We start from the raw sequence: 57,065 nt of genomic DNA on the forward strand, positions 1-57,065 counted from the left end.
CGCAAGCAAGGGAGGGAGCACGGTGTCGCGAGCTCTTGGCTCCTCCCCTTGCTTGCGACGCGAAGCTAGTCCCGTGGGACAGGGGAGGCTGGGGAGGGGTAAGCCCTTGCGACACGCTGTCCCGTTCGCGCAACACGCGCGCCCCTACGCACAACGTAACTACATATCAAATTCGCGCCACTCCAAATTTTCGAGAGTAGAATCCGCCGCCATCACCATCCACCTCGCGCACCGGAGTGCGCATATGAAGACTCTCGACGTTCGTCGCTGGCTTCCTTCCCCGCGCTGTTTACCGCAGCGGACTCTCGCGCTGTCGCATCGGGCTATGCCCATCTAGTCCACGCCCTTCGGCGCAACGTCCATCGAATCAGCAAGTGCTTCGGCCTGGCCCGAAGGTGTGCTTGCGCATCCATTCCTCATGATCCCACCGGAGTCCTGTCATGCAGATGCTGTTACTGCGAGCGGCGCGCAGCCCGTGGCTGCTGGTTGCGTGCATCGCTCTCTACGTCGGCTTTATCGGCCCGCCACTGATCTCCGCTACGAGCACGTTCGCCGTGGTCGTGGGATTGATGCTGTTCGGCCTGCTTGCGGCATGGACCTATCGCTTCCTTCGCCGCGTTCTTCGTCACAAGGAATGATCGAATTATGAAACGCCCATTGATGATGTGCCTCGCGCTTTCGACTTTGATGCTCGCTGCTTGCGACAAAGTGCCGGCGGGTAATGTCGGCGTGAAGTTCCAGATGTACGGCGACGGCAAGGGCTCGCTGCAGGAACTGCCGCCGGGGCGCTATTGGGTGGGTTGGGGCTATGAGATGTATACGTTCCCAACCTTCACCCAGACTTACACGTTCAGTCGGTCGGCGAACGAAGGGCGCCCGGTGGATGAGTCGCTGAGCTTCCAGACCGCGCAGGGATTGATCGTGAATGCCGATGTCGGCATCACGTATCGCATCGATCCGGCCAAGGTGACGCTGATCTTCCAGAAGTATCGCAAGGGTATCGACGAGATCACCGATGTCTATCTACGCAACATGGTTCGCGACGCCTTGGTGAAGGAAGCCTCCAGCCTCGACATCGAATCCGTCTACGGCAAAGGCAAGGCGCGCCTGATCGAAGCCGTGCAGAAAGACGTCGCCGATGAAGTGGCGCCGGTCGGCATCGTGGTGGAGAAAATCTACTGGGTAGGCGAGCTGCGTCTGCCGGACAACGTGGTGCAGTCGATCAACGCCAAGATCCAGGCGACCCAGATGGCGGAACAACGCCAGAACGAGGTGGCCCAGGCACAGGCCGAAGCGCAGAAGGTGGAGGCGGAAGCCGAAGGCAAGGCGCAGGCTCAGCTGACCATCGCTCAAGCGGAGGCGAAAGCGATTTCGCTCAAGGGTGAAGCGTTGCGCCAGAACCCGAACGTGGTGCAGATGTCGGCGGTTGAGAAATGGGATGGCCACCTGCCGACGTACAACGGTGGCGGGGCACTACCGTTTGTGAATGTGACTGGCGCTACGGCGACCAAGTAAGCGGAAACGCGAAGTGGAGGGTTGAGGACGCGAACCGGCCTCAACCCTCTGCGACGTCAGAACGACATATCGAACGCGACCTCGCCTTCGACGCCCACCTGATACGCGGACACGCGGCGTTCGAAGAAGTTGGTTACTTCCTGCACGTCCTGCAGGTCCATGAAGTCGAACGGGTTCTTGGCGCCGTATTTCTTCGGCAGGTCGAGCTGGGTCAAACGCTGATCGGCGCAGTATTCGAGGTACTGACGCATTTCCTTGGCCGAGAGACCGGCGACGCCACCCGAGAGCACGTCCTCGGCGAACTGCGTTTCGCAGGCGATGGCGTCTTCCAGCATCTGTTCCACTTGTTCGCGCATGCTCTCGTCGAACAGATCGGGTTCTTCCGCACGCACGGTGCGCACCACTTCGAAAGCGAAGCCCATGTGGCCGGATTCATCGCGGAACACCCAGTTGGTGCCCGACGCCAGGCCATGCAGCAGGCCACGCGAACGCAGGAAGTACACGTAGGCAAACGCGGCGAAGAAGAACAAGCCTTCGATGCACGCCGCGAAGCAGATCAGGTTGAGCAGGAACTGGCGGCGCTGTTCGCGCGTTTCCAGCCGCTGCAGGTTCTGGATGGAGTCGATCCACTTGAAGCAGAACTCGCCCTTCTGGCGGATCGAGGGGATGTTCTGGATCGCGTCGAACGCCTTGTGGCGCTCGGTGGGATCGGGAATGTAGGTGTCCAGCAGCGTCAAATAGAACTGCACGTGCAGCGCTTCTTCGTACAGCTGGCGCGACAGATACATGCGCGCTTCCGGCGCGTTGATGTGCTGGTACAGATTCAGCACCAGGTTATTGGCCACGATGGTGTCGCCCGTGGCAAAGAACGCCACGAGGCGATGGATCAGGTGACGGTCCGCATCCGACATCTTCGACTTGAGATCGGTAACGTCCAGCGAGAAGTCCACTTCCTCCACCGTCCAGGTGTTCTTGATGGCGTTGCGGTACATCTCGTAGAACTCGGGGTAGCGCATGGGGCGCAGGGTGAGTTCGAAACCCGGGTCGAGGATGTGTTGGGTGGACATGGTGTTCCTTGATAGAGGAGCAGAGCGCTTTTCTCCCTCCCTTGCGCGCAGCAGGGGAGGGCCGGGATGGGGTGAACCCCGCGAGCCTTGCAACGTCGCCGCAAGGGCTTACCCCCTCCCAACCTCCCCCTGCTTGCAGGGGGAGGAGCTACGGCGTGACTTACTGGCAGGCTTCGCAGTACTCGGGGTTTTCGAGTGAGCAGAACACCGCCGCGTTGGCTTGGTCCTGATCGACTAGCGGCGCTTCGATCTTCGCCGTCGGAGCGGACACCGTGGTCTTGGTGATCTTGGTCGCCGGACGCGAGCGCAGGTAGTAGGTGGTCTTCACCCCCGACTTCCACGCGTACATGTACATGGAACTGAGCTGGCCGATGTTCGGGTTCTCCATGAACAGGTTCAGCGACTGGCTCTGGTCGATATACGCGCCGCGTGCGGCGGCCAGGTCGATCAAGGCCTTCTGCGGCAGCTCCCACACGGTGCGGTAGATCTGGCGCAGGCGTTCCGGGATCGCGGGGATGCCCTGGATGGAGCCTTCGGCCAGTTTGATCTGGTCGCGGACTTCCGAGGTCCACAGGCCGAGCGTCTTCAGCTCGTCGACCAGGTGGCGGTTGACCACCAGGAAGTCGCCCGACAACGTCTCGCGCTTGAACAGGTTGCTCACCTGCGGCTCGATGCACTCGTAACAGCCCGCGATCGACGCAATGGTGGCGGTTGGTGCAATCGCGATCAGCAGCGAGTTGCGCAGACCGTGCTGCTTGATGCGCGCACGCAGGGCTTCCCAACGGGCGATGTCGTGCGGCGTGGCTTGCTGCCAGTAGTCGAACTGCAGTTCGCCATTCGCCGCGCGGCTCTCGTCGAAGCCCGGATGTGCACCGGCCTGCTCGGCCAGTTCGTTCGACATCGATAGCGCGTTGAAATAGATCTCTTCGGCGATGCGCGTGGACAGTGCCAGCGCCTCGGTGGAGTCGAACGGCAGGCGCAGCTTGAAGAACACGTCCTGCAGGCCCATCACGCCCAGGCCGACCGGACGCCATTTGCGGTTGGCGGTAGCGGCGGTATCGATCGGGTAGAAGTTGAGATCGATCACGCGGTCGAGCTGGCGCACCGCGGTGCGCGCGGTGGCGGCGAGCTTCTCGAAATCGAACACGCCGTCCACGACATGGCGCGCGAGATTGATCGAGCCCAGGTTGCACACCGCCGTTTCGCTGGCGTTGGTCACCTCGAGGATCTCGGTGCACAGGTTGGACAAGTGGATGACGTTCTCGGGTTTGGCCGTCTGATTGCTGGTCGCGTTGCTGCGATCCTTGAAGGTCATCCAGCCGTTGCCGGTCTGCGCCAGGGTACGCAGCATGCGGGCATACAGCTCACGCGCCTTGACCTTCTTCGTGGCGAGACCACTGGCTTCGGCTTCGCGATAGGCACGCTCGAAAGTCTCGCCCCAGCTGTCGACGAAGTGCGGCACGATCTTGGGATCGAACAGCGACCAGTCGCCGTCGCTTTCGACGCGGCGCATGAACTCGTCGGGAATCCAGTTGGCTAGGTTGAGGTTGTGCGTGCGGCGCGCTTCGTCGCCTGTGTTGTCGCGCAGTTCGAGGAATTCCTCGATGTCCGCGTGCCATGGCTCCAGGTACACGCAGGCAGCGCCCTTGCGCTTGCCGCCCTGGTTCACCGCGGCGACCGAGGCGTCCAGCGTCTTCAGCCACGGCACCAGGCCGTTGGAATGGCCGTTGGTGCCCTTGATCAGCGAGCCGCGCGAACGCACGCGCGAGTAAGCCAGGCCGATGCCGCCGGCGAACTTGGACAGCTTGGCCACGTCGCCGTACTTCTCGTAGATCGACTCCAGCGAGTCGGTCGGCGAGTCGAGCAGGAAGCAGGAGCTGAGCTGTTCGTGCGAGGTGCCGGCATTGAACAGCGTGGGCGAGCTGGCGATGTATTCCAGCGACGACAGCAGGCGGTACAGCTCCAGCGTTTCGCCGATTTCGTTGCCGCCCAGCGCGCAGGCGATGCGCATGAAGAAGTACTGCGGCGTCTCGATCACCTTGCGCTGCTGTGGGTGACGCAGCAGGTAGCGGTCATACACGGTGCGCAGGCCGAAGTACTCGAAGCGGCGCGTGGCATGCACGTCGATCGCGTCGTTGAGCTTGCGTGCGTTGGCCGACACGAAGTCGCGCAGGCGACTGTTGAGGATGCCAAGCTCGCCACCGCGCGCGATGGACTGCGAGAAGCTCTGGATTTCCTGGCCGCTCACTTCCTTGTCGATATAGGCGCCGAGCAGGCGCGCGGCGAGCTGGCCGTACTCGGGTTCCTCGGCGGTGAGCGCGGCGGCGGTGCGGATGGAGAGCTCGTCCAGCTCGCGCGTGGTGGCGCCGTCGTACAGGCCGCCGATGGTCTTCAGCGCCACGCGTAGCGGGTCAACCGCGTGCAGGCCTTCGCCTGCGCGGGTCACGGCGCGCACGATCTTGTTGACGTCCACCACTTCCTGGCCGCCATTGCGCTTGGTTACGCGCATCTGGCCGGGGTTGTGCGGCGGGGTGAGAGCAAACGGGGTTTCCGCGATCGCTTCCATCGTCGCGGGCGGGTGGGTGGCAGGGGCCGCCTCGGTGGCGGGGAAAGCGGATGCGTCTGCGCGATCGTCAGTGCGTTCGCGCGAGTCGGTGTCTATCGTTTGCATGGGGGCATCGCTCCAGGCCTGAGATTTGTTCGTCAACTACCTGCTCCTGCGCGCAGGGGCTGAGACGATGGTGGTTTTCGCGGACGGTCGTTCGGCAGGGCAGCGAGCCCTGCGCCACGACGCGCCTCCCCGCGGAAGCCGCCATCACTCACCACGGCGCTCAGGCCGAGGTGTGTCGGCAGGTCTTCGGACTCGCGGACATGGGCTTGGAGCCCGGCCTACTCGCTCCCGCTTCCCAGCCACGGAGGGCCAGTGCGATGGGGGCTTTCGTTTCCGCTTACCGCTGCGGGGCAGTTCCGGATTTGCACCGGATTCCCTATTAAGCCAATCCGACCGTAGGTCTGAGAGAGGCACCGACGGGGCACAACATATCGGGGAGTTTGGGTTCGGTCAACCCAAGAGGTTGTGCATAAGCCCGTGGATAAGTCGTGTAGGAGCCGGCCGGACGGGGCTTTGCGAGGGCCGAGAAATTTTTCTCGCCGGGTTGCCGGGGCGTCAGGGCGTAATGCTGAAATCCACTTCGATCGGATAGGGCGCCGGGGTCGCAGGCGGCGCCGGCAGCTTCCACGCAGCGAACTTGCTGAGCAGGCAGGTGGCCACGTCGGTGGTCGGGCGCACTTCGACCCGGCCGAGCGTGCCGTCCGTGTGCACATCGGCCACCAGGGTGAAGGGGGCCTTGTTGGCCTTCGGCAGGGTGGCGATGCAGCCCTTGAGCGCGTCGGTGGTGGGGTTGCCGATCTGGTCCCACAACTGCTTCTGGTAGGCCGGGCCGGTGGCGCTGGCTTCGGTCAACTTGGCCTGGGTGACCCGTGTTGTGAAGTCGTCGACAGGCGTATCGACGGGGGCGGACAGCAGGGCCAGGATCAGCAGGCTGGACATGGCGGGTTCCGGGTCACTAGGAAGGGGCTCACGTTACCAGCATGGCTGGATGACGTGGCGGTGCGATGGCGTTTCAATCGGCGCGGTGTTCCGACGCGAGGTACTCCTCGCTCTGCATCTCGATCAACCGCGATTCGGTGCGGCCGAATTCCGCGCGCAAACGCTCGCCGTCGTACAGATCGGTGATCGGCGCGGCGGCGGAGAGAATCAGCTTCACGTGGCGGTCGTAGAACTCGTCCACCAGCAGCACGAAGCGCCGGGCCGCATCCTCGCTGTACACGCTGAACTGCGGCACGTTGGACACGATCACCGCCGGTCCGGCCTTGGCGATGGCGATGTAGTCCGCCACCGCGCGCGGGCCTTCGCACAGCGCGTCGAAGTCGAACCAAAGGATGTTGTCCGCACGCTTGCGCACGGGAATGGGGCGGTCATTGACGACAATGTCGCCGCTCTCCAGCACCTGGCCCTGGGCCTGGGTGGTGAAGATGCGCGCCAATGCGCGCTCGGCTTCGCTGCTCGGTGGCGTGAAGTACACGGGCGCTTGGGACAGCGCGCGCAGGCGCCAGTCGTGGGAGGAGATCATCTCCAGCACGTGGCAGTTCTTCTCGATCAGCGCGATGGCGGGCAGGAAGCGCGCACGTTGCAGGCCGTCTTTGTAGAGGTTCGCCGGCTGCGTGTTGGAGGTGGTGACCAGGCTCACGCCACGCGCGAACAGCGCTTCCAGCAGCGTCGCCAGGATCATCGCATCGCCGATGTCGTTGATCAGAAACTCGTCCAGGCACAGCACGCGGCAGCGCGCGGCGAGCCCGTCGGCAACGTCGAGCAGCGGATCCCGCCGCTCGCCGAGTTCGCGCAGGCGTTCATGCACTTCGCCCATGAAGCGGTGGTAGTGCCGGCGCAAGGCCACGCCGTGCGGCAGGCTGGCGACGAACAAGTCCATCAGGAAGGTTTTGCCGCGACCCACGCTGCCCCACAGGTACAGGCCGGGCACGGCTTCGCGTTCCTCATTGCCGAGCAGCGATTTCAGACGTCCAAACAGGCCGCCGTTCGAAGCGGGCATTGCCGTAAGGGCCGCATGCATGCGGTCGAACTCGGGCAGCGCGGCCAGCTGCGCCGGATCGGATTCCCAGCGATGCGCGGCAACGCCTTCGTGATAGCGCGCGCTGGGCGCGATCGGCAGGTCTTCACTCATAAGTAGAACAGTCGGAAAGGTGATGACTTAGCTGCGCTCAGTCGCGCGGCGGCGGCAGCCACTCACGCACGGCGTGCTTGATCGCGCCGCGCAAGTCCATCAGGCGGCGGTGGAAGAAATGGCCGGTCTCGGGCATGCGGACCAGCTCGGGCGGCTTTTCCAGACTGTCGATCCAGTCGAACACCGTCTGCGGTTCCACCACTTCGTCTTCTTCGCCCATCACCACCAGCCATGGGCATTGCGGCAGCGCGATCGTTTCGAACGACCAGCGGCCGGCCGGAGGCGCGATGCTGATCAGCGCATCGGCCTCGAGCGCGACCGCGCTGCGCAGCGTGACGTAGCTGCCGAACGAGAAACCTGCGAGCCATAGCGCCTCGCCTGGCCGTACCTTGCGCACCCAGGCCACCACGGCGGCGAGATCGTCGCTTTCGCCGATGCCGTTGTCGTAGCTGCCTTCGGATGCGCCGGTGCCGCGGAAGTTGAAGCGCACGGTGTCGAGCCCGGATTCGCGCAGGCTGCGCTCCACCATGGTCACCACTTTGTTATGCATGGTGCCGCCCTGTGCGGGGTTCGGGTGGCAGATCACCGCCACGCCCCGGCGTGCATCGGGGCGCTCGGCCACGTCGCTGATGGCTTCGAGCTTGCCGGCGGGGCCGGTCAGCGCGAAGCTGGCCGCTTCTTCGGGAAATCGGCTCGGGTCGTTGGGGAAGTCAGTGGGATTCATGCAAGCGATGATAACCGCCACACCGGTTTGCCGCCTGTTGCCGAGGCTGGCGACGCCATGAACCATCTGGCGCACGCCTTGCTGGCGGGCGATGACGAGGGCCTGCGCCTGGGCGGGCTGATGGGCGATTTCGTGCATGGGCGGCCCGATCCGGAGCGGTTTCCAGCCCGGGTGATCGACGGTATCCGCCTGCATCGCGCCATCGACGTGTTCACCGATGCCCACCCGGAAGTGGTGGCCGCCAGGGCGTTGCTGCCAGCGCCCTATCGCCGCTACGGCGGCATCCTGCTCGACATGTGGTTCGACCACGACCTGGCTCGTGATTTCAGCCGCTGGAGCGCGCAGCCGCTGGATGTCTATTCCGACGAATTGCGCGATCTGTTGCACCGGCACGATGCGCTGCTGCCGGAGGGCCTGAGGGGTTTTCGCGGCTATATGGACGCCCACGACCTGCCGGCGGGCTATGCCGATCGGGTGGAGATGGAGCGGGCGTTTCGCGGCTTGTCGGGGCGATTGAGGCGCGAGAATCCGGTGGCGTCGGCGATGCCCGTGCTGATCGAGAGGGATGAGCCTCTGCAGGTGCATTTCGAGGCGTTCTTTCCGCAGTTGCAGGAGTTTGCTCGCGCGTGGATTGCGGGGCGGGAAGGGGCTTGATGCGCCTGCTCCCTCGCCCCTCCGGGGAGAGGTTGGGGTGAGGGGGGCGCTCTTGAGACATGGCGGGTTCGAGGCGGGCTTTGATGGGCGCTTTCGCGAGCACCCGCCCCTCATCCCAACCTTCTCCTCGCTCCTCAAAGCCGGGGCCATCCATGGCCTCTCCCCGCGTGCCCCGGAGGGGGAAGGGGCGAACGAAAAACGCCGCCCAGGGGGCGGCGTTTTGCTTCGACTTTAATTGGAGCGGGGCTTATTTCGCCTGATCCACAATCCAATGTACGGCGTTCTTCACCTGCTCGTCGGTCAGCGACGGGTTGCCGCCCTTGGCCGGCATGAAGTTGCCGTCCGGGCCCTTGTAGCCGTCGGTGGCGTGCTTGACCAGGGTATCCAGGCCTTCGGCGATACGCGCCGACCAGGCACCCTTGTCGCCCAGCTTCGGCGCACCGGCCACGCCAGCGGTGTGGCAGCTGTGGCACAGGTTGTCGTAAATGGTCTTGCCATCGGTGCTGCCGCCGTAGGCGACCTGTGAGGCAGCGGCCTTGGCGGCGGCATCGGCGGCGGCCTGCATGGCAGCGCGGCCGGTGTCGCCCGCGTACACGGCGCTGGCTGGCGCAATGCGTTCGGCGATCTTCTTCGGCGTTTCCGGGTTCACGTCCTTCGGTTCGGCTTCGTAGATGATCCAGGCGCCAACGATCAGCAGCAGGGTCAGCGCACCGAGGCCAGCGATCAGCAACGAGAAGCTGCGCATGAAGCTCTGGTCGGATTTGGTCATGGAACCGCTCACGCAAGTACTCCAGTTCAGTGGGCGAACCGCCGCCCAGTGGGGGCCAGGTTCAGGCAACAAGTCGCCGATTATAGACGAAGGATGAGGCAAGTTTCAGACCCGGCATTTCGTTGGATTTTCAGGTCAGGCCGGCCGGGAACCCGCTCTGGGGCGGGTGGTCTCCAACCGCGGCGGGACGCGGATCGCCGGCAAGTGGCGCTGTTGTGGGATCGCTCCCTGCCATCGGTCATGGCCTACCCCTGTCAACTGGCATTGTCCAATTTCGTTGATCTGCCCCTATTCTTTCATCCGACGTACAAGTCAGGCGCGCATGCTGCGCACGGTGGGGTCGGGTGGCCCGCCATCAATCCAGGAGTTTTTCATGTCGCGTTTTTGGAAGATCGCGCTGATCGTTATCGCCGCGCTCGTGGTGGGAACGGTCGGGTTCCGTCTGATGCACAAGCCAGGCGAGGGTTCCGGTGCGGCTGCCCAGTCGGGCGGCAAGGGCAAGGGCGATGACAAAGAAACCCCGCCGGTGCCAGTCACGGTGGAGCCTGTGGTCAGGAAGGATGTGCCGGTTTACCTGACGGCGCTGGGCACCGTACAGGCGCTCAATACGGTCACGGTGAACCCGCAGGTGTCCGGCCAGCTGCTCAGCCTGAACTTCAAGGAAGGCCAGGAAGTGAAGAAGGGCGAGGTGCTGGCGCAGATCGACCCGCGCACGTTCCAGGGTACCTATCAGCAGGCCGTGGCCAAACGGCAGCAGGACGAGGCCTTGCTCGCTACCGCGCGCAGCAACCTGGCCCGCAGCCAGAACCTCGGCACCCAGGGCTACATCTCCAAGCAGGACATGGACACGCTGCGCAACACCGTGTCGCAGTACCAGGCCACGGTAGCGGCGGACGCCGCCAGCATCGACAACGCCCAGGTGCAGCTCGGCTACACCAAGGTGCTGTCGCCGATCGACGGCATTGCCGGTATCCGCGGCGTGGATCCGGGCAACGTGGTGCTCACCACCAGCAACATCGTCACGCTGACTCAGCTGCACCCGATCAATGTGATGTTCACGTTGCCGGAGCAGAATCTGGAATTGGTGCGTGGCGCTGCGCGCGGCGGTGATCCGCTGGAAGTCACCGCGCTCGACCGCGTCGACGCGCACGCCATTGCTGACGGCGGCGTGCTCAAGGTGATCGACAACCAGATCGATACCACCACCGGCACGTTCCGTCTGAAGTCGGAATTCAGCAACGACAAGGGCGACCTGTGGCCCGGCCAGTTCGTCAACGTGCGACTGAAGGTGCATACGGTCAGCGGCGGTCTGGTGATTCCGTCGCAGGCGGTGCAGCGCGGTCCGGACGGCGACTATGTCTACCAGGTGCAGGCCGACAACACGGTCAAGATGCAGCCTGTGAAGGTGGCCGGCGAAGTCGGCGACAGTCACGTAATGATTGGCGCGGGCCTGAAGGAAAGCGACCAGGTGGTCACCGAAGGTCAGTTCCGCCTGAAGCCGGGCAGCAAGGTCAAGACGCTCAAGCCCGGTGAAGTGCCGGCCGCGCCGACGGCCGAAGAATTGCAGAAGGCCAAGAAAGACGGCCAGGGCGGCGGTCGCCGCGGCGGCGGTCGGTAACGATCGGAAGAGGTGAGGGATGAATAGCGAGAGCGCGACAACCAAGGGTTGTCGCAAGATTTGGAGCTCGCGGCGACGTTTCGAGGCTCGCACCCTCGCCACTCGCTCTTCGTCCCTCTACAGCACGAATGCACATCGGCAGCGCTTGAGCGCGCCATAACGGATGGCCTGACCCATGGGATTTTCCACCCTTTTCATTCGCCGACCGATCGCCACCTCGCTGTTGATGGTGGCGGTGTTGCTGCTCGGCATCCTGGGTTACCGCCAGCTGCCGGTGTCGGCGCTGCCGGAAATCGATGCGCCTAGCCTGGTGGTCACCACCCAGTATCCAGGTGCCAGCGCCTCGACCATGGCGGCCCTGGTCACCACGCCGCTGGAGCGCAACTTCGGCCAGATCTCCGGCCTCAGCATGATGACCTCGGACTCGTCCGCGGGCCTGTCGACCATCGTGCTGCAGTTCGCCATGGATCGCGACATCGACATCGCCGCGCAGGACGTGCAGGCCGCCATCAGCCAGGCCAAGGGCACGCTGCCGAACAACCTGCCGTACCCGCCGGTGTACAACCGCGTGAATCCGGCCGACGCACCGATCCTCACGCTCAAGCTCACCTCCGACAGCTTGCCGCTGCGCGACATCAACAACATCGCGGACTCGATCCTGGCGCAGAAGCTGTCGCAGGTGCAGGGCGTGGGTCTGGTGTCGATCGCCGGCAACGTGCGCCCGGCTGTGCGCATCCAGGTGAACCCGGCGCAGCTGTCCAACCTTGGCCTGACCATGGAGGACGTGCGCAGCGCGCTCACCCAGGCCAACGTCAACGCGCCCAAGGGCACGCTCAACGGCAAGACGCAGAGCTACAGCATCGGCACCAACGACCAGCTGGTGGATGCGGCCGAGTACAAGACCACCATCATCAGCTACAAGAACGGCGCGCCGGTGCGTCTCTCCGATGTCGCCCGCGTGATCGATGGCGTGGAGAACGATCAGCTCGCCGCGTGGGCCAATGGCAAACCGGCCGTGCTGCTCGACGTGCGCCGCCAGCCGGGCGCCAACATCGTGCAGACGGTGGAGCACATCCGCGGCATCCTGCCGGAGCTGCGCAGCGTGCTGCCGGCCGATGTGCATCTGGATGTGTTTGCCGATCGCACCATCACCATCCGCGCCTCGGTGGAGGACGTGCAGTTCACGCTGATCCTCACCATCTGCCTGGTGGTGGCGGTGATCTTCGTGTTCCTGCGCCGCCTGTGGGCCACCATCATTCCGTCGGTGGCGGTGCCGCTGTCGCTGATGGGTACCTTCGGCGTGATGGCCTTCACCGGCATGTCGCTGGACAACCTCTCGCTGATGGCGCTCACCGTGGCCACCGGTTTCGTGGTGGACGATGCGATCGTGATGATCGAGAACATCGTGCGCTACATCGAGCAGGGCAAGAGCGGCAAGGAGGCGGCCGAGTACGGCGCCAAGGAAATCGGCTTCACGGTGCTGTCGCTGACCGTGTCGCTGATCGCGGTGTTCCTGCCGCTGCTGCTGATGCCCGGCGTCACCGGTCGCTTGTTCCATGAGTTCGCATGGGTGCTGACCATCGCGGTGGCGATCTCCATGCTGGTGTCGTTGACCCTGACGCCGATGATGTGCGCCTACCTGCTCAAGCCCGATGCGCTGCCGGAAGGCGATGACGCGCACGAGCGCCACGCCGCTGCGGGCAAGCGTACGGTGTGGTCGCGCACGGTCGATCTGTACGACCACACGCTGGGCTGGGTGCTGAATCATCAGCGCCTGACCATCCTGGTTGCGGCAATCACCGTGGTGGTCACCATCTTCCTCTACATCGTGATTCCGAAAGGCCTGTTGCCGGAGCAGGACACCGGTCTGATCACTGGCGTGGTACAGGCGGATCAGAACGTGGCCTTCCCGCAGATGGAGCAGCGCACCCAGGCTGTGGCCGAGGCGCTGCGCAAGGATCCCGCGGTGACCGGCGTGGCGGCGTTTATCGGCGCCGGCTCGATCAACCCCACGCTCAACCAGGGCCAGCTCAGCATCGTGCTGAAGGACCGCGGCGCACGCGGCGGCCTGGATGAGATCCTGCCGCGCCTGCAGCACGCCGTTGCTGATATTCCCGGTGTGGCGCTGTACCTCAAGCCGGTGCAGGACGTGACGCTGGACAGCCGCGTCGCCGCCACCGAATACCAGTACTCGCTGTCCACGGTGAGTACCACCGAGCTGGCCGGCTACGCCACCCAGATGACCCAGGCGATGCGCCAGCGGCCCGAGCTGTCCGATGTGGACAACAATCTGGCCGACAGCGGCAATGCGCTGAAGCTCACCATCGACCGCGAAAAAGCGAGCCGCATGGGCGTGCCGGTGCAGACCATCGACGACACCTTGTACGACGCCTTCGGCCAGCGCCAGATCTCCACCATCTTCACCCAGCTCAACCAGTACCGCGTGGTGCTGGAAGTAGCGCCGGAGTTCCGCACCAGCCAGGACCTGCTCAACAAGCTCACCGTGCGCGGCAACGGCAACGGCGCGCTCACCGGCAGCAACGCCACCAGCTTCGGCCAGCTCGCCTCGAGCAACTCGGCGACGCCTTCCGGCATCGGCAATACCGGCAATGTCGGCTTCCAGCTCGGCGGCGGCGGCACCATTCCGATCGCTTCGCTGGCCAGCGCGGTGGTTACCAACGCGCCGCTGGTGGTCAGTCACCAACAGCAGCTGCCGGCGGTGACGCTGTCGTTCAACGTGGCGCCGGGCTACTCGCTGTCGGATGCGGTCAAGGCCATTCACGAGATCGAAACGCAGCTCAATTTCCCGGCCCAGGTGCGCGGCCAGTTCATCGGCAAGGCGGCGGAGTTCTCCTCTTCGCTGGGCGACGAAGTGCTGCTGCTGCTCGCTGCCATCGTGGTGATCTACATCGTGCTGGGCGTGCTGTACGAGAGCTACATCCACCCGCTGACCATCATCTCCACCCTGCCGCCGGCCGGCGTGGGCGCGCTGCTGGCGCTGATCCTGTGCGGCATGAGCCTGTCGGTGGATGGCATCGTCGGCATCGTGCTGCTGATCGGTATCGTGAAGAAGAACGCGATCATGATGATCGACTTCGCCATCGAGGCGCAGCGCACCGGCATGAATGCGACCGACGCGATCCGCCGCGCCTGCCTGCTGCGCTTCCGTCCGATCATGATGACCACCGCGGCCGCCATGCTCGGTGCCTTGCCGCTGGCGCTAGGCAACGGTATCGGCGCCGAGCTGCGCCGTCCGCTGGGTGTTTCCATCGTGGGCGGTCTGCTGCTGTCGCAGCTGGTCACCCTGTACACCACGCCGGTGATCTACCTGTACATGGAGCGCTTCTCCGAATGGTTGCAGGTGCGTCGCGAACGGCGCGCGCTGGAGCGCGCTGCCACCGGTGACGGCGCCGCGGCGTGAGGCGACGGCATACCGGCAACGTCGTATCCGGCGTGTCATACGAAGGGGGCGAGACTGAAGGGTCTCGCCCCCTTCGGCGTCAATGGAGTCCGGCCTCCTTGGGCCTGAATCAACCCCACCGTCGCTGGTGCGTTGAAGCAAATACACCTCGCTTTACCTCGCCCGCGCAGCGCGCAGGCCGTCTACGGATTACGCTTACCGCATGAACATTTCCGGCCCGTTTGTCCGCCGCCCGATCGGCACGTCGTTGCTCGCCATGGGCGTATTCGCGCTGGGTCTGATCTGCTATTCGCTGCTGGGCGTGGCCGCGTTGCCCAACATGCAGTTCCCGGTGATCTTCGTGCAGGCCAGTCAGGCCGGCGCGGATGCCAGCACCATGGCTTCCACGGTGGCCGCACCGTTGGAGCGCCACCTGGGCCAGGTGGCCGGTATCGACAGCATGCGTTCGCGCAGCTCGGAAGGCAGTACCTCGGTCTTCATGATTTTCCAGAGCGGCCGCAATCTGGACTCCGCCGCGCGCGACGTGCAGGCGGCGATCAATGCCGCCGCGCCGGACTTGCCCGCGGGCCTCAACGGCTCGCCGAGCTATCAGAAGGCCAATCCCAACGACGACCCGATCATCGCCTTCGCGCTCACCTCGGAAACGCAATCCGCCGCCGAGCTGTACAACGTGGCCGACTCGCTGCTGGCGCAGCGCCTGCGTCAGCTCAACGGCGTTTCTTCGGTGGATATCGCCGGCGCGGCGACGCCAGCCATCCGCGTGGACGTCAACCTGCGCGCGCTCAATGCGATGGACCTCTCGCCCGACCAGCTGCGCAACGCACTTACGGCCGCCAACGTCACCTCGCCGCAGGGCTTTTTGTCCAACGGCAAGACCACCATGGCGATTACGGCGAACGACCAGCTGCACACCGCCGACGATTTCGGCAACCTGGTGATCGCCACGCGCAAAGGCACGCCGGTGCGTCTGTCCGACGTGGCCAAGGTCTACGCCGGGCAGCAGGATGCGTACCAGGCGGCCTGGTTCCAGGGCAAACCAGCTGTGCTGATGTACGTCTACAAGAAGGCCGATGCCAACGTCATCGCCACGGTGGACGCTGTGCGCGATCTGGTACCGCTGCTGCGCGGTTACCTTTCGCCGGGCACCACGCTCACGCCTTACTTCGACGGTACGCCGACCATCCGCGCCTCGCTGCACGAAGTACAGGCCACGCTGCTGATCAGCCTGGCCATGGTGGTGATGACCATGGCGCTGTTCCTGCGCCGGCTGGCACCCACGCTGATCGCCGGCATAGCGGTGCCGCTGTCGCTGGCGGGCGCTTTCATCTGCATGTACCTGTTCGGCTACACGCTCAACAACCTCACCTTGTTGGCGCTGGTGATCGCGATCGGTTTCGTGGTGGACGACGCCATCGTGGTGATCGAGAACATCATCCGCCACATCGACCAAGGCATGAGCCGTTTGCAGGCCACGCTGCTGGGCGCGAAGGAGATCGGTTTCACCATCGTCTCCATTACGGCTTCGCTGGTGGCGGTGTTCATCCCGCTGTTGTTCGCCAGCGGCGTCACCGGCCTGTTCATGCACGAATTCACCATGACCCTGGTGTCGGCCATCCTGATGTCGGCCATCGTGTCGCTGACGCTTACGCCATCCTTGTGCGGTTATTTCCTCAAGGGGCACCAGGCACAGAAGCAGCCTTCGAAGCTGGAGCAGGTGCTGGAAGGCTTCCACGAGCGGATGCTGCGCGTCTACGTGCGCGCGTTGAACTTCTCGCTGCGCCACGCGCTGCTGTTCGCGCTGACGCCGCTGGCGCTGATCGTCGCCACGGTGTTTCTGTTCGGCGTGGTCAAGGCCGGTTTCTTCCCTCCGCAGGACACCGGTTTGATCTGGGGGCGTTCCAGCTCCAGCGCCACAGTGTCGTTCGGTGAAACCATCCAGCGTCAGGAGCGCATCACCAGCATGCTGCTGGCCGACCCGGCGGTGCATTCCGTCAGCTCGCGCCTGGGTACCAGCCGCCAGGGCACCAGCGGCTCCTTCAGTATCGAGCTGAAAACCCGCGCCGACGGCCGCAAGGAAAGCACCTTCGACGTACTCGCACGCCTCAGCGCCAAGGCGGCGGCCTACCCGGATCTCAACCTGCGTCTGCGTCCGCTGCAGGACCTGCCCAGCGGTGGCGGCGGTGGCGGGCAGGGCGCGCAGTACCAGATCTCGCTGCAGGGCAACGATATCGCCGAGCTGCAGGCGTGGCTGCCCAAACTGGTCAACGAGCTGAAGAAGAACCCCAAGCTCAAGGATGTCGGCTCCGACATCGACGAGGCCGGCCTACGTCAGAACATCGTGATCGACCGCGATAAAGCCGCGCGCCTGGGCGTAAGCATGGGCACCATCGACGGCGCGCTGTATAACGCCTTCGGTCAGCGCCAGGTCTCCACCATTTATTCCGACATCAACCAGTACAAGGTCGTGCTGAACGCGCTGCCTTCGGAAACGGCGACGCCGGAAGCGATCAACGGCATCTATGTCAGCTCCAACAAGGGCGGGATGGTGCCGCTGACCGCGCTCGCGCGACAGGAGCCCGGCCTGGCGCCGTCCACGATCTCGCACGAAAACCAGTACACCACGATGGATCTCAGCTTCAACCTGGCTCCCGATGTGAGCATGGGCGATGCGATGCAGATCGTGCAGGCCACCATCGGCAATATGCGCATGCCTGGCGACATCCGCCTCAACGTCGGCGGCGATTTCCGCCGCTTCCAGCAGTCGCAGAGCGGCATGCTGTGGCTGCTGGCCGCCGCGGTGATCACCGTCTACATCGTGCTCGGCATGCTCTACGAGAGCCTGATCCATCCAGTCACCATCCTCTCCACCCTGCCGGCGGCGGGCGTCGGTGCGCTGATGGCTTTGTGGGTCACCAACACGGATCTGTCGATGATCGCGCAGATCGCGCTGGTACTCTTGATAGGCATCGTCAAGAAAAACGCGATCATGATGATCGACTTCGCCCTGGTGGCGCAGCGCGAACATGGCAAGCCACCGCTGGAGGCCGCACGCGAGGCCTGCATCGTGCGCTTCCGCCCGATCATGATGACCACCATGGTCGCCATCCTCGCCGCGATGCCGATCGCCATCGGCCTGGGCGAAGGCTCGGAACTGCGCCGCCCGCTCGGTATCGCGTTGATCGGTGGCCTGATCATCTCGCAGAGCCTGACCCTGCTCAGCACCCCGGCGCTGTACGTGATCTTCAGCTGCCTCGCCGACCGCTGGAAGAGCTGGCGCGTTCGTCGCCGCGAGCGGCGACAGGCCCATCGCGCGCTAGCTCCTTCCAAGCCGCCCATCACAAGCCATTAATTAGTTGGCCACTCCAAGATCGCCAAGCAGTTGGCAACTACAAGGTTGAGGTGCTGCTCTTCAACCCCCGGCATGGTGGCGCTGGCTGCGTTTGCGCAACCGACACAGGAAAGGCGTCCGGTACGGTGATGTTCTCGCCCGCAGTACTTGCGTAGAACACGATCAGCGTCACGGGCTCGTCGCCCGTATAGCCACGATGTACCTGATCCACCAGTTCCGGCAACACATCACCGGTGGCGACTGAGCATGTAGTCAACCCGTTGGATGCGCCATTCCCTTGATCCCGCTTCTCGACCGTGAGTCTGCCTTTCAGCACATAGGCAGCGTTGATCACCGGGTGATGATGCCAGCCGAGCGTGCTGTGGGGTGGGATCTCGATGTGCAACACCGTGATCTCCGGCTGGCCCGGTTTGTAGGCCGGGTAGAGGGTGCCGTCCCAGGATTGCGTCGTCTTGAGTAGCGTCTTGGCTTCGGCGGCTCCTGCATGAGCGGGTTGTGCTATGCCCAGTGACGACACAACTAACGAAGCAAATACGGTTGCAAGAATATTGAATGGCATGGAACTTGGATGCATTTTGTAGCTAAATCGCTTATGCAATGAGACGGAGCGGTCAACGTAAGTTTGCTGCATAAAGATTGCGACATCCTTCCGGCTTCTGGGGGCCGGCAATATCGATAGGAGTTTGCGAGTCCATCCACTGTAGGACCCTTCATATACTACCCAGCCTGCGCCATGGTTCATTGAGGTCTAACGCCTAAGTTAAGTGGTGCGAGGTACGCGCGTCGGCTTGGACGAATGGTTAGGGCCCAAGCCTAGCGCAAAGGCAGCCACTTCTCGGGCGCACGGTTCGACGACCGCTTGAAGCAACAAATGGGGCCTCGCGACCTTGGTCGTACGGTTAAGAGGCAAGCCTGCGGTGAGCAACCGCTGAGTCGAAGGTGCGGACCAGAAAGTCACCACGACCAGTCTCGGCGCCAAAGACACCATCCACGCCGCCGTCAGAACTACCGGCAGTGGTACCGCGACCCTCGCGACCAAGTGGACTTTCCAGGATGGCTAGGCGGTGAAGGAAGACAGCAAATCCTTCGCACCGATCGGCCCGACCACCACAGGGTTCGAGATCAGCAAGCCGGATGGCTGGCCGGCAGGCAACTACAAGGTCGAGATCTCGTTGAGCGGACAGCCGGCGGGGAGTAAGGACTTCTCGGAGAAGTAACGCCGCACAAGCAGTGTGTACGACAAAGGCGCGGCCACGAGTCGCGCCTTTGTCTTCGGGGTCATATTGCTACTGCCTCACCCTGGAGACGGGCAAGCCGGATTCGCGCCTGTACGCTGACATGCCTGTCGGGATCCGAAACGGCATCAGACCAGACCTGGTGTGCCTCGCTCTCTCTGAGGCGAGCGAGTGCCGCGTAGGCTGCAACTCGTCCACGCGGATTGGGGTGCGATGCGCGAATGTAGTCGAGTACGTCGATGCACTCCTCGTCACCAATCTCAGCGGCGGCCTGACAAAGAAGCGGCAGGGATGTGCGATTGCCCAGGCTGGTAATTACGCCCGATGGCAGATCGAGCATGTATTGATTGGTACCCGTGATCTGGTCGGGAAAATTCGTCATCACATTGATGGATATCGAGAAACTCTCGGGCGGAAGTTGATTGTGTATGTCAACGCTCGCGCGATAAAGCATGGTCCGTCCCCGCGCAAGGGCTTCACGGCCCATGTAACGAAGTTTGATGGCTTCCCCGATATAACCAACGACGTCGTCGTATTCGTATTCGTAGAAGTCACTCAAGTACCCCGGACCATAGTAGCCAACCGTGAGGAAATCAAAATTGTGGTCATGAGGCACGTCATAAAAGAAAGGCCTGGCGCCACTTGCCTGAAATATCGAATCATGTGCGGCGGGCCAAAAATTAGCGCGCATGAAGAAATTAATTCCTTCCCCCAGCGTGAACACCTGTGCCGAATACTGATTAGTCTTCTGCAGGGAGCCCACATCCTTGAGCTCATCGGTAATCAATTTTGTGAGAAACGTTCTGTTATTTGCAAGCGCTCTTAATGTTGGTGCTCCGCCAAGCAGCGCATCGCGATCGGAAATATCAATGGAAGAAAAATAATCCAAGGTTTCCTCTAGAGAAATGACCTTGTTACATACTTCATCTTGGAAGATCGGCATGATCGCTTCCTTACGCCTCTGTAGGCAATTGAGCCAGAACCTGGTTAGCCACTTCTCTCAGATCCGGATTTGGATCATTGCACGCCGCGCTCCGGGCACGTTGGATGCCGGCACTAGCGTCCATCCGCAACAGATGACGCATGGAATTCCAGCGCACATGGTGATCTTGGTGGTGTGTGAGCCTTTCAACAACCTCAACACCAGGCTTGTAGTCGAAGTCGGCAAGCACGCGAGTCAGGATTTCCAAGCGCGATGCGGTGGGATCGCCACTGATCCAGCCACAAAAACTCTTATTGTGCAGATCGAAACGAGGTAAAAGACTGATTCGAGGGTTGCCCGTTATCTCCATGTAAACCATATTGCCCTGCAGGCTTGAGAAGGTCAGGTCCGTCCCGGCTGCCAGATACATCGAATCGCCGGCAGTCAAGATCCGCTTCGAGTGGTATTCGAGCCTGTAGTCTTCGCTCTCGTCGCGAGGGGGTACAGCGGTGTACTTCTCGACCGTAAGTTCGGATGCGCTGAGAATCCCTAGAAACATATCGAACGGATAGGGATCCATCTTGGGTTCGTTTGGAGTGGATGAGCTGTCCTGATTGAGTGGCCGCCCATTCTCCACGCCGGCCCAGGTTGAACGGCGAATTCCTATGCTTACCCTGAAGTGTTCGGTCGAAACGAGGGTCCAGCCGAGGATGGTCCCCTCCATGACGAATCGACCCAGTTGGTAATCCGGATTGGCCGCAATTTTATTCAGGGATAATTTCAGCGCCAGCATCGCGAAATCGGATTGGAAGATCGCCTCGAATAAGGGCAAGTGTTCGGCAAATACAAAATCTTGCGCAGCGGCCAGTTCTTCTTCAATACGCTTGATGATCGGGTGAGCGCGTAGCTCAACGTCACACTGCAGTAGCTCACTATGGTCCACATTCACTCCTGATCTGCCATGTGCATCCGATGGTTCGGACGTCGACTTCAGAGATCCGAAGTCGACGTTGGTCATCATCGATGACTTATGCTGGGCCGCCGCCACCACCCGGGGGGGGCGGGCTCTTGTGAACGGCGATACCGACGCCAAGGCCGACGGCAACACCGACGCCAACAGCGACGCCGATTGCTACTGCCAAGGTCGGCGTTTCGAGGTTCGCGATATTGGAGCCTGCCATCGCCACCGGTCGACGGAGCTGTGGAACAGACACTTCTGTAAATACCATAACGACATCCCTATTGAAGAAGAATGTGCCGCGATAAGACATTTCAAACTCGTGCTGTGCAGACATCGCACCGCCTTCGCAAACATGTTGGCACATGTAACATGTCCACTAGGACGTAATGTTGTATAGCACTGCTTTGAAATGGCTCAATACATAGCAAAGCTAGGGTGAATCTGAGGTTTTGTAATGAGTTACATCTGTGCCATATTTTAACCTTGTGCCGCATAGGTAACGCGCATTTGAAGTACTTATTAATATCAGTGGTAGATAACCTCAAATGCTTGCGCAAACCCTTACATGGAGGCGACCAATACATGCCATGCCAAGGACACTTGATGGCTCCTCAGGCAGTCCTCATTACGGGAGCAAGCGATGGCCTTGGAAGGGCGTTGGCTGCCCGATTTGCCAAATCGGGTTGGCAGGTCATCATCCATGGTCGATCGAGCGATAGTTCGGACGTCGACTTCAGAGATCCGAAGTCGACGTTGGTCATCATTGATGACTTATGCCGGACCACCACCATTACGGCGGCGGCGGGGGCGGGCCCTTGTGAACGGCGATGCCGACGCCAAGGCCGACGGCAACACCGACGCCAACAGCAACGCCAATCGCTACGGCCAAGGTTGGCGTTTCGAGGTTCGCGATATTGGAGCCTGCCATCGCCACCGGTCGACGGAGCTGTGGAACAGACACTTCAGTAAATACCATAACGACATCCCTATTGAAGAAGAATGTGCCGCGATAAGCCGTTTCAAAATCGTGCCATGTAGACACCGCTCTGTCTTCGCAAACATGTTGGCACACGTAACACATCCACTAGGACCCGATGTTGTATAGCACTTCTTGGAAATGGCTCAATACATAGCAAAGCTAGGGTGCGCCTGATGTTTTGTAAGTAGTTACATCTGCGTTTTGTTTTTACCTAGCGCCGCATAGGTAACGCGCATTCGAAGTACCGATTAGTATCAGTGGTTGATAGCCTCAGCAGATCTTTACATGGAAGCGGTCAATACATGCCATGCCAAGGACACTCGATGACTTCTCAAACAGTCCTCATTACTGGAGCAACCGACGGCCTTGGAAGGGCGTTGGCTGCTCGATTTGCCAAGTCGGGTTGGCAGGTCATCATCCATGGTCGATTGAGACGTCGTTGTGATGATGTCAGGCAAGAAATAGGCGGGGAGTCGGGAAGCCGGCGTATTGAAACTTGCGTCGCGGATTTCGCCCGACTGCGTGACGTGTTTGCGATGATCGACCAGGTGAGATCCCTTACCCCGGCGATTGACCTGCTGATCAATAACGCTGGGCTGGGTGTGGAAGAAGAGCGAACGGCGACTGTAGACGGCTACGAAATGGTCTTGCAGGTAAATTATCTTGCGACGTACGCGCTCAGCTTAGGTTTGCTTCAAGAAGTCAAGCGCGCCTCCGGCCGCATCGTCTGTGTAAGCTCGGCGAGCCAGGCGCCTGTCGATTTTCGGGATCCACAATATGAGAGCGGCTGGGAAGGCCCACAGGCGTATGGGCGATCGAAGTGGGCGCAAGCTGCGTTTGCCGCCGGCATGGCAGCAATGGGTGGAATGGATGCTCCACGCATCTACTCCGTGCACCCCGGGTCATTGATGCCTACCAAGCTGGTCCTGGGCAAGTATCCGGTTGGGGACAGCTTGGAGACTGGCGTTGAGACCGTATGGCGTATTGCCCACCAGCCGGTCTCTTCGGACATGAACGGCTTGTATTTCGATCAGCATGGAATCGCCACCGCAATTGCCGAAACGTATGACGCATCGATTCAACGCAATCTGCTCGATCTGTCTGCGCAGCTGATTTCGAAGGTGCCAGGTAGTGAGATGATTGGCCATTGGCGCGACGTCTTGGACAATCGCGCACGAGAAATGACGCGATAGATCTGATCGATCAAGTCGTTGATCCCGCCCCTCTTCTACCGCTTTGATTCGCGCGCTTGTGCTCAGGCAAGCGCGCGACCCGGTTGCCATCCCTAAAATTGACCGACGCTTGCGAGCCTGCGAGCACGCCTGCTGGCCAATTCCAGCAGGTATGCACCCGCAAGGAAGTACACCACGCCGTTGCCTATCGCTATAGACAATTGCCCGTAACTAGCGTTGTAGCCATTTGCAAGTTGATGCTGAATCAACTGGGCAGCAGGATTGATGGGGGTGATCGCGCTTAGCCACGGTCCCCAGGGTCCGAAATTCTGGACGGGCGTTACGACGGCGCTTAGCAAGACGAATTGACCGATGCTGAGGATGGCGCCCACTTGTTTAGCGAGAAGGGCGTAAGCGGCGATGGCAAGTCCCAGACCAGAGGTCGAAAGAATGACGCCTGCGAACGGCACGATCTCAATCCATCGATAATCAAGTCGCGAGCCGGTTATCAAACTGATGATGACCACCAAGATGGCAATCAACATCAAATGCTGGACCAAGCCGCTGAAGATCCGCATTGCAGTGAATGCTGCAAAGTTGAACGGCGAAACGAACAGCTGCTCTATGATGCCAAGACGGGCATCCTCCAGTAGCAACGCGCCTGGCCCTGCAAACAGGCCAGTGGTGACCAGCCAAAGGATGTAGCCCGCAACCACAAGATCAAGACGGCTCCCAAATTGAACTCCCGCGCCAGCGAGATATTTCGATCCGGCGAACAAACCAATGAAAATAATGGTAAAGATCACCACGCCGGCAATGGATTCCACAGGATAGCGCTTGAAAGTGAGCCACTGACGCTTTGATTCCACCAGAAACAAACTAAGCATGTGCGTAGTCCTTTATACGTTCAAGGAAGACTTTGGTCAGGTCATCTTCGATTGAGTTCAACGACGTAATCGGCAGCGGCCGAACGATATCGATCACGGCATAAAGCGCCTGATCCGGGAAGTGCAGCCACTGTTCTTCAAAGCGAGTCCCCAATGCCCGAAGCTGATCTACCTGCGATGAGTCGAGCTGCGCACCTAGCTGCATCGAGTACCCTCCCTTGTTCACCGAAGCGATGAACTCCGCCTTCGACTCCGAAGCCACCAATCTTCCGGCAACAATCAATGCGATGCGATCGGCCACCATTTTTACAACATCAAACTGGTGCGAGGTCACGACAATGGCGACACCGGACCGGCTTAGCGCTTTTAGCGATTCCACCAATGAAATGACGTTCTCGACGTCAACGCCGAGCGTAGGCTCGTCCAGCACCAGCAATTCAGGCTCATGAGTCATGGAGATGGCAACGGCCAAGCGCTGCTGCATGCCACGTGATAGATGGGCGGCGATGGTGGAGCGCTTGTTTTCCAGTTGGAATACGGAAAGCATCTGGCGTGCGCGGACGCGCGCCCGGTTGATGGACAGGCCGCGTAAAACCCCGAAGTATTCAAGGTTCTCAAAGGCGGTCAGTCGCCAATAGATATTTCGGTTGCCTTCAAAGACAGCACCTATGCGCTTGCGATAGTTACGACGCGTAGGATCATCAGCGCCATCAAGCCGGACATGCCCCTTATCCGGATCGATCAGTCCCGCGATAATCTTGACCAGGGTTGTCTTACCAGCACCATTGAGGCCAAGCACGCTCACTATCTCGCCGCCTCGCACGGTGAGCGAAACATCTTCGAGCGCAGTGACAGTGCTGCCGCCACTTGCATAAGTCTTACTCAGCCCCACAATTTCAAGCTCTCGCATGGTCACCCCCCTCTTTGGATTGAATTCCAACGTTAGGTCTTGCGTAACGCGTCTACGACGCAAATTCTGGACATCAGAATCGCCGGCCAGGCACCAGCGATCAGCGAGAACAGCAGGACCGTCCCAATGGCCGCAAACGCTGCTTCGGGGCGCACGGACAAGCTAAGCGCCATGGCGCTCAAGCCGTTGGATGTGAGAGCGCTCTCGCCATGCAGCATGCCGGCCGCGATCAATGCGCCAGCTGCCCCTCCAAGCAAACCGAGAACCAGCGCCTCCGCCAGAATCTGAGCCGCTACGGCGGTCGGACCGAATCCGATTGCCCGCAGCGTCCCCAACTCCCTCAGTCGGACTTGAATGGCCGACAACATGGTGTTGGCAGCGGCGAGCATCGCTGCAATCCCCATCAACGAAACGATCGCCAATCCTGGAATCATTACCAGCACTCTGAAACGATCTGTCTGTTGCGCGAGATAGTCACGCTCGCGAAAGACATTCACATCGAGCCCTGGCAGGTTCATCAGATAGTTCGCGAAGCTTTCAAAATCATCCTTGCTTGCCAACCTGACGTAAATCGCACTTATCTTTCCCGCATCCCCCATCGCCGGCGCAAGCTGGTTGGCATCCCCCCATATCTCGGATTCGTACCGACCTCCGCCCTGCTCCTTGAATATCCCGGTGACTTTGAAGCGTGAGACGCCGAGTTGCAGTGAGCTTCCAACAGCTATTCCGCTCAGCGTTCGCGCGAGCTTTTCACCGACGATGATCTCATCTAGACCATGCTGAAATGGGTGCCCTGCGAGCATCGAAGTATCCCTATCAAGGCTCCAGGCCGCCCCATCGAAGCCACGCACCAGCACACTCACTCCCTTTCCGTCCGAGGCCCTCGGCAACGCGGCGGTGGTGACGAGTTGGGGGGATGTGGCGCCACGCTGGGCTTGCGCCAAGCCTGGCGCTTGCTGGATCAGCGAGCCAGCGTTTCGCGCGAGACGACTCCCGACCTCGGAGAACGAACTTCTCGCCAGAACAATCGCCACATCATCGGAGCCCGGCGACCGCCAGAAACCAGAGAGTCCATTAGCAAGCGCAAGAACGGACACCAGTACACCGCCGGTCACGGCAAATCCGACGATCGCCACGATCGAAGATGATGCTCTGGACGGAAGCGACCGGATCGACATGGCGAACAGCGACAGAAATTGACTCAGTGTGGAACTCACTTGGGGTCTCTCAGTCGCAGGAACTCAAGCGGAATGGAAGACGGCTCGCCCTGTATGCGGGCAGCACGGACGAAAGCACGGCAAAAACGATCGCTACGGCGGCCGAAAGCGCTATGCCCCGGAGAGGGAAATGAAATCCTGGCAGGAAATTTTCCACGAGAGGGCGCAGGACCGTTACCAGGACGATCGCCGTGGCCAGTCCGCACGTGGCAGCGGCCAAGGTGAGCGTCATCGCTTCCGTGATGATTAGCGCCAACACACTACCAGGCTGAAACCCAAGAGCCTTCATGGTGGCCAGTTCGACCCGACGCATCTGCACCCGTTCATGCCAAACGTTGTGTGACAACAGCAGCATGGACACGAATACGAGTCCGGCTACCACGATGGTGATCTTACTGAAATCGCCAAATTGGGTGAGCTGATTCTCCATCGCCTGGTTCTCCGGCTGGGTAATGAGCCTGGGCGAGGAGGTTGCGAAGAGCTGATCGATGGTCGAGGCAATACGCGTGGCCTGATCCGGTGCGTTGATGTAAGTGACGAAACCAATCGCGACATCCTTGTTGCCCACCCGCGCGTCATTGAAATAGGTGTAATGAACGAAAGCGAGATCGCCGGGAACCTTTGGATCATCACTGTGATATACCGCGTCGACGTGAAACACCCAACTCGCCGCACCGGTCGTGTCCAGCACATTGGTTTGAAGTGTCACTGCTTGGCCTAACTTCCAGCCATAGCGCTTGAGCGTATCCGGACCAACCAGCAGCGACTGTTTATCGCCGAGGAACGCCTTGCGTTGCTCATCTGGGACCGTCAGCTCCGGAAACATCCCAAACAATTCAGATGCCGAAGCCGCCTGCAATAGCAGGTGTCTTGGATCATCTTGATAGGCGGCTGGTTCCGCATTCGCGTAGAGCACGGACTTCACGCCTGGCACCGAGGCGATCTTCTGCGCATAGCTTATGGGGATGGGGGCGGTCACAGCGCTGCTGCCCTGGCTTCGCAGGCGGTAGGACGACGCCACGTTGCCGCTCGCTGTGAAAGCCTCTCGCGCGCTGATCAGAACCCCCAGCAGAAGAAATGCTATCGACACACATGCAAAGGTAACGAAGATCTGAGATTTCCTGAAACGAAGTCCTGAAGCCACCAGCTCCATATAGCCCATCGTCTGTTCCTTGGTCTTGCGTAGTCAGAGCTTGGGGTGAATGTCCATTGGTCTACATCGCCTTGGATAAGCGGTGTAGTCTGAATCTCTGCAGGAATCCCCAGGCTTTTACGAGCCAGCTCAACCACAGGATGACCATGAAGCATCGAAATAAAGGGGGGGTAACCACTGCACTCAATACGTTGCGCAACTCGCTCGAGTAGCCGGCGATTTGCTCAGGGGAAGGGGTGGAAAAAATATGGCCACTGATCAGCAGCAAAAGGCCGATCAGCAAGCCAGCAAACTGCAATGACATCTCTGCCATGAATTCGTGGCGAGAAAATTTCTTCCATGCCAGAAACATATCGGCCAGAAGAACCGCAGCGCACCACAAGTTGACAAGCATCCTTGGCGCGCCAAGAAACTGCTGGGACAGGATCGGATACGTCGATACCCGAAAGTGGGGTTCGTCGATCAGGATCAGCAGACCAATCTGTCCGGGCGCCACATTGAGTAAGATCAAAAGCACGATGGCCAGTACTCGACGATTGAGGCGGTAGCGCGGGGGCATGCTGGAAATCTCTCTGCGCGCCTCACTGGATTGCACCTCTGGCCGCGCACGGATCATGGCCATGGATTCGGCCACGTGATGCAAAGGCTCAAGCTGATCGATGGCTACGAATACGAGCGTGATAATGGTGAAGACAACGCCAGAACTAATCGCCATGTCACCAAGCATGTCCCATCGGAAGCCGTCCATCAGCGAAAGCGATGCAACGGCTATCACTGTCATGGCCAGGGACGCCCATAGCGCTGCCTTGTATACGGGATAGACACGCCGTCCAATCAATTCGCTGCGCTTTTCGACGAACGACCCGGCCAGTGCGCGAGCCGATTGGTGCCGCGCCAGGATCTTCTTCATCACTTGCTCACGAGCGCTTCCCTGGCTCGCCGTCATCTCCGCTTCCAGCTCGGCGTAGAGATTGCTCATGACTTCGCTGACAACTTCATCGCGCAGCCGCGCGGGAAGGAAATAGGACAGCGTCTTGGCATATTTGTCGTAAGGAGTCATTCCATCTCCGTTTGCGTCTGAGTTTGTCCGCAAATAAGCTCATCGAAGGCTGATTTCTCCAGCTCTTCGATGATCTGAACAAGCAGCGCGCGCTGCTTTCGCATGGCGTTGAGCATGACGGCGCCATGTTCCGACAAGGAGTAATACTTGCGCAGGCGATCCCCTCTCGTATCCCACCTGCTCTTCAGCGCGCCTTGCGCTTCGAGCCTGCGCAACATGGGGTAAAGCGTGCCTTCCTTGAGCGACATGCCTAGCCGAGATAGAGCCTGCTTTACACCGTAGCCGTGATTCTCCGAACGGAGCTGAATCAGCACGGCCAGCGTTATCATCCCTCGCCTAAGCTCGATGGACAGATGCTCAGTCTCCGGTCCAGCTTCCATCTCCTCTCCTTCGGTATCATCTGGACTTGGCTCTGTACCAGGATCAGTCCCTGGGAACTACAAACGACCTTTCTCGCAACCATTTTGTCGCTATCCATTTCTCTCCCTTGAAGACCGGCATCCCTGCGTGCAAGGTCGCCTCATCCCCAGTCTTATAGGAAAAGTACACGGCTGTTCCCCGTATCGGGGTGACTGTGAGGCCAATGTTTGGAAAGTTCGTTCCGCCGCCCATTTCCGGCGTATTGAGATACATCACGAGACTGGCCACACGCTGCCCGCCACGCGCGGTCACGTCCGAGTAGCCGGGACTGGCAGGATCGAACCAATCGTAGTGGGCCTCGTACTGCTGACCTGGGAGATAGCGCAATATCTGAATTGACTCGCCGTGATTCACTGGAACGCGAAACAATGCAGCTATGCGATCCTCCAGGAGCCTGATGAGTGGTGTCTCACCAATGTCAAAGGACACGCTTTCACTGGTGCGCGCGCGATGAACCTCGTTCCGACCGCTATTGGCGACAACCAGCGACCGCTGCAAGCGCGGCTTGGCCAGCGCGATCATTTCGTCGCACTCCTGCTCGGAGAGCAATCCCCCCAGCACGCGAATGACAGGTGACGCTATTCGCAACGAGACATCAACAGTGCGATCACAGGCAAGGACTCGCGGCGGCTCTGGATGCCGTACGCGCGGGACGGCATCTCGCCGCATCCTTGTTTCACAACCTCTTGCCGAATCATCCGATACATCTACAGCTGTGCTGATCTCTTCCTTGTCATGCATAGCATCATCATTTTGCGTAGTTAGTGGCTCTTTAGTCGGCCACAAGAATTGGATGTGCACCCTTGCTTGAAAGGCGCCCCGGCAACGGGGTGCGCGCCAGCAGCTTGTGTGCACGCGAATACGTCAAGCGCACTCGAGGGAGCTGCACACGTCAGGCTGAGTGGATGGCGGTGGCGCAATAGGTGGGGTATGAGAAACGTGGGCAAGCCACGGATCGCTCACATCAAGAGTCGATTCAGACGTTCTGCTATCCATGGCTTAGCTTCCTACTTATCCGAAATTCCTGAACGAAACCGCCAGGCGAAATTCAAAAAAGCAAAAACAGCTTATACAAACGGTATCAACGCCGTGGACGTTCTCAATCTACTGTCATCGACACGACGGAACTCAGCAGGCAATGCCACCTGGCCTGATGATTTGTAGAACAACCCCTGATTCCCCTGTCACGATGCGGCGCACTGCACGCGCCCCAACGCACTGATAGCCAACTCTAATGGAGTACAGCGCGATCCATCTAGCGCTATTCTTCGCGCAGACCATGCGGATCTCAGCATAAAAATGGGATACCTAAATTCTGTTACCGGACCAGAGGCAAGCCCGATGGTTATTCTTTAGGAATGCCGCGCCCGATCTTTGGCTGTGTAACTGTCGTATCCATCACGAGCGACATGCCAGCGTGAAGGCCTCAAGCAAAGTGGTGAGTGAAGCACAGCCTTTGGCATCGGCGGTGAAGTACCAGCCAGGACAATGGCGCTGATTCTCCGTGTACCGCCAGAGCATGACGGAGCCGGCCTGCTGCCATGAGTGAGATTGAAGGTTCACGAGCTATCTAACGCCGACGCTCAACCGCTTGCGGCCGAAGGCTCTACGTCGGCTGGAGCAGCAGCTTGTTGGCCAGCACTCATTCGACCACTGCGCATACATCTTCCGGGAAGAGAAAGAATCGAGCCGGACTCATCATGTGCGGGGCATTTGCGCGCCACCAGGCGGCTGCATCGGGCGAGGTGCTCTCGAGGAGTGCGATGGCCTCGAGCACGCTCACCTCGAAGCCTCTCCGCTGCTGATACTGCCCACGCATGAGATTGATAAGCACGGTGAAAGAGGACCGTGGGCCGGAAAGGACCCCAGCCGTGAGTCTGTTGCTCGAACTGCGAAACCCCTGAGCCAAGGGAAGCTCCAACCCAACCCACTTCTCTCTCACCCAAGCGGGTGCCTCTCCTGGGGGTGCAGCGATGATTCGAATGCGATAGGGCTTCGCGCGCTGCCATGCCTTAGCGATCGCCAGAACCACCATGGCGGCAGCAACGAAGCCAAGAAATATGAAAACGAGTTCTATTGGAATAAGCCAATGAAGCATGGCGTCTTGCGAAGGGGAGATGAAGACCTTCATTCCGTGACAGTTGTACTCAATGACATGCTGCGTTTGCGGTAACGGTGTCCGCGGATTGGAGCAGATGGTCGACAACAGGATGAACCACGCTACTACGCACGCAAACGCGCCCGCGAAGGAGAGCGCAAGCAGCAGTATCCAAAATGGTGAAACCCTGAACGTTACTCGCATCGACTGCCTTTCGCTGTCGTCCAACGACTGAATTTAGCCGAGCCACGAAACGGCTTCGGCTAGAACGAATGGTTAGACACATATATGTGCGCTCAGCCCGTGTACGGCCCTTTGACCTCACCCCAGCCCCATCTTGGCATGGGTGCGTCTTGGTCCACCGTTGCACCCGGTTGCGAATTGATAACCGCCAAGCGAGAACCCCACTCTAGATAACCGACCAACGCAGAGCGAAACTCGGGATCATCTGGCATGCCAAGCTCGTCCGCTGTCTCCAGCAGCAGACCCACCCAACGTCGCCTTTGATCTTGACCCAGGTGACGGTTGAGATGCTGCCGAATCATGTGCGGATGACCGCCGTGTTGCGTGGAGTATGTGTCTGGACCGCCAAAGACCTCGGCTAGAAAAGCGGCGACATGACTCGGGTGATCCCCGCCCATGTGCGCGAAGACAGGCCCTAACATCGAGTCTGTCTTTACGTGTTCGTAGAACCGCGCGGCCAGGCGGGTAAGCGCATCCATGCCGCCTAGCCATTCGTAGAGGGTGGGAACGCTTTGATTTGACATGGCGACCTGATGGTTAGGATGTGGTCCAACGTCTCCGCATCATGCGTGCGGTTCTGCGCGTCGCATGTATGCGCTTGTTCGGTCCGAGCAGGGTACGTGTCTCCATCATGCCCTTTGAGCTACGCAACGCATCGTCGCCGCGCACTCATGTGGCAGAGCGATGTTCGTCGTACAGCATCTGCTCAATGCCCATGATCAGGGTCTGCTTCCCGCGCTGTATGGTTGGTTCTTCCCCATGGGGATCTGCGCTCAAGCGATTCGCTAGGGAAATGTCGCTGACCGTGTCCGGGATCGCAGAGAAAAGTTGCGGCAAGATGTCCTTGAGCTTCATAGGATCGATTGCCAGATTCCCGACTTTCTCCAACTCCATCCGTTGAAAATGAGGGGCCGAGCAGGTTCCTGGTCGTCGGAGCCTCCAAAGCACATCGCCACGCAACAAGTCCAACGGCGGCTTCTCACTTCTGGCTTCCGCCACCGTCAGCGGTCTGTACCACGACAGGAATTCGAAGGCACGCCCGCAATCTATGATCACCGCCGCTCCCCAACCGTCCGGTATCCAGGGCCGCCCGTTCGTCATGCGAACGGTGGCGAAATAAGGGTTGATTGGATCTCCGCGTCGGGTCGGGTAAACGATCACGTCTCCGACGTCCATCAACAGCGGTTGCGGCTTCTTCAGAACGGCGCGCGGCTTCTGAACATTCGCCGCCGCTATTCGCGTGCGCAATTCCTGTAGCTGCTTGCCCCGCTTGCGGAGGCCGGACTCACTCATCCCAGCCTTTTGAAGCATGGCGATATCCGCGCCGTTGTCGATAATTTGGAATGCCTTCTCCCGCACGTGGTCGCAAACGATGCCGCGTTTAGCGAACTGATCCGCGACGATCAGCCAAAACGTCGGGTGGTCCTCATCAGTGGAGTCATTCGCTGCTGTTGGCTCCGTCTCACACAGGATCTCGACGAGCCGGTCGGGGTCGTAAGGCAGCCGTACAACCGCACCAACGGTTGTGCGCAGATCCATGGCGAAATCGCCCGAGTAGAGTCCACTTCCCCAAGTGCCCATTTCTCATCTCCTCGCCGACTTGCCCGGATGGCGGTTGAGGGTTTTCCCTTATACGCTGCTGAACGCCTGAGTGAAGCGTCGCGCAGTCGTCCGCTCGGACGAGTAGCTAGAACTCTACAATCTGCACGGGGCCAGCATGTTCGCTCTTAAGGTATTCTGCGTACTCCACGGCCTTGAGAAGGGATTCATTTGGATGGGAAGCTGTGAGAATGAAATAAGAGTTCTCCCCATCGCCTACACAAAGCTCGTCAATGACATCTTCTAGCTTTGCCGCATCCTTTCCGATTACGCCAACATAGGCAACTCCGGCCTGTATCCAGCTTTCAACTAGGGCGTCGAACTCGGGGCGATAACCACCAATCGAGTGAAGAACGATCTTCCGGTGCATGGTCATAGAGTGCTAACCCCTGAGTTAGGCGGCGCCTGAGGTGTCCGCCTTGACGAATAGTTTGATATCAGCGTGGCGTTGTATCTCAACCTGAGATTGCAAGCCCGTGCCGTAGAAGGTACAGGAGGCCGCTTCGATAGAAGGGGTGGGCGGCACTTGTTGCATGCGAGGAGTCCTGCGCGGTTTCGCTAAACGCCGAGTCGCCGCTCGGGCTCGTACCTGTGTAGGAATTTCGTCAAGGAGTCGGGCGGAGAGTTGACGCCCATGCCTTCGAGCATCTGACCGACACTCCCGCGGTGATAGCCACCATGCGTGATGACGTGCAGCAACATCTCTTCGCAAGCCATTGAGCCTCTGTTGCCGTCAGTGAATGTGAAGTTCACGCGCTCCTTCAAACGTTCGGCGCTGACGCTGGATACAAACTTGATATACCAGTCGTCCGTGGCACTAACGATCTCACGCAACTCTGGCAAGTTTGGCGTTTGTTCGCTGTGTGTTGCCTTGAAGAGCGCGGCAGCGCCGGTCAGGTGGCTTTGAAAGATGCGATCCACGACGTTGACGTGGTCGAGCGTATGAAGCATGGCGCGGAATTCACTGGGATGCCGCCGCGTATCGAACTTTGTGAGGGCGGCGTGGAGTTCCGCGTTAGCCCAGGCTTTGTATTCGAACAGTGAGACGAGAACGCCGTTCATGGCGAGTAGATTCCCTTCTGGTTGTGTCTATGTGCGATACGGAACCGACTGAGTGACGCGTAACGCTTGAGCTAGCCAGGGTTCTAACCGCGGCGATGAAAGGCACCTTGGACAAAACCTAACCCAGCCACAACCTGATCGATGCGTGCTTGCGACAGCGACCCAATATATGCGCCCAGCCGCGTCTTGTAGACACAGGACACTTGTGAACTGACTACGACACTTTGCCGCTCCAAGCCTCCCTCGCCTGGCTCCAGCAGGACATTGCCAGGCTCTGAGGCCTTGTGGAGGTTCGTACTCAGGGCACAAACGATGACAGTGCCAATGCGAGAGTGATTGAAGACATCCTCTTGCACGATAACGTGAGGGTGGGGTGATCCCGGGAGCGAGCCTCTGGTCTCATCGGCGCCGATCCAAAAGATGTCGCCGCGACTAGCGATGCGAGGATCAACCCCGGGCTGGGGGGTAACTTCTCTGTCCATGCGGCCTAACGTTCGACATGAGCGGCAGACGAGGGTCGTAGCGCCTTAGCTGTCCGCTTAATGGAGGGGATGGGTGCCGCTGCTTGACGTAGCACCTCATTGAGAACCACAACCAGGTGAGTTCTTTTCGCGGGTGCCTTGACCTTTGCAGGAAGGCGGCTCAGCCAATGGCTATTTGGACCTGTGCCTGGCCCTCTTTGGTTGGAAAGGCGCTTAGTGGTTGGCAACGGCTTGAGCGATAACACGCGAATGCATTCCTTCAGTTGGGCTTCTGACGAGAACCGAAGAACAAACCCCTCGAACTCGACGCACACAACCGCAAAGCCCTTGTGGGGCACGTAAGGTGGAGCTTCGGGCAGATAGCGCTCTGCGTTGCTCCATGAACCCTTGCCTTGAGCGATGTGCACCCAGTAGGCCATGGGCGACCAGCGCCAGTTTTCGGTGTACTCCACCCAGTGCTTATGTGTAGCCATAAGGCACCTAACGCCTGAGTTAAGCGGCGCGCGGTAAGCGCGTCCGCTTGGACGAGTAGTTAGGCGCCATTGTTAGGCGCCCCCGAAGCCCAGACTACCCCATTGGCACTGACTTCAAGGCCCGGGTGTCTAGTAGTTAAGCGCCAAGGTTTGGACGAGGTGTCGTATTGAAGGATTTCGTAGTTGCGACGGCAGGTTTGCCAGCTCTTACAGGGAGCAATGTTTGGCTCTTGGTCCCACCGCATACTGGCCAATCGTCGTAGCTCGGCTTGCGCTCCTTCCAATGAAGAGTGCTCACTTTGCCACTCGGCATGTTCCCGATCCTCGATGATGAATCGTGTGCTCATGTTTAAGTGACTAACACCTGAGTTAAGCGGCGCACTGTACGCGCGTCCGCTTGGACGAATAGTTAGAGACCATGCAGCGCGGCGTGGCCGATCGTAGCAGGCGCCACATAGAATCCTACTGCCTGCAAATTTCTCGGAACGACTCGCTCCAGTCACCAGTGCCACCGTCCTCGTGAAGGTGCACCTCTTCGCAGGCGAAACACCAGACGTCCCCTTGCGGCTCACCTGACCAAAAGAACCCAACCCTTTCGGCCATATCGAGCGCACGAACAAGGTGCTGGCAAACGAAGGTTGGCTCTTTCTCCCCATGTGCATGGCATTCCATCGTGTTGCTCATGGACTCTAACGCCGAATTAGGCCGGTGCGCAAAGCGGGTTCGACTTGAATGAATGGTTAGGCCGCGCTCGCATGAGTCTTGATCATCATTCCGGCGATCTCTTTCAGTAGTTTGGTCGCCACCAGGGCAGTCATGTTTGAGATGTCGCAGCGTGGGTTGTACTCGACGATGTCCGCCGCGACGATGGGTTGATCGATTCTGTGGATGAGGTCAATGACTTGTCGAGTCGATAAGCCGCCGGGCTCTCGGTGCGAAACGCCAGGTGCAAAAGCGGGGTCTAAAGCATCTATGTCCATCGATAGATACACAGGCGTTTGCAAGTCTAGTTCCAGTTCCCGCGAGCAGTGGCCAGCCTCGACGTATTCGACACCAAATCGGTCAAACTGGGCGCGATGGTGGTCGTTGATGGTGCGAAGACCTATCTGAATCAGGCGGTCGGCAAGCCCTTCTTCCATGATTCTCGCGAAGGGGGATGTGTGGGAACGAGGGTTGTCCTGATAGCTGTGATAGATATCGGGATGCGCATCGATATGCAGAATGGTGAGCTTCGGGTGTCTCTTTCTGACAGCTCGCATGATGGGATGCGTGATCGCATGATCTCCGCCTAGGCAGATCAATGGATTGCCTGTGTCGAGAACGCGGCCAACCCCCAGTTCGATGGCCTCCCAGTGATCCAGCGAGTCATTGAACTGAATGTCTCCGTGGTCGATCAGCCTACCCACCTGTCCTAGATCGGTGCCTGTCTCTGTCCATAGGCTATATGCGTCCGAGTGCAGTTCAGGGCGAATGTGAGCGGGACCTTCAGCTGCCCCTTTCATGAAGGAAGAGTTGCCGTCATGAGGGATTCCGAGCATAGAAATACTAACCATTGCGAGATCCTGTGTTCCGGTTAGCGGCGTGGTCATCGAAGCGACCTAACGCCTGAGTTAGGCGGCGGCGAAGCCGTCCGCCTTGAACGAATTGTAGGTGCCATCTTGCCGGTCCAGCCGGATTGCGGCGACTTGGGAAAACAACGCCTCCAGCCTGAGCAGGCCAGGGCAGGACGCGAGGCCCACCTCTAGCTCCGTTGGCAGAGGTACAGCCGGCTCTGCGATCCGGACATAGCAACCCTGCTTATCCGACCAGTCATAAGCGTAGAGGCCAGCCCACGAGTAGCTTTGCCATACAGCATCAGTACCCCAGCCCACAACCGCTAGAGCATCTCCAATTGCATCGTGCGCTTTCGCTACGGCGAGCACTGATTCCGGAACAGGGCCGCGGCCCGCGGTGGCGAAAATGGCGAAGTGGCCATTCTTGTCGGTCGCGAACCAGTCGAACTCTGTGGCCTCAATCTCGCGTGATGTTTCCATGGCATCGAACGCCTAAGTTAAGCGGCGCGCAGTACGCGCGTTCGCTTGGGCGAAATATTGGACCTCATACCGTAGCGTATCCCTCTGTCCAATGGTCCTGATCGACATCGTATTTGCCAATGTGGAACCCTTGGTCATCAGAGCACATTGAGGGATTGATGATATGAGGATGATCACGGAAGCCCGGCAGCTGCCTTAGACGGTGAACAGCAGCATGTGCAGAGGGCTCTGAGCTGTATACCCCAAGCATTTTGACGTCCTCTTTACCGGAGGCGAGGACGTGTAGATGCTGGAGGACGAAGACTTTGCTCATAAGGGCTAACGCCTAAGTTAAGCGGCGCGCGGTACGCGCGCCGGCTTGGACGAACTATTCGGGGAAAAGTAGAGCCGAACCCCCTCCCTGGCAAACAGATAGAAAGGCCTGGCGCGGGCGACTACAAGGCCGACCAGCATGTACGGGGCAGTTTCCCCGCACCCCTATGTGGTCCATGGCGTGGGGGTGGCCTGCGCTTTCCCCTGCCCACCGAAAACGCGACAATGGGCAGCTTTCACGGATTCCAACGGCCTTTCGGGCGGTTGATTCCGGACGTTCCGGCGCCACATGCGTCGCGCGGCTCCAGGCCACTCGGGCGGCAGCCGTTTCCCATCCTGATATGTCGTTGCACGAGGTCAATGCAGAATGTCGAACACGCCGAAGATCATCTACACGCTCACGGATGAGGCTCCTTTCCTCGCCACGCATTCCCTGCTGCCGATCGTCGATGCTTTCACCGCCGCGGCGGGCATCGCGGTGGAGACGCGCGACATCTCGCTCGCCGGCCGCATCATTTCGCAGTTCTCGGATGTGCTGAAGGACGAGCAGAAGATCGCCGATGACCTCGCGGAGCTGGGCCAGCTGGCCACCACGCCGGAAGCGAACATCATCAAGCTGCCTAACATCAGCGCGTCGATGCCGCAGCTCAAGGCCGCGATCAAGGAATTGCAGCAGCAGGGTTATGCGCTGCCGGACTACCCGGAGGCGCCGTCCGACGTGAGCGACTGGAACGTCCAGGCACGCTACGACAAGGTCAAGGGCAGCGCGGTGAACCCGGTGCTGCGCGAAGGCAATTCCGATCGCCGCGCGCCACTGTCGGTGAAGAATTACGCACGCAAGCATCCGCACAAGATGGGCGCCTGGAGTGCCGATTCGAAGTCGCACGTGGCGCATATGGACGGCGGCGATTTCTACGGCAGCGAGAAGTCGGCGCTGATCGATCAGGCCGGCAACGTCAAGATCGAGTGGTTCGGCAAGGATGGCAGCCAGGCCGTACTGAAAGAGAAGACCGCGGTCCTCGCTGGCGAGCTGATCGATGCGTCGGTGATGAGCAAGAAGGCACTCGCCAGCTTCGTCGACGCGCAGATCGAAGACGCGAAGAAGCAAGGTGTGCTGTTCTCGCTGCATCTGAAGGCGACCATGATGAAGGTCTCCGACCCGATCATGTTCGGCCAGGTAGTCACCGAGTTCTATAAGGACGTGCTGACCAAGCACGCCGACACGCTGAAGAGCATCGGCTTCGATCCGAACAACGGTATCGGCGACCTGTATGCGCGCCTCGCCTCGCTGCCGGCCGACCAGCAGGCAGCCATTACCGCCGACCTGCAGGCCGAGTACGCCAAGCGTCCGGCGCTGGCGATGGTGAATTCCGACAAGGGCATCACCAACCTGCACGTGCCCAGCGACGTGATCGTCGATGCGTCGATGCCGGCGATGATTCGCGACTCCGGCAAGATGTGGAACGCCGAAGGCAAGCTGCAGGACACCAAGGCGGTGATTCCGGATCGCTGCTACGCCGGTGTCTACCAGGCAGTGATCGACGACTGCAAGGCACATGGCGCTTACGACCCGGCGACGATGGGCAGCGTGCCCAACGTCGGTCTGATGGCGCAGGCGGCCGAGGAATACGGTTCGCACAACAAGACCTTCCAGATCGCCGCCGACGGCGTGGTGCGCGTCACCGACACCAACGGCAACGTGCTGCTGGAACACAACGTGGAAGCCGGCGACATCTGGCGCATGTGCCAGACCAAGGACGCCCCGATTCAGGATTGGGTGAAGCTGGCCGTGAGCCGCGCGCGCCTGAGCAACACGCCTGCCGTGTTCTGGCTCGATCCCGCACGCGCGCACGACACACAGGTCATCAAGAAGGTCGAGCGTTACCTGAAGGACCACGACCTCAGCGGGTTGGACATCCGCCTCCTGGCGCCGGTGGACGCCACTCGTCTCTCGCTGGAGCGCATCCGCAAGGGCCAGGACACCATCTCCGTGACCGGCAACGTGCTACGCGACTACCTCACCGATCTGTTCCCGATCATGGAGCTGGGCACCAGCGCCAAGATGCTCTCCATCGTGCCGCTGATGGCCGGTGGCGGCTTGTTCGAAACTGGTGCCGGCGGCTCCGCGCCCAAGCACGTGCAGCAGTTCCTGGAAGAGAACTGCTTGCGCTGGGATTCGCTGGGCGAATTCCTCGCATTGGCGGCATCGCTTGAGCACTTGAGCAATCGCTACAACAACGCCGCTGCCGGCGTGCTGGCCAAGACCTTGGATCAGGCCACTGGCAAGTTCCTCGACAACAACAAGTCCCCGGCGCGCAAGGTCGGCGAACTTGACAATCGCGGCAGCCATTTCTACCTGACCTTGTATTGGGCGCAGGCGCTGGCTGCTCAGGACGAGGATGCTGCGCTCAAGGCGAAGTTCGCCCCGCTGGCCAAGGTGCTGACCGAGAACGAAGCGAAGATCGTCGGCGAGTTGAATGGTGCGCAGGGTAAGCCGGTGGACATCCAGGGTTACTACCACCCGAATACCGCACTGGTGACCGAGGCGATGCGGCCGAGTGTGACGTTCAATGCGGCGTTGGAGTTGCTGGCGGCTGTGCACTGAACCAGTAGATATGGAAGCTGCAAGAACGGGGCGCTTTGGCGCCCCGTTTCTTTGTGGGAGTGTCGCAAGGGCGTACCCCTCCCCAACCCTCCCCTGCAAGCAAGGGAGGGGGCAGGTCGAAGCAAGCTTTTAGCTCCTCCCCTTGCTTGCAGGGGGAGGCTGGGAGGGGGTGAGCCCTCGCGACAGCCCCACGACGTTTCGCCTCGCAGCGAAGCGTTCGATTGGGCAGCGGACTAGACTCCGCGCATGAGAGACGCGACCTCGTTGAACCGCTATCAGCTGGCCGAAGTGGGCGCCTTGCTCGCCGAGCCAGCGCGTGCCGCCATGTTGCTCGCACTATCGGACGGCACGGCACGTCCGGCTGGCGAGCTTGCCCAGGCGGCCGGCGTCGGCGCGGCCACCGCCAGTGCGCATCTCAAGCGCCTATTGGAAGGTGGTTTGCTCGCACTGCATGTGCAGGGACGGCATCGCTATTACCGGCTGGCGGACGACGATGTCGCGGCCATGCTGGAAGCGATGGCGATGCCGCGCGCGAGTAGTGCCACGTTGCGTCCGGCCGGCGGCGATGCCGCGGTGCGCCGCGCACGCACCTGCTATCGCCATCTGGCTGGGCAACTGGGTGTGGCTTTCTGCGAGACGATGCTGGCGCGCGGCTACCTGCATGCTGCCAGCGAGGGTTTGCAGTTGCTGCCGGTGGGTGCGGAGGCTTTGGTCGACGCCGGGTTCGATGCGGAGGGCACCGCGAAGCTGCTGCGACTCCATGGCCGCGGCTGCCTGGATTGGACCGAGCGCCGGCTGCACGTGGGTGGCCCGCTAGGCGTGGCGATGACGGTGGCGATGCTGGATGCCGGGTGGTTGCGTCGCGCTTCGCAAGGGCGCGCGCTGGTGCCGAGTGCGGATGGCCTGCGCCGGCTTGGCAGCCTGGGTGTGCGGCTGGACGAAACGGGGCCGCGCTGATCTGAGCGGTCGCTTCGTTGTTAGTCGATCTCAAGCAGCAGCGTGCGCAGCGCCATGTCGTTACCTGATGACGGGGACACCAGCAGGCGGTCGAGCAGCGCAAGCTGACGTCGACAGAACAGTGGGAACGGTTCCCTGGTTTTGGCGCCAGCCACTAACGGTGGTGGCGGGGTGAGGGGGGGCGCCTTGCGCATCTGCGCCAGTTCGCGGGCACCACGCAGCCAGTCGTCCTGGTTGAGCTCTTTAGGGTGCGGTATGGAAAGCAGGCCGATGTATGCCGAGCTGGTGCGCTGGTAGAAAGCGTCGCCCTGGTCGCCCAGCTTCACGCCCATGCCGGCGAGGTATTCACCGCAAGCCTTGTCCGAAAGGTGCTCGCGGATCAGCGTCAGCAGATCGCGCTGTGCCTCGGCGAAGTGGCGCACGTTGTCGTTGGGCGCTGTGCGTAGTGCCCGGTTACGCGCCGTGTGCAGCGTCTTCCACAGCGAGTTGGTATAGCCATCGATGCGCTCCTTGCGCGTAGCTCTTCGCTTCACCTCGATGTTCATTTGTGTCCATGCATCGAACACGGCGGGCTGCTGTCGGCGAATCTGCTCCAGTACATCGGCCATGCCGCGCATGACTGGGCTCTCGCGGTAAGCCCAGAGAAACTGTTCGCCGCGCCAGTCAGCGGCAGATACCTCGCGGTCACGCAGTTGGATGCCAGTAATAATGCCGTTGGCGAATAGTTCGTCGCTATCGGGCGTGTAGACGTCCGTGCCCTGCTTGGCGAGGGCAAGACGGATGAAATCCGGCGAGGCACCGCGCTGGATCATCAGCTTTTTGTAGTTCTCTTGTTGCTCGGCAAGGTAGTCGTTAGAGAATTGCGTATCGAGCATTGAACGCAGCTGGTGGAAGCCCAGCGTCGACGTCGGCGCCACCAGGCGCTTCGCGCCGCCGAGAAAGGCCAGTGTGCATGAACTGGCGCACAGCTTGTCGACCTCTACGGTGATGTCCGGGCGAGTGACAAGGAAGTCGTGCAATTGCATGCCGTTATCCACGTCGCCGCCGCGGCTGTCGAGAACCAGGCGGTGGATCAGCGGATGTTGTGCGAACGCATCCTTCACCTCCTGCGCGTAGCCGACGCCGATGGAGCCGCGCGCAACGATGGCGGTCCCGCCGGGTGCGACGCTGATGCTGAAATCGCTCATGCCTCGCTGCTCGGCGGCAGCATGAGCCAGCGAACGTACCGCTTTGACGGAGCCGATGGTGTTGCTGATGAGGCCGAAGATCGCCAGCACCATCAGGATATTCACGGGAATCGCCCAGCGGCTTCCACTGAGAGCGGCCGAACGCAGGATGCCGACAACCTGCCAGATGGACACGGCCAGCCTGGACACGCCCCACGCCAGTGAGATCACCAGCACTGAGGTAAGCGTAGGACGCGCCGACTGCAGCCACGCGATCAACACGCGTTCGACAAGGGTCAGTACAAAGCCCAGCAGTACGCCGTTGAGCCAGTACGCCTGCGCCAGGGGCAGATCGCCACGCCAATGGGCGAGGATGTAGTGGGGCTTGCGGACCCTGGGACGATACGGTGCCGCCAGCGGCGTGGGGATCATGGGCGCCGGCAGGGGGGTGGCCTGGCCGGCATCCCGGGCAGACGCTGTGTCTGAAGCGGAGTCGTCGTGCATACCCGGATGGTTCACGTCCTTGCGCTCCCAGGTCAGGGCATGGCCGCTTGCGCGGCGGCCATGCTTTACAACGTTATTCCGCCTTCTTGCGACCGAACAGCTTGGAGATGGCGGCACCGATCGCGGCAACGCCGAGAATCACGAACTTCTTCAGCGCGAACAGCAGGGCGCCGAGCTTGGCGAACAGGCCGGCTTTGGCGGCGATACCGCCGGCCACCAGCGCACCGATGCCGTACGCCGCCAGTTTGTCGGTGCTGGAGTTGTAGTCGGTATAGCGCTGGCCGGTGTCGAACTCGGCCATTTCCACCACCTGCGGCATGTCGGCACGTACCTGCGCCAGCTGACCGATCGGTGCCACCGCGTTGAGCGAGAGATAGCCGTGGCGGCCGAGCACGCGGATGGCGTAGTTCAGCGATTCGCCGTCGGTCGACCCATCGGCCTTCTTGAACTTGAGGTTGCGCGCCCAGTACAGCTTGTGACTCGTCGCGTCGTAATGCGGCGGCTCGGCCCAGCCCACCAGTTCGATCGCCGGATAGCCTTGCTTGAGGCGCTCCTTGTTGTCGTCGGTGGTGGCCTCCTTCATGTCCTTGAGCATGTCGTCGTAGTTGATCTTGGCGGCGTCGGCATCGGACACATAGCCTTCGTCGACGAAGGTCACCACCACGGCCCAGGTCTTTTCCTCCAGCAACGTGTGCATGTCGGTGCTGGGCAGGATCATGCCGAGGACTTCGCTGTCGGGCGGGTTGTCCCACAGCTCGGAAAGCACGCGCTGGGCTTCCTTGGCGGGCAGGAAGCTGTAGCCGGATTCCAGCTTGAGCGTGGCCTTTGCGCCGGGAATCGCGACATTGCCGGTGGCTGGGTGCAGCGAGCTTAGAAAGGCTTCCGTCTTTGACGCGGCGGCGGCGGGCGCTTCGTCGGCAGCCGGCGCTTCGTCGGCGGCAAGGGCGAGTGCGGGTGTGTGCCACGCGAAGGCAGCCAGCAGGCCGAGTGCTGGTAACAACTTGCTTGTCATGTTGAGTTCCTGAATATCGTCCGTTGATACACGTCCGGTGCGGACGCGGGCCGCCGCTTCCCCAATGGCGCGGCGGCTGGAAGGCGTTTTAGCAGGCGGGCTGGGAGAGCGCCAGCCCCTGGTGTGTTGCTACAGGGCGCGTACGCGAAAGTTGCGGCCCTTGATCTTGCCGGCGCGCAGCCGCTCCAGCGCCTTGTTCGCCAGGTCGCGCTTGATCGCCACATAGGCGCGCGTGGCGTACACGTCGATCTTGCCGATAGTGTCGGCCTTCAATCCCGCATCGCCCGTGAGCGCGCCGAGGATGTCGCCGGGGCGCAACTTGTCCTGCCGGCCTGCATCGATCACCAGGGTTTTCATCGGTGCCAGGTGCAGCGTCTTGCCGCGCGGCGGACTGATCTTGAGCGGATGCCAGGGCAGCGGCTTTCCGCTCAACGCTTCGATGTTGTTCGCCTTGGGGCGCTCGCGTGTCGTGCACAGCGTGATCGCCAGTCCGGGATGGCCGGCGCGGCCGGTGCGGCCGATGCGGTGCGTGTGCGTGTCTGGGTCATGCGCGATGTCGTAGCTGATCACCTGCGGCAGTGCGGTGATGTCGAGGCCGCGCGCGGCAACGTCCGTGGCGACCAGGATGGAGCAGCTGCGGTTGGCGAAACGCACTAATACTTCGTCGCGGTCGCGCTGTTCCATGTCGCCGTGCAGGGCCAGCGCAGAGAAGCCGCGGCGGTCCAGCTCTTCTGCTACGGCGTCCACGTCGCGACGCATATTGCAGAACACCAGCGCGTGGTCGGCATGTTCCTTCACCAGCAATTGCGCGAGCGCGTCGATTTTCTGCGCGGGGTCCACTTCGTGGAAGCGCTGCTCGATAGTCACCTCGTCGTGCGGCGTTTCCACCGTCACTTCCACCGGCTCACGCTGCATGCGCTGGCTGATCGCGCGGATCTCCTGCGGATAGGTGGCGGAGAACAGCAGGGTCTGGTGATGTTTGGCAATGCGTCCGACGATGTCGTCGATGGCCTCGGAGAAACCCATGTCGAGCATGCGGTCCGCTTCGTCCAGCACCAGCACCTTGATGCCGCCACCATGCAGGCTTTCGCGCTTCAGATGCTCCTGCACGCGACCCGGCGTGCCGACCACGATATGCGGATCGTGCGTCAGCGAGGCCAGCTGCGGCCCCAGCGGCATGCCGCCGCACAGCGTCAACAGCTTCACGTTCGGAATATTGGCCGCCAGCTTGCGGATGGCCTTGCTCACCTGATCGGCCAGCTCGCGCGTGGGGCAAAGCACCAGCGCCTGCAGCCGGATCGAATCGACATCCAGCGTCTGCAGCAGGCTCAACCCGAACGCCGCCGTCTTGCCACTGCCGGTCTGTGCCTGCGCAATCACGTCCCGCCCCTCCAGCATCGGCGGCAGGCTCTGCGCCTGCACAGGCGTCATCTCCGCATAGCCAAGGGTTTCAAGGCTGGCGAGCAGGGAGGGCTTGAGGGGGAGGGTGGTGAAGGCGGTCATGCGACATGATCGCACCTACCTGCCGGGAAGTCTTGGCGCGTCAGGTGGCCAGCACCCGGAGATCCATCTTTTTCGGGGCAGATTGCCGGAGAAAGGCGTGTTCCGCGGCCATACGCAACATTGTTGGACTGACGTGGCGCCGGTGCACCCGTTCGATCAAGGCGATATACGCGTGACCGAACAGGTTCTTGCAGTGCACGCGTGTACCCAGTGTCAGCTCCACTCCGCCGCCCTCGACGAGACGGACGCCGACGCAGGAGCGAAAACGGAGATGTTTGTCATCGGCGCCGAGAATGACCTGCGCGTGGCGGTCTGCGGCGTCGACGGATTGCCGGATCACGGGGAAACGCCGATCGAACAACTGATCGGTGCGTGTCGCCAGCAGGGACGATACCGGGCATCCGAGGGGTGACGTACGCAGGCCAAGCGGCCTGACCAGGGCATTACGCAGCGCCATCATTTTCGAAACGCTGGTCGGCGGGTTTTCCAGAAAGCCATCAAGCAATGCGCTGAGCACCCGCGAAGCACTCGTCGAGGCGAGCACTTTATCGCTCAGCCGGATGCTGAACATGTCTTCGTGTTGATAGGTTTCGTTGAGCTGGGTGCGGAGCAGCGTGTCTTCGGGAAGTGCCTCGAGCTGCGCCACCGGGAGCCGCGCCTCCGTTTCGGCAAAGAAGCCGTCGGCGTGCCGCCAACGACTCAAGGCGCCACGCACCCGTCCAACCCAGCTGCGCAGCGTGCGACAGAGTGCGCTCTGCAGCGAGCCCGGTGGGGCATTCAGTGCAAGGGTCATGGTCGGTACTTTGCGAAGCGCCGTGAGCTCTCGTTCCATCCATGCCACAACGGGCGGAGGGAGCAATTCGGTGAGCGAAGGAATCGATGCCTCATTCGCCAACACCTGTTGCTTCAAGGCATCGGGCAGGTTTCCGCCAAGCTCGTTGGTATGGCAGGACAGCGCGAAAAGCGCCGGGTGGCGGGAGCCTGGGTCGAGCGATGCGAACTGATGCCAGGTCTCACCACTGAAGCGCACGGTGAACATGCAGTCCGGCGGGATGTTGATGTGGCGGAGCCTATGAAAGAAATGCCCGGGATCGTGGTCCAGTTCTTCCAGCGTGGCGGTGGAGAAGCGCAGCTGCGCGCCGCCGCTCCCGGAGATGGCAGTGAACACACGATGCCCCGCATGGCGATGGAAGGGATGCCCCTTGGCACCGACGGCGAAGGTGTAGAGCGAGGTTGGGTCGCCCCTTTCGAAATCCGTGCCGGCCAGTTTGGCGGAGGGTTCGTCGAGAGCATCGATGAAATCGGCGTGTGCTTGCTGGCGCGTCGTTGCGCTGGCGAATAGCTGATTGCCCGCGCCAGGACCCAGTTGCGCGATCAGCGAGACCTCCACAGGGAGGCCGCCTGACGGAGAGGGGATGCGGGCGGAAGGGAATGTCTCGACTACGCGTGCCTTGCCCGACATGGAATACCCCGCTTTGGCGCCATCGCGTTACCGATACTCGGTCGCCGGATTGGAATGTTGTTCGTAGCGTTTTGCTCTCAGCCACCCTGCTTGCGGGAGGCGAGCTTGCGTGATTCGCGCTTCAGCGGGCCGGCGGTGGGGCAGATCTCAAAGGCGAAACCGGTGAGGGTGTTCACAAGGTTGTCTTTGTTGAGTCGATACACCACGTATTGCCCGCGTCGCTCGCTGCTCACTAGGCCGGCCGTTTCGAGCAGCGACAAATGACGCGATATCGCAGGAGCGCTCATGGCGAACCGGCTCGCGATCTCGCCGGCAGTCAGTTCCTGTGCCGACAGATAGGCCAGGATTTCGCGGCGAGGGCGGGAAGCAAGGGCTTCGAAGATGCGGTCGGCGGCCATCAGCTATTAAGCAATTAAGACATTAGTTAAATGTATAAGCCTGGCATCAGCCCATGTCAAGCGTGTTGAACGAAGGTTGGGCGTTTTGCAGCGGGTTATGAGTAGGCGGCTACCACTGCGTCCGATTCGGCAACAACCCCTTCAACTCCGCTTCGGTCAGGTTGCGCCACTGCCCGGGCTTCAGATGGCCGAGCTTGACGTTGATGATGCGTACGCGGCGCAGCTGGGTGACGCGATAGCCGAAGGCGGCGGCCATCAGGCGGATCTGCCGGTTGAGGCCCTGGGTGAGCACGATGGCGATCATGAGTGCAGCGGCTTCGTCCAAATCGACGATGCGCATTGGGGTGGCGAACGCCGCGGCGGCGGCACGGGGCGCGGCAGCTCGGACGAAACCCCGTTTGTGGCGGCCGTGCAGTGCGCCCTCGAGGGTTACTGGGTGACCATGCGAATGGGCACGTTGCCCCGATTTCGCAAGACCGTGCTGGGGGGGGGCGAACGGCCATCGGGTGCCGAGCACGGCGGTGGTGTCGGATGGACTGAAGTGCTTTCCGGTCGTCACCGACGCCGATTGCACGCAAATCGCCACTCCCGCGGGCGGCGACGCGCCCAACCATGGCCATCCCATCTCCTGGTGAGTCCGCACGATAGCTGGGCAACGTCAATAACGCGTTGCATTGCACCTACCATGCGCTGCGCCCCAATACCTGCAGTGCTACTTGTCCGGACTTTGCTAACGATTCAATCGGCGCTTAGATCTGGCGGCCTTGGTGCAGCGCCTAATCGCCGCTGCGGCAAGCACTCCACCGCTGATCTATGAGCTTGCAACCTCGGATGCGCTACGTGGGAAAGCAGCAGGTCTTCTGGTGTGCTCTTAAGTGGCCACCAGGCATAGGCGCAGTCATCCTGCAACACCCATTAGTGAAGGCGAAATCCTACTGTCTATGTGGGCTGATGATTCGCCTGTCATGGCCTGCCGCCGACTGGACCTGGGGATAGTCCTTCATCAGCCATATGCGGGAACGTCGACGGTTTGTAAAAAGACAAGTTAGTTAGTGGGTTACAAGATAATTAGCTGGCCGTTGCGGGTTTCAAGTCACTACTCAAATGCTATGCGATAAATAACGATGGAAAATTCGGAGCATCAATATGGGGCTCTTGATCATTTCGGTTGAGAAGAAAAATGTATGAATTCCGGTGTTATGGTTAATTTGCCTTGCTGCTCAATCTATGAGCTTATCCATCGAGGCAGTCGGGCGGGTTGCGGCGGGGCCGCATCCCCACTCATTTCAAACAATCGAATGAAGGCCATCACAATGAACCGTATACTCGATCTGCAACAAATCGGTCCTTACGAGAACACCGACACGGTTGACCCCACAGCACTTCCTCCGGCTAGCACGTGTAGCTATGCGGGGTGCGGTGCCTGTTCCAGCGCGAGCGCATCTTCATGCGGTGCCGCTATAAATTTCATTGCGATTTGACTTGCCAGGGAAAGCATAAGATCCCACCTTCTATGGTGGGATCTTTCCTATCCATGTGAAGCAGGGCGACGATCGCTCAAGGTCTTTTTGGGTGGCTGAAATATAAGGTGTACGAAATGTCAGAGCTCGTCATCAAAGATAAGTTAATTTACCTGATCGCCGATCAGGATTTCTACGAAAACTTGTCCAGCTACCGCACACAAGAAAGGGATTTCAAGGAGGCGCTAGAGCGAAATCTTCCTGAGGGCTGGGAGCTGACTCGAAGATCTCTATGGTGGGACTGCTCCCCGCAAGAAGTGGTTTTACCCGATCATGGCTGGAAGATTCACTTGTCAGCTACCCCGGCTCATGCACCAGCCATTCTTATGACGGCAGCGAGGGTTATGTTCGAATCGAATGTGCCGTTCAAATTCGTGGTTGACCGCACACTTCTGATGATGATGAATGGCAAGCGATGGGATCGTGGCACAGCTGGCAAGTTCATTACGATATATCCAAAAGATACAAATCAGTGCGCGCAGCTTCTAGAGAAACTGTACGCATCGATGATTGGATATTGGGGGCCTTACATACTCTCAGATCGTCGCTATAGGGATAGTCGTATTGTCCACTATCGATATGGGGGCATCCTTCCAACAAAGCGCACAGATATAGATGGGAGAGCCGTGTATGTTGTAAGTGATGGTAAGGGTGGGTATCGGGACGATGAACGATCTCCCCACTTTGCGCTACCGGCCGACGTCGTTGATCCATTTCAAGGAGTGGTGGGCTCTTCAGGTGATATCGCGGAAGCAGGGTGTTTGAAAGACGGCCGTTATAAGATTGAGGCCGCCTTGAGCTACAGCAATGCGGGCAATGTCTATTTGGCAGAGGACCGGCATTTATCAAGAAAGGTCGTTATCAAAGAGGCTCGCCCATACACAAATATTTCAGTACGAGGATTGGACGCCATCCAGTTGCTAAAAAAGGAGTGGCGGATTCTGCAAATGATAGAGTCAGAAGGTATCGCCCCGAGGCCCCTTGATTTCTTCTTCGACTGGGAGCATGCGTATCTTGTCGAGGAGTATTTGGGTAATGCGATTACGCTTCGCGAATATTTCGCCAGGATTAGTATCGCTTTGCGGACGCGTGCCAATAATGCGGAGAATCGTGAATTCTATACTAAGTATAGACATATCGCTGTGGAGTTGGTGAGCCTTGTTAAGAGGTTGCACAATCTAAACATCATATTCAGCGACCTGTCCATAGAAAATGTGATGGTGAGCAATCATGGGGGCGATGGGCGAGTGGATCTGCGCCTCATCGACTTTGAAGGCGCTTATGAGAGCGGCGTGGATATCCCAACTCATCTATTCACACCTGGGTTTTCCCCATCCGATTTTGAGTCCCGTGGTATGGCGACCCCGGAGGATGATTACTATGCGCTTGGCGCGTTGATGTTGGCTGGATTGTTTCCTGTGAATGGCATGCTTTTGGTAAATCCACGCGGTTACGAAAAGTATCTGTCGTCATTTTCCATAGATTTTGATGTGCCAGAATGTGTCGTGAAGAGCATTCGTCGTCTGCTGAGTAGTGATGCAGATGTGCGTCTTTGCCCAGAGGAAGTGGGGTCCACATGGCCGGTGGACTATCCATCGTGCACACCATCGATGACAACCCTTGAGGTTGATTCCATTGACCTAGGTAATGTGATAGCGAGGATTCTTTCGTTCATAGATGCGAACGCTGACTTCCAGAGAAGAGATCGTCTGTACCCTGCGGACCCATGCGTGTTCGAGACCAATCCTCTAAGCATCGCCCATGGTGCGTGTGGGATCGCTTATGTAATGCATCGAATTCGTGGAAGGGCTGAAGATAAGGTTTTGGATTGGATTCTTTCTCATCAGGTTCGAGCTGATGCCTATTCGCCAGGTCTGTACGGCGGTCTTTCTGGAGTGGCCTGGTCGTTGTCGGAGATGGGGCTTGTCGAGGATGCGCTAGCTATTCTCAAATCGACTGATGATCATCATTTGTTGTGGCGCTCCGCAGATGTATTCAACGGAGTGTCGGGTTGGGGTATGACGCAGCTTCACTTCCATAGGAAGACAGGAGATGCGGCCCATCTTGCAAATGCAATTCGAGGGGGGGCAGTTCTTAATTGACAGTAGAACTGTCGAGAAGGGTCGCGAGGGGGGTGAGACGGAGCAGTGTTACTGGTCGACCCCGGATGGAGTTTCGGCGAGTTTTGGCCATGGAGCTGCAGGTGTTTGCCTGTTTCTTCTGTATCTCTATCTTGCAACCGGCAAAGATGAGTACCTCAAGGTTGGCAGGCAGGGCATAGCCTGGATCCTTGAGCAGGGACGCTTGAATGCTGACGGAGGTCTTACATGGGTGGCTCGTAATAGAACGCCCTCCTATACACCTTACTGGAGATGGGGGAGCTCAGGAATTGGACGGGTTCTATTGCGGTATTGGCGGGTCACCGGTGACGGTCTGTATGGCGAAAGAATCAACGATATCCACATAGATTGTGATCGTAAGTACACGATCTTCCCGGGTTATTTTTTTGGCTTAGCCGGGATTGTAGAGTTCTACATGGACCTTGCACGATTTCCGGAGTGGGAGGAGAAGGCTATGGAGAGTGCAAAGAAGCTTCTGGCCGGAAGTCTTCTCTTTCAGATAGAAAGATCAGGCGGGCTCGCGTTTCCAGGTGAATCACTTAATCGAATAAGTTGTGATTTTGGAACGGGTGGAGCAGGGATTGCGTTGGTAATGAATCGCTATCTGACTCGTTGCGGATCGTCCTTCATGGTCGACGAACTCGTGCCGGGATGGGCGCGTTGTGATTCACCAAGAACCATTGCTGGCCTTGGGGCATTCAGCACGTTGGTTCACGCTGATGGCTCGTAAGGGATACGTTCCTGACCTTCGATGGAAACCAGGCATGTTTGGCTATTACTTGGAGTTGGCCCTTAAGGGGCTTGCTCGCAACAAGATACTGACAACGCTCATGGTTTTGAGCATAGCCATGGGCATCGGGACAAGCATGACAACGTTGACGATCATGCACGCCCTCGCAGGCGATCCGTTGCCTTCGCGAAGTGCGTATCTCTATTACCCACAACTCGATCCCTTCCCGACGGTGGCGGCGGATCATACGGAACCTCCGGATGTGATGGATTACAGGTCAGCCGTGGACCTTTGGGAAGCCGGTCGTGCGGACCGTCAGGCATTGATTGCTAGCAGTCCGATCAAAGTGCGTGCTCCGGATACCAAAGTGCCTGCAGCGATGCTCTCTATGCTATCCACAACGTCCGATTTCTTTCCTATGTTCAAGGTCTCATTCAAGTTTGGCGGCGCATGGACGCCAGAAGAAGACCGAAGCCGGGCACGGGTCGTAGTGATTTCGTCCAGTCTCAATGAGCTCCTGTTCGGTGGGGCGAATAGTGTCGGGCGGATCATCCGGGCCAGGGATGCAGACTTGCGTATCGTCGGTGTTCTTGAGCCATGGCGGCCGGTGCCGTTGTTCTATGAAGTAATGGGTGGAGGGTTTCTGCGCGGAAACACAGCCGACTTCTATGGAAGACCTGAGGATATTCTCGCTCCTTTCAGTACCGGTCTCGACATCAATGCTCCCGCTTTCAGTCCCTTCATGTGTTGGCAGCCTCACGACGAAGCAGTCAGCATGATGAAGTCATCCTGTGTCTGGGTGGGCCTTTGGGTGGAGTTGGGTGACAGTGCCAAGGTTAGGAGCTATCGCGAATTTTTGGATGGGTACGCGAAACAGCAGGTGGCATTGGGCCGCTTTGTGGCCGGCAAGAGCACTCGCTTACGCAGTCTCATGGAGTGGCTGGACTACAACGGAGTAGTGCCATCCGACGTCCGTCTTCAAACGTGGGTGGCGTTCTCGTTTCTCGGGATGTGTCTGTTGAATGCAGCTGGTCTACTCCTGGCAAGCTTTCTACGGCGTGGCTACGAGATCGGTACTCGGCGTGCTCTGGGTGCGACGACTGGCGATGTGTTCTTTCAACATATGGTCGAGGCTGGTCTTCTTGGCGTACTGGGAGGTATCGCGGGCATGATGCTTACCCTGCTGGGCCTGTATCTCATGCGTCTGCAACCGACGCCTTATGCTGATCTGATTCGACTCGATCTTGGCATGTCGTTGACGATCATCGCCCTTTCGATGGTCAGTGCCCTTCTCGCCGGCGTTCTGCCTGCGATCCGGGCATGCCGTGTCGCCCCAAGCCTTCAGTTGAAGGCCCTTTGAAGAAGGGACGTGTCATATGCTGTTGCAACCTTTGGTCATCGCCTGGCGACGCCATCGCCTGGCAACCCTATTGCTGGTCCTAGAAATAGCGATTGCATACGGTGTTCTTTGCAACGCGTGCTATCTGGTTGCGGGTCGACTCGCCACAATCAGATCGCAAAGCGGTCTTGATGAATCGTCCTTGGCGGCAGTTCAGCTGAGTGGTAGCGGGGCCGGTTCAGGGGCCGCCATCAACGCTGCCGTGCTGGCGGGTATTCGCTCAATTCCGGGTGTTCAAGAGGCTGGCGTCCTCAACACCGTGCCGTTTGGTATGCAGAAGGCAGCGGTTGAGATCGCCAGGCAGCCCGAAGGAGGCGCCGCAGCGAAGGCAGACTTCTACATTGGGGGGGAGGGAAGCATCGAGGCTTTGGGGTTGCGCGTGATTTCAGGAAGACTGCCTGCCACGGATGATTATCTTCCCCTCGCTGGTTCATTGCCGGCTGACGGTTTAGTGCTTGTTACGAAATCCTTGTCCGATTACCTCTGGCCCCAATCTACTCCGTTGGGCAAGGAGTTCTGGGTCGACAAAAGGCGCTTCAGAGTCATTGGGATACTGGAACGTCTGCCCATCGCGAGGCCGGGCAGCAGGGGAAACAGTAGCATCAATTGGTCGATCTTCGCCCCTGTGAAGCCCGGAGATGCATTGGTGGGCTCGTACGTCCTGCGAGCATCAGAAGGGGACATGCAACGAGTGCTGAGCAACGTTGAAAAAGTGGTGGCAACCATTGTCCCCGACATCGTTTTTGACAGAGCGCAAAGCCAGACCATCGAGACGCTTCGAAAGGCGTACTTTCAGCGAGATATTTCTTTGATTGCCCTACTGGCAGGCGTTGTTATGGCACTTCTGCTAGTGGCGGCATTTGGTATCGGTGGGCTAGCAAGCTTCTGGGTCGAACAAAGGCGTCGGCACATTGGCATTCGACGGGCTTTGGGTGCAACGCGCAGGGACATAAGGCATCAGTTCCAGGCGGAGAACTTCTCTATTGTCACAGCAGGAATCGCGGTTGGTGTAGTTATCGCCATCGGTTTGAGCCTCATCTATACGCGTTACTACGCCGCGCCGACTCTGCCACTCTCCTATCTGCTGATTGGCGGTCTTTCTCTGTGGCTTCTTGGCCAGGTGGCCGTGCTCGGTCCAGCTATTCGAGCTGCGGCGGTGGAGCCCGTGGCGGCTATCAGGTTTGGATAGGTTCGGTCTGCGATGTGGGTTTCGCGGCTTTCAGCCGGCTGCGAAATGGATAAACCTTCAAATCAATCGCGAGATGCACGGACGAAAGCATTCGAGCAAGTCCAGGGCTCCTGACGCTTTGTGGGACGAGGCAAGGATGGCATAGATGTTTGAGAAGAGTAGCTCCAAGGCTCCATCGATGTTGGAGCAGATGCTCAAGATCTACGGATTGGGGCGTCCCTACGCTGGCAGGCTCGTCATCTGTCTGACGCTGATCATGCTGGTTTCGATCACAACGCTGATGTTGCCACTAGGTATAGGTCGTCTATTCGATAAGCTCGGTGATGGACATGACGATGGTTACGTTTCGATCATCGCACTCTCACTCCTTCTTCTGTTTGTTGCTCGCGGTGTCTTGAGCTTCTTTGGACAGTACATCCTTCAGTCCACCGGCGACAGAATAAGCTGCGATCTCCGCGTTAACCTGTTTTGTCATATTCATGGATTGTCGATCGACTTTCATCACCGGCAGCGTACCGGTGATCTTCTGTCGAGATTGAATAATGACATTCTATCGATAAAGAACATCATCTCAGGAATCATGATAACATTCATTATGTCTGGTCTACAGCTTATCGGGGCTTCGGTTATCATGCTGATAATGAACTGGCGTCTTGGCCTTCTGGTTCTCTCCATGGCCCCTCTCGCCTCGATGGTGTCCCATGTCTTCGGGCCTGTATTTCGCAAATTATCCTTAAGGATTCAGAACGAGCTCGGCCAGTCTTCATCTTTGGCGCAAGAAACCCTGGCCGGGGTGGAAGTAGTGGCATCTTTTGGTCGCCACCAATATGAGGTTGGTCGATACAAGGCGCTTACTGAGCGATTCCTGTTCGCTGCTCTAGGAGCGAGAAAGGTGGACGCGGTATTTAGCGCCTTAATTGCTTTCATCAGCTCGTCCTCCACGATTGCTACTATCTGGCTTGGAGGCTCTGAGGTCGTTGCTGGGGGGCTTAGTGTTGGCGCTCTCGTCTCATTTTTGCTCTATTCCCAGAACGTTACGCAGGGCATATCAGCTCTGGCGCAACAATACTCGGCTGTGAATCAATCGATCGGAGCGTCAATGCGCGTATTCGAGATTCTGGAATCCGCGCCTAAAGTTGCCGATCGGCGTCGCGCCGTGCCCTTGAATACCTCCGCTGCGTTGATAGTCTTTGATGACGTGACTTTTGCGTACGACGACTCCTTGATCCTCAAGAATATCTCGATTGAAGCTCGGGCTGGCGAGATGATTGCCCTGGTTGGTGCTAGTGGATCGGGAAAGTCGACCCTTCTGAAACTCATACCGAGGTTGTATGACGTATCATCCGGTTCGATCAGAATCAATGGAACCGATGTTCGGGACTATGATTTGCAATCGGTACGCGATGCAGTTGCGGTTGTTCCTCAGGACGTTTTTCTTTTTGCGTCAACCGTACGTGAAAACATCCGCTATGGCAGGCTTGAGGCAACCGATGAAGAGGTCGAAGCTGCGGCTCGTGCTGCCAATGCGCACGAGTTCATTGAACGCATCCCGGGCGGCTATGATGCCCCGATTGGGGAGCGTGGAATCCAGCTGAGTGGCGGTCAGCGTCAGCGATTGTCTATTGCCAGGGCGCTAGTAAAAAAGGCTCCGATTCTTCTTCTTGACGAAGCCACCTCGTCGGTCGATTCAGGGTCAGATGTCTTGATCAGCGAGGCTATCGAGAGGGTCAAGGCTAGCTGCACTGTGTTCATCAGTGCCCATCGGTTGGAAACAGTTCGATCTGCGGACCAGATCATCTTGTTGAACGATGGCGTGATAGTGGGGCGGCCGACCTTCGAGGAAGTGGCTGCGCTATTTTGTCGCACAACCTCATCCCAGGAGGCGTGAGATCTCGGAGGGCTCGCTCCGTTGAGTGTTCGTGGTGACAACATGTCCCGTGCCACATTCCACAACGCGCATTACCACTGCGTGCGTCCGGGTAGCAGCCCTTTGAGTTCCGCCTCGGTCAGGTTGCGCCACTGCCCGGGCTTCAGATGGCCGAGCTTGACGTTGATGATGCGTACGCGGCGCAGCTGGGTGACGCGGTAGCCGAAGGCGGCGGCCATCAGGCGGATCTGCCGGTTGAGACCCTGGGTGAGCACGATGGCGAAGCCGAACTTGGCGATCTTGCGGGTGCGGCAGGGCTTGGTCATCTGACCGTGGATGCGTACGCCCTTGGCCATGCCGGCGAGGAATTCGTCGGTGACGGGTTTGTTCACCGCCACCAGGTATTCCTTCTCGTGGTTGTTCTCGGCGCGCAGGATCTCGTTGACGATATCGCCGTTGCTGGTGAGCAGGATCAGGCCTTCCGAATCCTTGTCCAGGCGGCCGATGGGAAACACGCGTTGCTGATGATCGACAAAGTCGACGATGTTGCCGTCGACGGTCTGGTCGGTGGTGCAGGTGATGCCGACCGGTTTGTTCAACGCGATGTAGACGCCCTTCTTGGCCGCCGGGTTGGCGGCGAGGACGCGCGCGTGCACGATCTCGCCATCCACACGCACTTCATCGCCTTCCAGCGCTTTGGCGCCGGTGGTGACGACTTCGCCGTTGATGGTGACGCGCCCGGCCAGCAGCAACTCGTCCGCCTCGCGGCGGGAGCAGATACCGGCTTCGCTGATGTATTTGTTGACGCGCATGATCTGCTACAGGGCTCGTTCAAACGTATGGAGACATCGTCATTCCGGCGAAAGCCGGAATCCAGTGAGGTATGCGTGCGAAGCACACAAAATCGTTTTGAGTGCTTCGCACGAGTTATTCAACTGGATTCCGGCTTTCGCCGGAATGACGAGCAATAAGCATCAAGAGCGCAGCCCAACGCCGCGCTTGAGCAGCTGCAGCGCGACGGCGGACAACACGACTACAAACAGCAGCATCACCGCGAAGGCGAGGCCGATCTGGACGTCGCTGACGCCGAGCACGCCGAAGCGGAACGCATTGACCATGTACAGGATGGGGTTGACCCGCGAGATGCTCTGCCACGGCTCGGACAGCATGTTCACCGAATAGAACACGCCACCGAGGTAGGTCAGCGGCGTGAGCACGAAGGTGGGTACCAGCGCGATGTCGTCGAACTTCTTGGCGTACACCGCATTGACGAAACCCGCCAGCGAAAAGATCGTGGCCCCCAGCAGCACCGAGGCGAAGGTGATCAGCGGGTGCACGACGTGCAGGTTGGTGAAGAACAGCGCGATGATCAGCACCAGTGCACCGACACCGACGCCGCGTACGACGGCGCCAGCGACATAGCCGAGCAGAATCACCCAGTTCGGCATCGGCGACACCAGCATTTCTTCCACTGCGCGGCTGAACTTGGCGCCGAAGAACGAACTGGAGATGTTGCCGTAGCTGTTGGTGATGATGCTCATCATCACCAGGCCCGG

Annotated in this window: 49 protein-coding genes, 2 pseudogenes and 1 riboswitch (1 of these 52 running past the window's edge); of the genes and pseudogenes, 16 read left to right on the forward strand and 35 right to left on the reverse strand. The window is 59.7% G+C overall.

Features of this window, described 5'->3' with window-relative positions; all coding sequences use genetic code 11:
* Positions 1 to 440: 440 nt before the first annotated feature.
* Positions 441 to 638 (forward strand): hypothetical protein, encoded by a 198-nt coding sequence (locus OUZ45_RS11655; RefSeq protein ID WP_266170259.1) that lies wholly within the window; start codon positions 441 to 443, stop codon positions 636 to 638.
* Positions 639 to 645: 7 nt separating this feature from the next.
* Complete coding sequence (locus tag OUZ45_RS11660; RefSeq protein WP_266170260.1) at positions 646 to 1,515, forward strand: prohibitin family protein; 870 nt, start codon at positions 646 to 648, stop codon at positions 1,513 to 1,515.
* Between the two features lie 56 nt (positions 1,516 to 1,571).
* Here OUZ45_RS11660 and OUZ45_RS11665 read toward each other — a convergent pair whose 3' ends face one another.
* The 5 genes from OUZ45_RS11665 to OUZ45_RS11685 all read right to left on the reverse strand — a co-directional run bounded on the left by OUZ45_RS11665 (position 1,572) and on the right by OUZ45_RS11685 (position 8,048).
* Positions 1,572 to 2,582, reverse strand: a complete 1,011-nt coding sequence (locus OUZ45_RS11665; RefSeq protein WP_266170261.1) for a ribonucleotide-diphosphate reductase subunit beta — start codon at positions 2,580 to 2,582, stop codon at positions 1,572 to 1,574.
* A 160-nt stretch (positions 2,583 to 2,742) separates the two neighbouring features.
* Positions 2,743 to 5,148, reverse strand: coding sequence for a ribonucleoside-diphosphate reductase subunit alpha (locus tag OUZ45_RS11670; protein ID WP_266170419.1), 2,406 nt, complete (start codon positions 5,146 to 5,148; stop codon positions 2,743 to 2,745).
* A 265-nt stretch (positions 5,149 to 5,413) separates the two neighbouring features.
* A riboswitch (cobalamin riboswitch) is annotated at positions 5,414 to 5,626 on the reverse strand.
* 122 nt (positions 5,627 to 5,748) lie between these two features.
* Positions 5,749 to 6,132, reverse strand: coding sequence for a peptidase C13 (locus OUZ45_RS11675; protein WP_266170262.1), 384 nt, complete (start codon positions 6,130 to 6,132; stop codon positions 5,749 to 5,751).
* Positions 6,133 to 6,205: 73 nt separating this feature from the next.
* Positions 6,206 to 7,324 carry a cell division protein ZapE gene (zapE, locus tag OUZ45_RS11680; RefSeq protein ID WP_266170263.1) on the reverse strand — a complete coding sequence of 373 codons (1,119 nt, stop codon included), beginning with the start codon at positions 7,322 to 7,324 and terminating at the stop codon, positions 6,206 to 6,208.
* A 37-nt stretch (positions 7,325 to 7,361) separates the two neighbouring features.
* Positions 7,362 to 8,048: an alpha/beta hydrolase gene (locus OUZ45_RS11685; protein WP_266170265.1), complete on the reverse strand. Its 687-nt coding sequence runs from the start codon at positions 8,046 to 8,048 to the stop codon at positions 7,362 to 7,364.
* 57 nt (positions 8,049 to 8,105) lie between these two features.
* Between OUZ45_RS11685 and OUZ45_RS11690 the strand changes: the two genes are divergently transcribed.
* Positions 8,106 to 8,702, forward strand: a complete 597-nt coding sequence (locus tag OUZ45_RS11690; protein ID WP_266170266.1) for an acyl carrier protein phosphodiesterase — start codon at positions 8,106 to 8,108, stop codon at positions 8,700 to 8,702.
* 247 nt (positions 8,703 to 8,949) lie between these two features.
* Here the strand turns inward: OUZ45_RS11690 and OUZ45_RS11695 are convergent, their stop codons facing one another.
* Positions 8,950 to 9,471 (reverse strand): c-type cytochrome, encoded by a 522-nt coding sequence (locus OUZ45_RS11695; RefSeq protein WP_266170268.1) that lies wholly within the window; start codon positions 9,469 to 9,471, stop codon positions 8,950 to 8,952.
* A gap of 373 nt (positions 9,472 to 9,844) precedes the next feature.
* On the opposite strand from OUZ45_RS11695, the gene OUZ45_RS11700 reads away from it, so the two are divergent.
* The 3 genes from OUZ45_RS11700 (at position 9,845) to OUZ45_RS11710 (ending at position 17,859) form a co-directional block, all read left to right on the forward strand.
* A complete protein-coding gene (locus tag OUZ45_RS11700; RefSeq protein WP_266170269.1) occupies positions 9,845 to 11,089 on the forward strand; it encodes an efflux RND transporter periplasmic adaptor subunit in 1,245 nt (414 codons plus the stop codon).
* 175 nt (positions 11,090 to 11,264) lie between these two features.
* Positions 11,265 to 14,510, forward strand: a complete 3,246-nt coding sequence (locus OUZ45_RS11705) for an efflux RND transporter permease subunit (RefSeq protein ID WP_266170270.1) — start codon at positions 11,265 to 11,267, stop codon at positions 14,508 to 14,510.
* 202 nt (positions 14,511 to 14,712) lie between these two features.
* Entirely contained in the window at positions 14,713 to 17,859 is a 3,147-nt protein-coding gene (locus OUZ45_RS11710) for an efflux RND transporter permease subunit (RefSeq protein ID WP_266170271.1), read from the forward strand.
* A 37-nt stretch (positions 17,860 to 17,896) separates the two neighbouring features.
* Here the strand turns inward: OUZ45_RS11710 and OUZ45_RS11715 are convergent, their stop codons facing one another.
* Positions 17,897 to 18,490 (reverse strand): cupin domain-containing protein, encoded by a 594-nt coding sequence (locus OUZ45_RS11715; RefSeq protein WP_266170272.1) that lies wholly within the window; start codon positions 18,488 to 18,490, stop codon positions 17,897 to 17,899.
* Positions 18,491 to 18,923: 433 nt separating this feature from the next.
* Between OUZ45_RS11715 and OUZ45_RS11720 the strand changes: the two genes are divergently transcribed.
* Positions 18,924 to 19,076 (forward strand): hypothetical protein, encoded by a 153-nt coding sequence (locus OUZ45_RS11720; RefSeq protein ID WP_266170273.1) that lies wholly within the window; start codon positions 18,924 to 18,926, stop codon positions 19,074 to 19,076.
* 61 nt (positions 19,077 to 19,137) lie between these two features.
* On the opposite strand, the gene OUZ45_RS11725 is transcribed toward OUZ45_RS11720, so the two are convergent.
* The 3 genes from OUZ45_RS11725 to OUZ45_RS11735 are packed head-to-tail and all read right to left on the reverse strand — an operon-like array spanning position 19,138 to position 21,311.
* On the reverse strand, positions 19,138 to 20,037 hold the full coding sequence (locus OUZ45_RS11725; protein ID WP_266170274.1) for a transposase: 900 nt from the start codon (positions 20,035 to 20,037) through the stop codon (positions 19,138 to 19,140).
* 10 nt (positions 20,038 to 20,047) lie between these two features.
* A complete protein-coding gene (locus tag OUZ45_RS11730) occupies positions 20,048 to 21,037 on the reverse strand; it encodes a HEAT repeat domain-containing protein (RefSeq protein WP_266170276.1) in 990 nt (329 codons plus the stop codon).
* 7 nt (positions 21,038 to 21,044) lie between these two features.
* Positions 21,045 to 21,311, reverse strand: a complete 267-nt coding sequence (locus OUZ45_RS11735; protein WP_266170278.1) for a hypothetical protein — start codon at positions 21,309 to 21,311, stop codon at positions 21,045 to 21,047.
* 269 nt (positions 21,312 to 21,580) lie between these two features.
* Between OUZ45_RS11735 and OUZ45_RS20845 the strand changes: the two are divergent.
* Positions 21,581 to 21,682: pseudogene (locus OUZ45_RS20845) on the forward strand (SDR family NAD(P)-dependent oxidoreductase); the annotation flags it as partial.
* Positions 21,683 to 21,767: 85 nt separating this feature from the next.
* Here OUZ45_RS20845 and OUZ45_RS11740 read toward each other — a convergent pair.
* Positions 21,768 to 22,019, reverse strand: a complete 252-nt coding sequence (locus OUZ45_RS11740) for a hypothetical protein (RefSeq protein WP_266170279.1) — start codon at positions 22,017 to 22,019, stop codon at positions 21,768 to 21,770.
* A 260-nt stretch (positions 22,020 to 22,279) separates the two neighbouring features.
* Here OUZ45_RS11740 and OUZ45_RS11745 point away from each other — a divergent pair, with 260 nt between their 5' ends.
* Positions 22,280 to 23,149, forward strand: a complete 870-nt coding sequence (locus tag OUZ45_RS11745; protein ID WP_266170281.1) for an SDR family NAD(P)-dependent oxidoreductase — start codon at positions 22,280 to 22,282, stop codon at positions 23,147 to 23,149.
* A 92-nt stretch (positions 23,150 to 23,241) separates the two neighbouring features.
* Here OUZ45_RS11745 and OUZ45_RS11750 read toward each other — a convergent pair whose 3' ends face one another.
* The 16 genes from OUZ45_RS11750 to OUZ45_RS20855 form a co-directional block, all read right to left on the reverse strand.
* Positions 23,242 to 24,015: an ABC transporter permease gene (locus OUZ45_RS11750; protein WP_266170283.1), complete on the reverse strand. Its 774-nt coding sequence runs from the start codon at positions 24,013 to 24,015 to the stop codon at positions 23,242 to 23,244.
* A complete protein-coding gene (locus OUZ45_RS11755; protein WP_266170285.1) occupies positions 24,008 to 24,925 on the reverse strand; it encodes an ABC transporter ATP-binding protein in 918 nt (305 codons plus the stop codon). Before OUZ45_RS11755 ends, OUZ45_RS11750 begins: the two co-directional genes overlap by 8 nt.
* Before the next feature lie 32 nt (positions 24,926 to 24,957).
* Complete coding sequence (locus OUZ45_RS11760) at positions 24,958 to 26,142, reverse strand: ABC transporter permease (RefSeq protein WP_266170286.1); 1,185 nt, start codon at positions 26,140 to 26,142, stop codon at positions 24,958 to 24,960.
* Positions 26,143 to 26,152: 10 nt separating this feature from the next.
* Positions 26,153 to 27,304 carry an ABC transporter permease gene (locus OUZ45_RS11765; protein WP_266170287.1) on the reverse strand — a complete coding sequence of 384 codons (1,152 nt, stop codon included), beginning with the start codon at positions 27,302 to 27,304 and terminating at the stop codon, positions 26,153 to 26,155.
* A 52-nt stretch (positions 27,305 to 27,356) separates the two neighbouring features.
* Entirely contained in the window at positions 27,357 to 28,355 is a 999-nt protein-coding gene (locus OUZ45_RS11770) for a hypothetical protein (protein ID WP_266170288.1), read from the reverse strand.
* Positions 28,352 to 28,735: a PadR family transcriptional regulator gene (locus tag OUZ45_RS11775; RefSeq protein ID WP_266170289.1), complete on the reverse strand. Its 384-nt coding sequence runs from the start codon at positions 28,733 to 28,735 to the stop codon at positions 28,352 to 28,354. The genes OUZ45_RS11770 and OUZ45_RS11775 overlap by 4 nt, the downstream gene beginning before the upstream one ends.
* 43 nt (positions 28,736 to 28,778) lie before the next feature.
* Positions 28,779 to 29,516, reverse strand: coding sequence for a 2OG-Fe(II) oxygenase (locus OUZ45_RS11780; protein WP_266170290.1), 738 nt, complete (start codon positions 29,514 to 29,516; stop codon positions 28,779 to 28,781).
* Between the two features lie 901 nt (positions 29,517 to 30,417).
* Complete coding sequence (locus OUZ45_RS11785; protein WP_266170291.1) at positions 30,418 to 31,077, reverse strand: hypothetical protein; 660 nt, start codon at positions 31,075 to 31,077, stop codon at positions 30,418 to 30,420.
* 92 nt (positions 31,078 to 31,169) lie between these two features.
* Positions 31,170 to 31,640, reverse strand: coding sequence for a group II truncated hemoglobin (locus OUZ45_RS11790; protein WP_266170293.1), 471 nt, complete (start codon positions 31,638 to 31,640; stop codon positions 31,170 to 31,172).
* 145 nt (positions 31,641 to 31,785) lie between these two features.
* On the reverse strand, positions 31,786 to 32,655 hold the full coding sequence (locus OUZ45_RS11795) for a hypothetical protein (RefSeq protein ID WP_266170294.1): 870 nt from the start codon (positions 32,653 to 32,655) through the stop codon (positions 31,786 to 31,788).
* 148 nt (positions 32,656 to 32,803) lie between these two features.
* Positions 32,804 to 33,085, reverse strand: coding sequence for a hypothetical protein (locus OUZ45_RS11800; RefSeq protein ID WP_266170295.1), 282 nt, complete (start codon positions 33,083 to 33,085; stop codon positions 32,804 to 32,806).
* Positions 33,086 to 33,273: 188 nt separating this feature from the next.
* Positions 33,274 to 33,777 (reverse strand): DinB family protein, encoded by a 504-nt coding sequence (locus tag OUZ45_RS11805; protein ID WP_266170297.1) that lies wholly within the window; start codon positions 33,775 to 33,777, stop codon positions 33,274 to 33,276.
* Positions 33,778 to 33,860: 83 nt separating this feature from the next.
* Positions 33,861 to 34,259 (reverse strand): type II toxin-antitoxin system PemK/MazF family toxin, encoded by a 399-nt coding sequence (locus tag OUZ45_RS20850; RefSeq protein WP_425601687.1) that lies wholly within the window; start codon positions 34,257 to 34,259, stop codon positions 33,861 to 33,863.
* Positions 34,260 to 35,472: 1,213 nt separating this feature from the next.
* Positions 35,473 to 36,321 carry an arginase family protein gene (locus tag OUZ45_RS11810; RefSeq protein WP_266170299.1) on the reverse strand — a complete coding sequence of 283 codons (849 nt, stop codon included), beginning with the start codon at positions 36,319 to 36,321 and terminating at the stop codon, positions 35,473 to 35,475.
* Positions 36,322 to 36,342: 21 nt separating this feature from the next.
* Positions 36,343 to 36,765 carry a hypothetical protein gene (locus OUZ45_RS11815; RefSeq protein ID WP_266170300.1) on the reverse strand — a complete coding sequence of 141 codons (423 nt, stop codon included), beginning with the start codon at positions 36,763 to 36,765 and terminating at the stop codon, positions 36,343 to 36,345.
* A gap of 64 nt (positions 36,766 to 36,829) precedes the next feature.
* Positions 36,830 to 37,078, reverse strand: coding sequence for a DUF7336 domain-containing protein (locus tag OUZ45_RS20855; protein ID WP_425601688.1), 249 nt, complete (start codon positions 37,076 to 37,078; stop codon positions 36,830 to 36,832).
* A gap of 366 nt (positions 37,079 to 37,444) precedes the next feature.
* Here OUZ45_RS20855 and OUZ45_RS11820 point away from each other — a divergent pair, with 366 nt between their 5' ends.
* Both OUZ45_RS11820 and OUZ45_RS11825 read left to right on the forward strand, forming a co-directional pair.
* Complete coding sequence (locus tag OUZ45_RS11820; RefSeq protein WP_266170301.1) at positions 37,445 to 39,682, forward strand: NADP-dependent isocitrate dehydrogenase; 2,238 nt, start codon at positions 37,445 to 37,447, stop codon at positions 39,680 to 39,682.
* A gap of 246 nt (positions 39,683 to 39,928) precedes the next feature.
* Complete coding sequence (locus OUZ45_RS11825) at positions 39,929 to 40,639, forward strand: ArsR/SmtB family transcription factor (protein WP_266170302.1); 711 nt, start codon at positions 39,929 to 39,931, stop codon at positions 40,637 to 40,639.
* Between the two features lie 20 nt (positions 40,640 to 40,659).
* Here the strand turns inward: OUZ45_RS11825 and OUZ45_RS11830 are convergent, their stop codons facing one another.
* From OUZ45_RS11830 to OUZ45_RS11855, 6 genes and pseudogenes are all read right to left on the reverse strand, one after another.
* Positions 40,660 to 42,324 carry a hypothetical protein gene (locus OUZ45_RS11830; protein WP_266170303.1) on the reverse strand — a complete coding sequence of 555 codons (1,665 nt, stop codon included), beginning with the start codon at positions 42,322 to 42,324 and terminating at the stop codon, positions 40,660 to 40,662.
* Between the two features lie 58 nt (positions 42,325 to 42,382).
* The gene (locus OUZ45_RS11835; protein ID WP_266170304.1) at positions 42,383 to 43,321 is read right to left on the reverse strand and encodes a DUF2167 domain-containing protein; all 939 of its coding nucleotides are present in this window, start codon (positions 43,319 to 43,321) and stop codon (positions 42,383 to 42,385) included.
* 129 nt (positions 43,322 to 43,450) lie between these two features.
* Positions 43,451 to 44,824, reverse strand: coding sequence for an ATP-dependent RNA helicase DbpA (dbpA, locus tag OUZ45_RS11840; protein ID WP_266170306.1), 1,374 nt, complete (start codon positions 44,822 to 44,824; stop codon positions 43,451 to 43,453).
* Between the two features lie 40 nt (positions 44,825 to 44,864).
* Positions 44,865 to 46,286: a DUF2867 domain-containing protein gene (locus OUZ45_RS11845; protein ID WP_266170307.1), complete on the reverse strand. Its 1,422-nt coding sequence runs from the start codon at positions 46,284 to 46,286 to the stop codon at positions 44,865 to 44,867.
* A 77-nt stretch (positions 46,287 to 46,363) separates the two neighbouring features.
* Positions 46,364 to 46,684 (reverse strand): metalloregulator ArsR/SmtB family transcription factor, encoded by a 321-nt coding sequence (locus OUZ45_RS11850; protein WP_266170308.1) that lies wholly within the window; start codon positions 46,682 to 46,684, stop codon positions 46,364 to 46,366.
* A gap of 109 nt (positions 46,685 to 46,793) precedes the next feature.
* A pseudogene (locus OUZ45_RS11855) lies at positions 46,794 to 46,979 on the reverse strand (23S rRNA pseudouridine synthase F); the annotation flags it as partial.
* Positions 46,980 to 48,281: 1,302 nt separating this feature from the next.
* Between OUZ45_RS11855 and OUZ45_RS11860 the strand changes: the two are divergent.
* The 5 genes from OUZ45_RS11860 to OUZ45_RS11880 all read left to right on the forward strand — a co-directional run bounded on the left by OUZ45_RS11860 (position 48,282) and on the right by OUZ45_RS11880 (position 55,530).
* Positions 48,282 to 50,306 carry a class III lanthionine synthetase LanKC N-terminal domain-containing protein gene (locus OUZ45_RS11860; protein ID WP_266170310.1) on the forward strand — a complete coding sequence of 675 codons (2,025 nt, stop codon included), beginning with the start codon at positions 48,282 to 48,284 and terminating at the stop codon, positions 50,304 to 50,306.
* Positions 50,275 to 51,054, forward strand: a complete 780-nt coding sequence (locus tag OUZ45_RS11865) for a lanthionine synthetase C family protein (protein ID WP_266170420.1) — start codon at positions 50,275 to 50,277, stop codon at positions 51,052 to 51,054. The genes OUZ45_RS11860 and OUZ45_RS11865 overlap by 32 nt, the downstream gene beginning before the upstream one ends.
* A gap of 34 nt (positions 51,055 to 51,088) precedes the next feature.
* Positions 51,089 to 52,414, forward strand: a complete 1,326-nt coding sequence (locus OUZ45_RS11870; protein WP_266170312.1) for an ABC transporter permease — start codon at positions 51,089 to 51,091, stop codon at positions 52,412 to 52,414.
* 16 nt (positions 52,415 to 52,430) lie between these two features.
* Positions 52,431 to 53,642, forward strand: a complete 1,212-nt coding sequence (locus OUZ45_RS11875; protein ID WP_266170313.1) for an ABC transporter permease — start codon at positions 52,431 to 52,433, stop codon at positions 53,640 to 53,642.
* A 145-nt stretch (positions 53,643 to 53,787) separates the two neighbouring features.
* Entirely contained in the window at positions 53,788 to 55,530 is a 1,743-nt protein-coding gene (locus OUZ45_RS11880; protein ID WP_266170314.1) for an ABC transporter ATP-binding protein, read from the forward strand.
* A 71-nt stretch (positions 55,531 to 55,601) separates the two neighbouring features.
* Here OUZ45_RS11880 and OUZ45_RS11885 read toward each other — a convergent pair whose 3' ends face one another.
* Together OUZ45_RS11885 and OUZ45_RS11890 are read right to left on the reverse strand one after the other, a co-directional pair.
* Positions 55,602 to 56,321 (reverse strand): pseudouridine synthase, encoded by a 720-nt coding sequence (locus tag OUZ45_RS11885; RefSeq protein WP_266170315.1) that lies wholly within the window; start codon positions 56,319 to 56,321, stop codon positions 55,602 to 55,604.
* A gap of 162 nt (positions 56,322 to 56,483) precedes the next feature.
* Positions 56,484 to 57,065, reverse strand: the 3' portion of a protein-coding gene (locus OUZ45_RS11890) for an ABC transporter permease (RefSeq protein WP_266170316.1). 195 nt of this gene lie beyond the right edge of the window; the window shows 582 of its 777 coding nt (coding positions 196-777); the start codon falls outside the window, past its right edge; it ends in the stop codon at positions 56,484 to 56,486.

This window comes from Dyella subtropica (assembly GCF_026283965.1).
Taxonomy (GTDB): Bacteria; Pseudomonadota; Gammaproteobacteria; order Xanthomonadales; family Rhodanobacteraceae; genus Dyella_D; species Dyella_D subtropica.

Bases quoted from the DNA above. Each gene is read 5' to 3' on its own strand.
- OUZ45_RS11865 (WP_266170420.1), top strand. From the start codon at position 50,275: ATGCAATTCGAGGGGGGGCAGTTCTTAATTGACAGTAGAACTGTCGAG.
- OUZ45_RS11770 (WP_266170288.1), bottom strand. From the start codon at position 28,355: ATGACTCCTTACGACAAATATGCCAAGACGCTGTCCTATTTCCTTCCC.
- OUZ45_RS11700 (WP_266170269.1), top strand. From the start codon at position 9,845: ATGTCGCGTTTTTGGAAGATCGCGCTGATCGTTATCGCCGCGCTCGTG.
- OUZ45_RS11705 (WP_266170270.1), top strand. From the start codon at position 11,265: ATGGGATTTTCCACCCTTTTCATTCGCCGACCGATCGCCACCTCGCTG.
- OUZ45_RS11710 (WP_266170271.1), top strand. From the start codon at position 14,713: ATGAACATTTCCGGCCCGTTTGTCCGCCGCCCGATCGGCACGTCGTTG.
- OUZ45_RS11845 (WP_266170307.1), bottom strand. From the start codon at position 46,286: ATGTCGGGCAAGGCACGCGTAGTCGAGACATTCCCTTCCGCCCGCATC.
- OUZ45_RS11745 (WP_266170281.1), top strand. From the start codon at position 22,280: ATGACTTCTCAAACAGTCCTCATTACTGGAGCAACCGACGGCCTTGGA.
- OUZ45_RS11880 (WP_266170314.1), top strand. From the start codon at position 53,788: ATGTTTGAGAAGAGTAGCTCCAAGGCTCCATCGATGTTGGAGCAGATG.
- OUZ45_RS11670 (WP_266170419.1), bottom strand. From the start codon at position 5,148: ATGGAAGCGATCGCGGAAACCCCGTTTGCTCTCACCCCGCCGCACAAC.
- OUZ45_RS20855 (WP_425601688.1), bottom strand. From the start codon at position 37,078: ATGAGCAAAGTCTTCGTCCTCCAGCATCTACACGTCCTCGCCTCCGGT.
- OUZ45_RS11805 (WP_266170297.1), bottom strand. From the start codon at position 33,777: ATGAACGGCGTTCTCGTCTCACTGTTCGAATACAAAGCCTGGGCTAAC.
- OUZ45_RS11725 (WP_266170274.1), bottom strand. From the start codon at position 20,037: ATGCCGATCTTCCAAGATGAAGTATGTAACAAGGTCATTTCTCTAGAG.
- OUZ45_RS11850 (WP_266170308.1), bottom strand. From the start codon at position 46,684: ATGGCCGCCGACCGCATCTTCGAAGCCCTTGCTTCCCGCCCTCGCCGC.
- OUZ45_RS11750 (WP_266170283.1), bottom strand. From the start codon at position 24,015: ATGCTTAGTTTGTTTCTGGTGGAATCAAAGCGTCAGTGGCTCACTTTC.
- OUZ45_RS11870 (WP_266170312.1), top strand. From the start codon at position 51,089: ATGTTTGGCTATTACTTGGAGTTGGCCCTTAAGGGGCTTGCTCGCAAC.
- OUZ45_RS11885 (WP_266170315.1), bottom strand. From the start codon at position 56,321: ATGCGCGTCAACAAATACATCAGCGAAGCCGGTATCTGCTCCCGCCGC.
- OUZ45_RS11820 (WP_266170301.1), top strand. From the start codon at position 37,445: ATGTCGAACACGCCGAAGATCATCTACACGCTCACGGATGAGGCTCCT.
- OUZ45_RS11815 (WP_266170300.1), bottom strand. From the start codon at position 36,765: ATGGAAACATCACGCGAGATTGAGGCCACAGAGTTCGACTGGTTCGCG.
- OUZ45_RS11810 (WP_266170299.1), bottom strand. From the start codon at position 36,321: ATGACCACGCCGCTAACCGGAACACAGGATCTCGCAATGGTTAGTATT.
- OUZ45_RS11755 (WP_266170285.1), bottom strand. From the start codon at position 24,925: ATGCGAGAGCTTGAAATTGTGGGGCTGAGTAAGACTTATGCAAGTGGC.
- OUZ45_RS11655 (WP_266170259.1), top strand. From the start codon at position 441: ATGCAGATGCTGTTACTGCGAGCGGCGCGCAGCCCGTGGCTGCTGGTT.
- OUZ45_RS11775 (WP_266170289.1), bottom strand. From the start codon at position 28,735: ATGGAAGCTGGACCGGAGACTGAGCATCTGTCCATCGAGCTTAGGCGA.
- OUZ45_RS11835 (WP_266170304.1), bottom strand. From the start codon at position 43,321: ATGACAAGCAAGTTGTTACCAGCACTCGGCCTGCTGGCTGCCTTCGCG.
- OUZ45_RS11785 (WP_266170291.1), bottom strand. From the start codon at position 31,077: ATGCGAGTAACGTTCAGGGTTTCACCATTTTGGATACTGCTGCTTGCG.
- OUZ45_RS11765 (WP_266170287.1), bottom strand. From the start codon at position 27,304: ATGGGCTATATGGAGCTGGTGGCTTCAGGACTTCGTTTCAGGAAATCT.
- zapE (WP_266170263.1), bottom strand. From the start codon at position 7,324: ATGAGTGAAGACCTGCCGATCGCGCCCAGCGCGCGCTATCACGAAGGC.
- OUZ45_RS11860 (WP_266170310.1), top strand. From the start codon at position 48,282: ATGTCAGAGCTCGTCATCAAAGATAAGTTAATTTACCTGATCGCCGAT.
- OUZ45_RS11690 (WP_266170266.1), top strand. From the start codon at position 8,106: ATGAACCATCTGGCGCACGCCTTGCTGGCGGGCGATGACGAGGGCCTG.
- OUZ45_RS11695 (WP_266170268.1), bottom strand. From the start codon at position 9,471: ATGACCAAATCCGACCAGAGCTTCATGCGCAGCTTCTCGTTGCTGATC.
- OUZ45_RS11730 (WP_266170276.1), bottom strand. From the start codon at position 21,037: ATGATGACCAACGTCGACTTCGGATCTCTGAAGTCGACGTCCGAACCA.
- OUZ45_RS11875 (WP_266170313.1), top strand. From the start codon at position 52,431: ATGCTGTTGCAACCTTTGGTCATCGCCTGGCGACGCCATCGCCTGGCA.
- OUZ45_RS11780 (WP_266170290.1), bottom strand. From the start codon at position 29,516: ATGCATGACAAGGAAGAGATCAGCACAGCTGTAGATGTATCGGATGAT.
- OUZ45_RS11675 (WP_266170262.1), bottom strand. From the start codon at position 6,132: ATGTCCAGCCTGCTGATCCTGGCCCTGCTGTCCGCCCCCGTCGATACG.
- OUZ45_RS11665 (WP_266170261.1), bottom strand. From the start codon at position 2,582: ATGTCCACCCAACACATCCTCGACCCGGGTTTCGAACTCACCCTGCGC.
- OUZ45_RS11800 (WP_266170295.1), bottom strand. From the start codon at position 33,085: ATGCACCGGAAGATCGTTCTTCACTCGATTGGTGGTTATCGCCCCGAG.
- OUZ45_RS11825 (WP_266170302.1), top strand. From the start codon at position 39,929: ATGAGAGACGCGACCTCGTTGAACCGCTATCAGCTGGCCGAAGTGGGC.
- OUZ45_RS11790 (WP_266170293.1), bottom strand. From the start codon at position 31,640: ATGTCAAATCAAAGCGTTCCCACCCTCTACGAATGGCTAGGCGGCATG.
- OUZ45_RS20850 (WP_425601687.1), bottom strand. From the start codon at position 34,259: ATGGACAGAGAAGTTACCCCCCAGCCCGGGGTTGATCCTCGCATCGCT.
- OUZ45_RS11795 (WP_266170294.1), bottom strand. From the start codon at position 32,655: ATGGATCTGCGCACAACCGTTGGTGCGGTTGTACGGCTGCCTTACGAC.
- dbpA (WP_266170306.1), bottom strand. From the start codon at position 44,824: ATGACCGCCTTCACCACCCTCCCCCTCAAGCCCTCCCTGCTCGCCAGC.
- OUZ45_RS11685 (WP_266170265.1), bottom strand. From the start codon at position 8,048: ATGAATCCCACTGACTTCCCCAACGACCCGAGCCGATTTCCCGAAGAA.
- OUZ45_RS11715 (WP_266170272.1), bottom strand. From the start codon at position 18,490: ATGCAGCAAACTTACGTTGACCGCTCCGTCTCATTGCATAAGCGATTT.
- OUZ45_RS11660 (WP_266170260.1), top strand. From the start codon at position 646: ATGAAACGCCCATTGATGATGTGCCTCGCGCTTTCGACTTTGATGCTC.
- OUZ45_RS11735 (WP_266170278.1), bottom strand. From the start codon at position 21,311: ATGTCTGCACAGCACGAGTTTGAAATGTCTTATCGCGGCACATTCTTC.